The sequence below is a fragment of the Streptomyces sp. NPDC059785 genome, from assembly GCF_042732375.1.
Taxonomy (GTDB): domain Bacteria; phylum Actinomycetota; class Actinomycetes; order Streptomycetales; family Streptomycetaceae; genus Streptomyces.
This window is the reverse complement of sequence record NZ_JBHWHV010000015.1, coordinates 114,788-163,574: the sequence shown is the minus strand read 5'-3', so window position 1 is coordinate 163,574 and position 48,787 is coordinate 114,788. Positions and strand designations below refer to the sequence as shown.

Genomic DNA, 48,787 nt, shown 5'->3' with positions numbered 1-48,787 from the left:
GTGTGTTTCTGCGGGTGGGGGGGGGGGGGGGGGCTCCGCCCGCCCCGCGCCCCCCCCCCCCCGCCCCCGGGAGTGCCCTGGGCTGTCGTCCGGCGTCTGCGGCGCCGTCGTGGCTGGTCGCGCCCACGCGGCGGAGCCGCACATGTACACAGCCCCGCGCCCCTGAAAGGGCGGGCTGTGCCCGCCCTCAAAAGCCCCTCAGAATCCCGCCGGCTCCGTGTACACCCCCCACTCCTCCCTCAGTACTCCGCAGATCTCGCCCAGCGTGGCCTCCGCGCGTACGGCGGCCAGCATCGGGGCGATCATGTTGGAGCCGTCGCGGGCCGCGGTGAGCATGGTGTCGAGGGCGGACCGCACCACGGCGTCGTCACGGGCCGTCTTCCGGTCGCCGAGCACCCGTACCTGCTCGCGCTCCACCTCGTGGCTGACCCGGAGGATCTCCAGGTCGCCGGTGACCGAGCCGTGGTGGACGTTGACGCCGACCACCCGCTTGTCGCCCTTCTCCAGGGACTGCTGGTAGCGGAAGGCCGACTCCGCGATCTCGCCGGTGAACCAGCCGTCCTCTATGCCCCGCAGAATGCCCGAGGTGACGGGCCCGATGGGGTGCCGCCCGTCGGGGTGGGCGCGCAGCCCCCGCTCCTTGATCTGCTCGAAGATCTTCTCCGCGTCGGCCTCGATCCGCTCGGTGAGCTGCTCGATGTACCACGAGCCGCCCAGCGGGTCCGCGACGTTGGCGACGCCGGTCTCCTCCATGAGCACCTGCTGGGTGCGCAGGGCGATCTCCGCGGCCTGCTCGGAGGGGAGCGCGAGGGTCTCGTCCAGGGCGTTGGTGTGCAGCGAGTTCGTGCCGCCGAGCACCGCGGCCAGCGCCTCCACGGCCGTGCGCACCACGTTGTTGTACGGCTGCTGCGCGGTCAGCGAGACCCCGGCGGTCTGGGTGTGGAAGCGCAGCCACTGGGCCTTGTCGGTCCTGGCGCCGTACACGTCGCGCAGCCAGCGCGCCCAGATCCGGCGGGCCGCGCGGAACTTGGCGATCTCCTCGAAGAAATCGACGTGCGCGTCGAAGAAGAAGGAGAGGCCGGGCGCGAAGACGTCGACGTCCAGGCCGCGGCTGAGCCCCAGCTCCACGTACCCGAACCCGTCCGCGAGCGTGTACGCCAGCTCCTGCGCGGCCGTCGAGCCGGCCTCGCGGATGTGGTAGCCGGAGACGGACAGCGGCTTGTACGCGGGGATCGCCGAGGCGCAGTGCTCCATCAGGTCGCCGATGAGGCGCAGATGCGGCTCGGGCTGGAAGAGCCACTCCTTCTGCGCGATGTACTCCTTGAAGATGTCCGTCTGGAGCGTGCCGTTGAGTGTCGCGGGGTCCACGCCCTGGCGCTCGGCGGCCACCAGGTACATGCAGAAGACGGGCACGGCGGGCCCGCTGATCGTCATGGACGTCGTGACGTCGCCGAGCGGGATGTCCTTGAACAGGACCTCCATGTCGGCCGCCGAGTCGATGGCGACCCCGCAGTGGCCGACCTCGCCGAGCGAGCGCGGGTCGTCGGAGTCCCGGCCCATCAGCGTGGGCATGTCGAACGCGACCGACAGTCCGCCGCCGCCGTTGGCGAGGATCGTCTTGTAGCGCTCGTTGGTCTGCTCGGCGTTGCCGAACCCCGCGAACTGCCGGATCGTCCACGTACGCCCCCGGTAGCCGGTCGCGTACAGCCCGCGCGTGAACGGATACTCCCCGGGCCAGCCGATCCGCTCGAACCCGTCGTACGTGTCACCGGGCCGCGGCCCGTACACCGGCTCCACGGGGTCACCGGAGAGCGTGGAGAAGTCGGCCTCGCGGGTGCGCGCGGCGTCGTAACGGGCCTGCCAGCGTCGGCGGCCTTCCTCGATGGCGTCAGCGTCCATGCCCTCAAATTTACTTGGACGTCCTAGTAAATGTCGATGGGCATCCGCCGTACGCGCGCGTACGGCGGCGGGACGCGGCCGTGCGGACGCCCGGACGGGCCGGGCTTCGCGCGGGCCGGAGCCCGTGTCCAGGTCCCGGACGTCAGGCCTTGGCGACCGCGGGCGAGTCGTCCGCGAGCTTCGCCTCCAGCTCGGCGCTGACCTTGCGCTCCACGAAGAACGCGGCCGTCGGGACGGTGCCCGCGATCAGCACCCACAGCTGCTTGCCGACCGGCCACTTCGCCTTGGAGCCCAGGTCGAAGGCGAAGATCAGGTATACGACGTAGAGCCAGCCGTGCGCGATGCCCACGACGCGGGTGAAGTCCGCGGCGCCGCCGATGTCCAGCACGTACTTGGCGATGACGCCCAGGGTCAGCAGGACCAGCAGCACACCGGTCACGTAGGCCATGACGCGGTAGCGGGTCAGCACGCTCTTCTTCATGCCTACGAGCGTAACGGCCCGATTCGCCGGATCTTCGTCCGCCCCCGCCGCGCGGGGGCGGACGGATCACTCCTCGTCGAAGTCGTGCGCCGCGACCCGCAGCGGCCGCAGCATCGCGAAGATCTCCGCGCACTCCTCCGCGTCGTACGCGCCGAGCCCGAAGTCCATCGCCATCAGGTCGCGGGTGGCCGCGTCGCAGACCTCGCGGCCCTTGTCCGTGATGGAGGCGAGCGTGCCCCGGCCGTCGTTGGGGTTGGGCCGCTTGTCCACGAGCCCGGACCTGACCAGCCGGTCGACGGTGTTCGTCACGGACGTGGGGTGCACCATCAGCCGCTCGCCGATCTTGGACATCGGCAGTTCGCCCTCCTTGGAGAAGGTCAGCAGCACCAGCGCCTCGTACCGCGCGAAGGTCAGGCCGTACGGCTTGACGACCGCGTCGACCTCCCCGAGCAGGATCTGGTGCGCGCGCATGATCGAGGTGATCGCGGCCATGGAGGGCACGGAACCCCAGCGGCGCTTCCAGAGTTCGTCGGCGCGGGCGATGGGGTCGAAGGCGAGACTGAGGGGCTTCGGCACGGCAAAGACCCTACCGGCCGGTCACATGACGATCAGCCCTGTCTCGCGTTTCGGTCACGGCCACCACCGCGCCGCCCGCCGGCCCCCGCCCGGCCACCACGGGGAAACGGCCACCGGGCCTCGTGCGGCCACCACCGGGAAACGGCCACCGGCCCTTGTGCGGCCATCACCGGAAACGGCCACCGGGCGCCGCGCGGACACCTGAGGAGGCCGGCCACCGCGTCCCGCGCGGACACCTGCAGGAGCCGGCGGCCGGGCCCGGTGCGGTCACCGGAGGGAACCGGCCGCCGACGCCACCCGCCGGAGTCATGTCGGTTACGTTCACTTACGTCCCTTTATGTCACGATTGACCGTCTCTCGTCACCCACGTCACCTTCGCCCAAGGGGGCAGGATGTCCCGGCTGATCCGTTCCTTCGCGGTCCTCGCGACGCTCGGGCTCGCGGCGGGCTGCTCGTCCGCGCCGGGCGCCGACGAGGCCTCCGTCGTCCGCCCCGAGCCCCGGGAGGCGTCGTCCGCCGCGAAGTCCCCGTTCTGGGTCGACCCGGCCGGACCGGCGGCCGAGCAGAGCCGGCGGTGGCGCCAGGAGGGCCGCGCGGCCGACGCCGACCTGCTGGAGCGGATCGCCCGGCAGCCGGCCGCGCTGTGGCCGGCGGGCGACGACCCGGGCTCCGTCGTCGGACCGGCCGTGACGGCCGCGGCACGGGAGAAGCGCACGGCGCTCTTCGTGGCGTACAACATCCCGCACCGCGACTGCGGTCAGCACTCGGCGGGCGGCGCGGCGGACGCGGACGCCTACCGGGAGTGGATCGGGCGGTTCGCCGACGCGCTCGGCGAGCGCAGGGCCCTGGTGGTCCTGGAGCCGGACGCGGTGGCGCACATCGTGGACGGCTGCACGCCCGGCGAGTACCACGGCGAGCGCGAGCAGCTCCTGAACGAGGCGATCGACCGGCTGAAGCAGCAGCCCGGCACGCGGGTGTACCTGGACGCCGGCAACCCGGCCTGGATCGAGGACTCCCGCAAGCTGGTCGAGCCGCTCAGGCGCGCGGGCGTCGACCGGGCCGACGGCTTCTCGCTGAACGTCTCCAACTTCCAGACGGACACGAAGACGAAGGAGTACGGGGTCGCCCTCTCGCACGACCTGGACGGCAAGCACTTCGTGATCGACACCAGCCGCAACGGCAACGGCCCGCTGGGCGGCACGCCCGGCGACGCCTGGTGCAACCCGCCGGGCCGGGCCCTCGGGACGCCGCCGACGACCGACACCGGCGAGCCGGCCCTCGACGCCTTCCTGTGGATCAAGCGGCCCGGCGAGTCCGACGGGCCGTGCCGGGGCGGCCCGGCGGCCGGGCGGTGGTGGCCCGACTACGCCCTGGGGCTGGCCCGCAACGCCAGGACGTAGCCGGCCGGGCCCTCACGTGACCTGGAGCCACTTCGCCTCGGACGGTGTGCCCGCCCCGTCCGTCACGAAGAGCATGTACCAGCCGGGCGGCACCAGCGCCGGGTCGTCGGGCACCTCGACCGTCACCGAACCCTTGCGGTCCTTCGTGACCTTCAGGTCGACGGACCGCTGCTCGACGTCCGTCGTGTGCGTGACCGCGCTCGGCCGCATCAGCCGGGCCTTGGCGACCCGCTCCGGGTGCGCGGTGGCGTAGGTCGCGCGGCGGTCCTTGCCGAGGGTTTCGGGGCCGGTGCCGAGGACCGGGCGGTTCTTGCCGTTCTTGTGCAGGGCGGGCGGGGTGAAGATCTCCATCCGCTGCTCGAAGTGGCCCAGTTTGGTGTTCTGCTGGTCGTCGAAGAGCGGGTCGGAGCCGAAGGTGGCGACCCGGCCGTCGGGCAGCAGCAGCGCCTCGGAGTGGTAGTTGCGGCCCACCCTCGGCGAGGCGGCCTCACGGAAGGTGTTGGACTTCGGGTCGTAGAACTGCGCCTTGAGGATGTTGCTGGCGCTGCGGCCCCGGTAGTCCCTGGAGCCGTTGGTGGTGAACACCGAGTCGTCCGGCATGATCACGCTGTTCAGATAGCGGGTGCCCTGCGGCAGGTCGGGACCGTCCCGGAAGGCCGGGCTGTCCTGCTTGAGGTCGACGACCGCCGTGCGCGAGGACGACTTCTTCGACTCGCCGACGCCTCCGCCGCCCAGGATCATCACCTTCTGGTCCTGGGCCGGGGGCAGCAGCACGGAGGCCGAGGTCTCGGTCTCGTCGGCGTCCCTGAGCCCCGGCACCTTCTCGAAGGTGTTCGACCTCAGGTCCCACAGACCGGCCTCGCGGCCCTGGTCGGCGGGCCCGTAACCGGCGTTGGACGCCGGGTAGAAGAGCTTGCCGCCCTTGGTGAGGAAGAGCGCCGGGTAGGTCGGGAAGTACCGCTTGGGCCCCGGGGTCCACTTCTTGGTCTCCGGGTCGTAGATCTCGTTGTCGCCCGGGTCGATCTGCCCGACGTCGTCGAGCCCGGAGACCGCGAGCACCCGGCCGTCGTCCAGGCCGACCAGCGTCGGGTACCAGCGGGCCTTCTGCATCGGGTCGACCGGGATGTACCGCTCCGCCTTGGGGTCGAACTCGTAGGCGGCCCTGATCCCCTGGAAGTCCTGCTTGTCGAGGGTGATCTTCTCGGAGAGCCCGTAGGTGTCGGCCGCGTCCTTGCCCTTGAGGCCGACGACCTCGTACTGGGCCTGCCGGTCCGTGGCCGACAGCGGGCCCTTCTCGACGGCCTCCACGAAGACCCGCGCCTCGCTCGCGGTGACCTCGGTCTTCCAGGGCTGCATGACGCCCCGGTTGTAGGTGATCACCTGGGTGCGCCTGGCGCGCGGGACGGTGACATCGAATCTGCTGACGTACTCGACGCCTGCCGGGGAGCGGAAGCGGGTGCCCTTGGGCAGTGACATCGCTTTGTCGGGGTTCTCGTTCTTCACCCGCATGCCGCCGCCGGCCCGGTCCACCTCGCCGTCGAGCTGCTCGTAGCGTGCCGTGCCGCCCGCCACCAGGAGCCGGCCGTCGGGGAGCTGGGCGTGCCCGGAGCAGAAGAAGTCCTCGGGGGTGGGGATCTTCTTGAAGGTGTCGGTCCTGGGGTCCCACAGGATGGTGTCGAAGGAGCCCTTGTCGAACTTCTTGATCTCGTTCCCGGAGCCCGCGACGATCAGCACCTTGCCGGTGTGCAGCAGCGCGGCGTGGATGGCGTTGGTGCGGTACTCCTTCGGGATGCCCAGCTGCGACCAGGAGCCGTACCTGGCCTTGTAGGCGGGCTGGGCGATCTTGTACTCGTAGTACTGCTTCTCGGCGAAGCCCAGGGCCGCCGGGGCGTTGAGGCCGGCGAGCAGGGCGACGCCGCCGATGCCGAGGACCGTCTTCTTCGTCTTCTGCGAGATCCGGTAGGCCATGGCCTAGTTGCCTCCTGTCGTGGAACCGGACACCGGGGTCGGGGAGCCGCCGCCCGCCAGCGCGGGCTCCTTGCTCTTCTCGGCGCGGCGCGCGGCGGGCTGCCGCGCCTCGCCCGCCCGGCGCTCCCGGTACTGGGTGGTGAGCCACACCGCGGCGGGCGCCAGGGATATCGCCATGGCGAGGGCGGCCCAGGTGCGCATGGCCGCGTGGGTGTGGCCGAGGAGGACCGACGCGAGCAGGGAGACCGCGAGGAGCGCCGCCCAGTACAGATGGATACGGAAGGTCGCCATCCGGTCGGCGCTGGCGTCCCCGCCCTTGGGGGTGACCACGAACCGGCTGGGAGTGCGCGCGACGGCCGAGCCGAGCGACTTGAGGTAGATGGGGGCCGACAGGGCCGACATCGCCATCCCGGCGAGACCGCCGGAGCCCTGCGGTTCGTGCGGGGAGACGTTGTGCCGCCGGTTCCAGAGGTAGAGGCCGATCTGAAGGGCGGCGGCGTCGCTGTAGAGCATCAGCCAGACGGAGGCCGCGACCTGGGTGCCGGACGCCCCGAACCACAGGAACAGCACGCAACTGAGGATCCCGAGCAGCCAGTTGACGGCCGTCATCGGGTAGTAGACGAGCATCAGCGTGTACGAGAAGAGCCGGCCGGCCGGCATCCGCAGGGGCGCCTTCCAGTACTGCTTGAACAGCGTCTCGTAGGTGCCGCGCGACCAGCGCAGCTGCTGGGTGAAGAAGTCCGTCCAGGAGGCGGGGCCCTCCCCCACCGCGAGTACGTCCGGGGTGTAGACGGAGCGCCAGTACCCGCCGGTGCGCGGGTTGCGGTGCCGGTGCAGCTCGAAGCCGGTGGCCATGTCCTCGGTGATGGAGTCGTAGAGCCCGCCGACCTGCTTGACGGCCTCGACGCGTACGACGTTGTTGGTGCCGACGAACATGGGGGCCCGGTAGCGGTTGCCGGCGCGCTGGATCAGCGCGTGGAAGAGGAACTGCTGCGACTCGGCGGCCTTGGTGACGGGCGAGGTGTAGTTGCCGTAGACCTGCGGTCCGACGACGAAGGCGACGTCCGGGTCCCGGAAGTAACCCATCATCCGCTCCAGGAAGTTGGGCAGCGGCACGTGGTCGGTGTCGACGGAGGCGAAGAAGTCGTACTCGCCGCCGTGCATGGCTATCCAGGCGTTGTAGTTGCCGTGCTTGGTGCGGGTCTTGTGGACGCCGCTGTCCCGGTTCCACTCCGGGACGCCGAAGCGGGTGAAGTGCCGGACGCCGAGCTCCGCGCACAGCGCCCTGGCCTGCGCGTCGTCGCCCTCGTCGAGGAGCCAGACGTCGAGCGGACCGGTGTGGGTGACGCCGACCGCGCCCTCGAGGGTGGCGCGCAGCATCGACAGGGGTTCCTTGCCGGGCACGTACGTGGTGAGGAACGCGACCCGGGTGCCGGGCTCGGGGACGACGGGTACGGGGTCCCTGGCCACCATCGTCGCGTGCGCGATGGACACCACGTTGACGACCATGAACAGCTCGATCAGCCCGATGGAGACGAGCATCGTGGCGTCGAGGCCGATGAGCCAGCGGGCGCCGCCCTCGCGCTCCACCCAGTGGCTCGGCCAGACCAGGTAGACCAGGAGCACGCAGGTGAGGACCGGTGCCAGGGTCATCAGCAGGACGGCTCGTATTCGGTGCGGTTCCCGCGACAGGAGCTTGGTGTACTGCACCCGGTAGGCCGAGCCGGACGGCTGCGTCAGCGGTCCCGCGAGTCGGCTGTAGGTGTCGTAGTGGTAGCCCTCGGGCCGCACAGCGCCCTCCAGTGATTGACCAATGCTGGATCGGAAGCGCTCGGAAGTGATCGAACGAGCCGATATCCCCACACAAGTGGACTTCTCGTGGCGTGTCGAACCGGACGCGTCCGATGGAGTGCGAGAGAGCTGCCGGACTCGACACCGGCGGGCACGACGAGAAACCCCGGCCCATCAGGGCCGGGGTTCGTGTCTTCGAGGAGGATCCGCTAGGCGGACAGGTGCCGTTCCACCGTCTCCACCTTGGCGGTGAGGCCGTCCGTCACGCCGGGGCGGATGTCGGCCTTCAGGACGAGCGAGACGCGCGGCGCGCGGGCCTCGACGGCGGCGACGGCGCGCCGGACGACGTCCATGACCTCGTCCCACTCGCCCTCGACGGAGGTGAACATGGCGTCGGTACGGTTCGGCAGGCCCGACTCGCGGACCACCCGCACCGCGTCGGCCACGTACTCCCCGACGTCCTCGCCGACGCCCAGCGGTGTCACGGAGAAGGCGACGATCATGACGTCTCCACGACGCCCTCGCGGCGGGCGCGGGAGGCGATGACCGCGTCCTCGGCCTCGCGGCGCAGCCGGCGCTCGGCGAAGAAGCCGCCGGTGGGCAGCACGGACAGGACGAAGTAGAGGGCGGCGGCGCCCAGCGGCCACTTCGCGCGGTTCCAGGCGTCCACCCAGAAGATCACGTACAGCACGAAGAGGACGCCGTGGATCGCGCCCATCACGGGCACGGCGTTGAAGTCCGTGGTGCGCTTGAGCACCGAGCAGACCAGCAGCAGCAGGAACGAGACGGCCTCGGGGCCCGAGACCAGACGGAGGCGGCGGAGGGCGGTGGCGGTCTTTATGTCCACGGGTCACCTTCGGTGGGAGTTCGCGTTTCGGGTCGTTCGCGTTTCGGGCCGTTCAGGGCGGGGCCGCTTTGTGAACGGGCGCACAAGCGCGCGTCCATTGTGGCACCCGGGACGGCCGGACCCGGCGCGGGGTACGGGACGGCGCGCCTCCTAGGGGTTCTTCTCAGGGGCGGTATCCACCCTGGGGACCTGTTGGCCGTGACCAGCGGCGGCTACCTTCGCAGCGTGGCAATGTTCCGACTCCAGGGCAGCAAGGTGCTGGCCGTAGACATGACCGGCGACGCCGTGAAGGCGAAGAACGGCTCGATGGTCGCGTACGACGGGCAGATGTCCTTCAAGAAGCTGAGCGGCGGCGGTGAGGGGATACGGGGGATGGTGACCCGGCGCCTCACCGGCGAGCAGATGACGGTGATGGAGGTGAAAGGGCACGGGACCTGCTGGTTCGCCGACCGCGCGTCCGAGATCAACCTGGTGGGTCTCCAGGGGGACAAGCTCTACGTCGAGTCGAGCAATCTGCTGGCGACCGACGCCGGGCTGCGCACGGGCACGTCGTTCACCGGGCTGCGCGGCGCCTCCCAGGGCAACGGGCTGTTCACGACGACCGTCGAGGGGCACGGCCAGGCGGCCATCATGTCGGACGGCCCCGCGGTGGTGCTGCGGGTCAGCGCGCAGTACCCGCTGACCGTCGACCCGGGGGCGTACATCGCGCACCAGGGCAATGTGCGGCAGTCCTTCCAGGCGGGTGTGACGTTCCGCACGATCATGGGCGAGGGCGGCGGCGAGGCGTTCCAGATCCGGTTCGAGGGCGACGGCCTGGTCTATGTGCAGCCCAGTGAGCGCAACACGATCGCGGGGGATGTGTGACATGGCCTTCCGTGAGATCAACTCGAAGATGGTCGAGGCCACCGTGGCGCCCGGCCAGCGGCTGTTCAGCCAGCGCGGCGCGATGCTCGCCTACAAGGGCGAGGTGTCCTTCACGCCGAACGTGCAGGGCGGCCAGGGCGGCGTGATGTCGATGATCGGCCGCCGCCTGGCGAACGAGGCGACGCCGCTGATGACCGTCGAGGGCTCGGGCACCGTGCTCTTCGGGCACGGCGGCCACCACATACAGGTGATCAACCTCAGCGGCGACACCCTGTACGTGGAGGCGGACCGGCTGCTCGCCTTCGACGGGACGCTCCAGCAGGGCACCATGTTCATGGGCTCGCAGGGCGGAGTGATGGGCATGGTGCGCGGCCAGGTGACCGGGCAGGGCCTGTTCACCACGACCCTGAAGGGCCAGGGCGCGGTCGCGGTCATGGCGCACGGCGGGGTCATCGAGGTGCCGATCACCCCCCAGCGCCCGGTCCACGTCGACCCGCAGGCGTACGTGGCGCACCACGGCGACGTACGCAACAAGCTCTCCACCGCGCTCGGCTGGCGCGACATGGTGGGCCGCGGTTCCGGCGAGGCGTTCCAGCTGGAGCTGAGCGGCAGCGGCACGGTGTACGTCCAGGCCTCGGAGGAGAAGCTGTGAACGGGTACGGGGCCTCGGGCCCGCAGGTCTTCGATCCGCTGACGCTGCCGGCCGACGACAATGTGAACGCCTACACCTTCTGCGTGGAGCTCAAGGGGAGCCAGTGGTTCCTGCAGAAGGGCAAGATGATCGCCTACTACGGCTCGATGGAGTTCAACGGGATCGGGCACGGCCGGCTCGACCGTCTGGTCCGTTCGTCGTTCCATTCGCCTCTGCACGCGAGCGACTGGGTCGTCGCCGAGGGCTCCGGGAAGATGCTCCTCGCCGACCGGGCCTTCGACGTGAACTCCTTCGACCTGGAGGAGGGCAATCTGACCATTCGCTCGGGCAACCTCCTCGCTTTTCAGCCAAGTCTCGCGCTCAAGCAGTCCATCGTCCCGGGGTTCCTGACCCTCATAGGCACCGGCAAGTTCGTGGCCGCGTCCAACGGCCCGGTGGTGTTCATGGAACCGCCGATCCGGGTGGACCCGCAGGCCCTGGTCGGCTGGGCCGACTGCCCCTCCCCGTGCCACCACTACGACCATGCCTACCTGACAGGTGTAATGGGCGGTCTACGTGCGATGACGGGGATCGGCGGAGCCTCCGGCGAGGAGCATCAGTTCGAGTTCGTCGGAGCGGGCACGGTGCTGCTCCAGTCGTCCGAGGAGCTGATGGCCGAGCAGGCCACCGGAGCCGTTCCGCAGCAGGCCGGAGTGCCGGGCGGCGGCGGGTCGCCGGGGGCGCACAACCCACAGGCCGGCGCACCGCGCCTTCCCGGACAGCTCGGTGACCTCCAGCGTCGCTTCGGGCTGTGAGCGGTAGTCTGCGGAGTGTGACGTCGAACGCGTGCGCGCCGTCACACCGCCCTCACTAGTTCGCCTTTCAACTTTTTAGGTAGACTTCATTCATGGAGACCGAGACGGCCACGCGCTGGCTGACCGATGCGGAGCAGTGCGCCTGGCGCACCCACCTGGAGGTCAACAGGCTGTTGACGTACCAGCTCGAGAAGGACCTTCAGCCGTTCGGCCTGACAATGAACGACTACGAGATCCTGGTGAACCTCTCCGAGTCGGAGGACGTACGGATGCGGATGAGTGATCTCGCGTCCGCCACCCTCCAGTCCAAGAGCCGCCTCTCGCACCAGATCACCCGCATGGAGAACGCGAACCTGGTGCGCCGCGAGAACTGCGAGTCCGACCGGCGGGGTCTGTACGCCGTCCTCACCGACCACGGCCTGGAGACGATGCGCAAGGTCGCACCGCACCATGTGGGTTCCGTCCGCAAGCACTTCATCGACCTGCTCCCCCCGGAGGCCTTGGAGGAGCTCCACAAGTCACTGACCCCTATCGCGGAGCATCTGCGCGGGCAGCGCGGCCGTCCGTAGCGGCCGGACCGCCGCCGGCCGGTGACCGGCCGGCGGGCAGCCTGAGTTCGAACAGTGCCCCGCCGCCGGGCGCCTCGCGGACGGTGAGCGTGCCGCCGTGCCGCCGTGCCACGTCGCGGGCGATGGCGAGGCCGAGACCGGCCCCGCCGTCGTCGCGGCTGCGGGCGTCGTCGAGCCGCACGAACCGCTCGAAGATCCGCTCCCGCTCGTGTTCCGGCACACCGGCCCCGTCGTCGGCGACCGCGAGCACCGCCCACGGCCCCTCGGTGCGGAGCGTCACGGCGGTCCGGCTGCGCGCGTGCCGCCGCGCGTTGTCCAGCAGATTGGCCAGGACACGGCCCACCTGCCCCCGGGACCCGGCCACTTCGACGGCCGCCGCGTCCACCGTGACGCCCGCCCGCTGCGCCGCCTCCCGACGCACCAGCGCCCCGAGGTCGAACCGCGCGTCCCCGGGCCCCTCCCCCGCGTCGAGCCGCGCGAGCAGCAGCAGATCGGCGGCGAGCCGCTGGAGCCGTACGGTGTCCTCGACGGCGCCCGGGACGTCCAGCAACTCCGGGTGCGCGACGCCCACTTCGAGCTGGGTGCGCAGACTGGCGATCGGGGAGCGCAGCTCGTGCGAGGCGTCGGCGACGAACCGGCGCTGCCGCTCCACGGACGCCTCCAGGACCGCCAGCGTCTCGTTCGTCGTCCGGGCCAGCCGGGCCACCTCGTCGTGCGTGTCCGGCACCGGCACCCGGCGCGCGAGGTCCTCGGAGGCCGTGATGGCGGCCATCTCGCCGCGGATGCCCTCCACGGGCCGCAGCGCCCGCCTGGTGACCAGCCAGGTCACGCCCGCCATGACGGCGAGCAGCAGCGGGAACCCGATCAGCATCACGGTCAACGCGGTGCGCACCGCGCTCTGTTCGGCGGTCAGCGGGGACCCGGCGTACACCGTGAGCGTGCCCCTGTCCTGGACCTCGACCTCGACCTCCACCGCCGCGAAGCGGTAGTCGGCGCTCTCCCCGTCGATCGTGGCGGTGCCGTCGGAGAAGTCCGCGTCGTCGCCGATCTCGCCCGGTTCCAGCGCGTCGTCGTTGCCCCGGCCGCCGTTGTGCCCGCCCCCGCTGTCGTCGTCGCTGTCGTCGTCATCGCCGTCCTCACCGGCGCCGTCGGCGGCACCGCTGCCGCCGCCCGCCGACGCCCGCGGGCGCACCGCGTCGACCCCCGTACCGCTGATCCGCTCCAGGTCCTCGCTCGCCGCGACCAGCGTGCCCGAGGCGTCGACCACCTGGACCGGCCGGTCGCCGTCGAGCGACAGCTCGTCGTACGCGGTCCCGCCCGCCAGGTCCGCGGCCACGGTACGGGCGGCCCGCTCGGCCTCCGTGCCCGCTTGTTCGTAGAGGTTGGACCGCAGCGAGAAGAGCACGGCGATGCCCGCGGCGACGAGCGCGACGGCGACCACGAAAGTCGCCGCGAGCGTGGCACGGGCCCGTACCGACCCGAAGAGCCGCCTCACGCCGCCTCCAGGCGGTAGCCGGCACCGCGGACGGTCGCGATGAGCGACGCCCCGAGCTTGCGGCGCAGCGTGCTCACGTACACCTCGACGATGTTGGGATCGCCCTCGTAGGCGAAGTCCCAGACGCGCTCCAGGATGTCGGCCTTGGAGACCACCTCGCCGGCCCGCGCGACGAGCTGCTCCAGGACCGCGAACTCCTTGGCGGTCAGGGTGATCTCGCCGTCGCCGCGGAAGACGCGCCGGGCGGCGGTGTCCACCTTCAGATCGCCGAGGACCCGCACCGGCGAGGGCGCGCCGCGCCGCCGCAGCAGCGCCTTCACCCGGGCCACCAGGACCACGTAGCTGAACGGCTTGGTCAGGTAGTCGTCGGCGCCGGTGTCGAGCCCCTCCGCCTCGTCGTACTCGCCGTCCTTGGCGGTGAGCATCAGGATCGGCACCTCGTGGCCCGCGGCGCGCAGCGCGGCGCAGACCCGGTAGCCGTTCAGGCCGGGCAGCATGATGTCGAGCACGACCAGGTCGTACCCGCCCTCGCCGGCCAGGCGCAGGCCCTGGCGCCCGTCGTGGACGACGTCCACGGCGAAGCCCTCGGCGGTCAGCCCCCTGGCCAGCGACACGGCGAGGCGCCGCTCGTCCTCCACGATCAGGAGACGGTACGGGTGGTGGCGGGCATCGGACGGCTGCATGCCCCCAGGGTCCCAAACGGAACCTGAAGCGGCCTTCAGGCGGCTTCAGGTCCGGTTCAGCATGTCTGCGTCACGGTGGGTCCCGTCGAAAGCACGGCGAACACGGCGAACACGGCGAACCGGTCGGACGCGCCGTGCCTGACCCTTACGGGAGGAACCCACATGAAGCGCGTCATGAAGCGCAACGCCCTCGTCGCCACCGTCGCCGCCGCGGCCCTGGTCGGCGGCGGCACCGCCACCGCGCTCGCCGTCACCGGCGACGATTCCCGCGGCTCGCACGACGATGCGCGGCACACGAGCGGCGATTCCCGGCACACGGGCGACGACGCGGCGGCCGCGAAGTCGGCCCGGGTGACCGCGGCCGACGCCATCACGGCCGCCCTGCGCGACACCTCCGGTACCGCCGTCTCCGCGGAACTGGACGACGACGGGTCCCCGGCGGCCTGGGAGGTCGACGTCCTGGGCAAGGACGGCACCTGGCACAGCGTCCGGCTCGACAGCGCCGGCGGCAAGGTGCTCTCCTCGCACACCGAGCACGAGGACGGCGACGACACGGCCGAGGCGCGGGCCGCGCTGAAGGGCGCGACCACGTCGGCCGCCGACGCCGCCCGCGCCGCCGCCGCGCACGGCACGGTCACCTCGATCGAGCTGGACGACGACTCCACGGCGGTCTGGGAGGCCGAGACCCTGACGGCGAAGGGCGTGGAGAAGGACTGGCGGGTCGACGCGGCCACGGGCAAGGTCACGGCGGACCGCTCGGACGACGACGGTGCGGACGACGACGCCTCGGACGACAAGGGCTCGGACGGCCGCCACTCGGACGACCACGACTCGGACGACGACTGACCGTCCCTCGTGTCCCCCACGTACTCCACGCGTCCCGCACGGGTATGTGGAGTACGTGGGGATGGGCCCGCTCAGCCCTCCGTGAGCCCCGCCACCAGCTCGTCCGCCGCCACGTACGGGTCCAGGTCGCCCGAGACGATGCGCTCTGCGAGGGCGCTCAGGCGGCGGTCGCCGTGCAGGTCGCCGATGCGTTCGCGCAGGGCGGTCACCGCGATGGTCTCGACCTCGCGGGCGGCGCGGGCGAGGCGCCGCTCGGCGAGCACGCCCCGCTCCTCCATCCACGCCCGGTGCTTCTCCAGCGCCTCGACGACCTCGTCGACGCCCTCGCCGCGCGCGGCCACCGTCTTCACGATCGGAGGCCGCCAATCGCCCGGTCCCCGGGACTCGCCGAGCCCGAGCATGTGGTTGAGCTCGCGGGCCGTCGCGTCGGCGCCGTCGCGGTCGGCCTTGTTCACCACGTACACGTCGCCGATCTCCAGGATCCCGGCCTTCGCGGCCTGGATGCCGTCGCCCATGCCCGGGGCGAGCAGGACGACGGAGGTGTCGGCCTGCGAGGCGATCTCCACCTCGGACTGGCCGACGCCGACCGTCTCGACGAGGACCACGTCGCAGCCCGCGGCGTCCAGGACGCGGATCGCCTGGGGCGCCGCCCAGGCGAGCCCGCCGAGGTGGCCCCGGGTCGCCATGGACCGGATGTAGACACCGGGGTCGGAGGCGTGCTCGGACATCCGCACCCGGTCGCCGAGGAGCGCGCCGCCGGAGAACGGCGAGGAGGGGTCGACGGCGAGGACGCCGACCCGCTTCCCGGCCCGCCGGTAGGCGCTGACCAGCGCCGAGGTGGACGTCGACTTGCCGACGCCCGGGGAGCCGGTCAGCCCCACCACGTACGCGTTGCCCGCCAGCGGGGCGAGCGCCGCCATGACCTCGCGGAGCTGCGGGGACGCCCCCTCCACCAGGGAGATCAGCCGGGCCACGGCCCGCGGCCGGCCTTCCCTGGCCTGGGCCACCAGCGAGGAGACGTCCTGCATCACAGCTCCGTTCGGTTCCGTACGGCCGAAGGTCGGCCGGTTGTGCCGTAGGGACAGCGTCCGGGTCAGGCCCCGGGCACCCGCACGATCAGCGCGTCGCCCTGTCCGCCGCCACCGCACAGCGCGGCGGCGCCCACACCGCCGCCCCGCCGCTTCAGTTCGAGGGCGAGGTGCAGCACGAGCCGGGCGCCGGACATGCCGATCGGGTGCCCCAGGGCGATCGCACCACCGTTGACGTTCACCTTTTCCGAGGAAACCCCGAGGTCGCTCATTGACTGCACGGCGACCGCGGCGAACGCCTCGTTGATCTCGATCAGGTCAAGATCCTCGACGCCGAGGCCCTCCTTCTTGAGCGCGTGCCTGATCGCGTTCGAAGGCTGCGACTGCAACGAGTTGTCGGGGCCCGCGACATTGCCGTGCGCGCCGATCTCGGCGATCCACTCCAGGCCCAGTTCCTCGGCCTTGGCCCTGCTCATCACGACCACGGCCGCCGCGCCGTCCGAGATCTGCGAGGCGGAGCCGGCCGTGATCGTGCCGTCCTTGGCGAAGGCGGGCCGCAGCTTGCCGAGGGACTCCACGGTGGTCTCGCCGCGGATGCCCTCGTCCTTGCTGAAGACGACGGGCTCGCCCTTGCGCTGCGGGATCTCCACCGGCGTGATCTCGGCCTCGTAGAGGCCGTTCTTCTGGGCGGCGGCGGCGCGCTGGTGCGACAGGGCGGCGATCTCGTCCTGCTCGGGGCGGCCGATGCCGAGCCGGGTGTTGTGCTTCTCCGTCGACTCGCCCATGGCGATGCCCTCGAAGGAGTCGGTCAGGCCGTCGTACGCCATGGCGTCGAGCATCTGGATCGCGCCGTACTTGTATCCCTCGCGGGACTTCGGCAGCAGGTGCGGGGCGTTGGTCATGGACTCCTGGCCGCCCGCCACGATCACGTCGAATTCGCCGGCGCGAACGAGCTGGTCCGCGAGCGCGATGGCGTCGAGGCCCGAGAGGCACACCTTGTTGATGGTCAGCGCCGGGACGCTCATCGGGATGCCCGCCTTGACCGCGGCCTGGCGCGCCGGGATCTGCCCCGCCCCGGCCTGGAGCACCTGGCCCATGATCACGTACTGCACCTGGTCGCCACCGATCCCCGCACGGTCGAGGGCGGCCTTGATCGCGAAGCCGCCGAGGTCGGCTCCGGAGAAGGACTTCAGCGAGCCGAGCAACCGTCCCATGGGGGTGCGTGCACCCGCGACGATCACCGACGTCGTGCTGTTCGTTCCAGACATGAGGTGCGATCCCCTTCCGGCCTGCACGGCCGAGGAGTGAACGAGGGTTTACTCGAATGTACTGAGCGGTACGCCACCCGTCATCCAGCGGCAAGTGTGATCGCGCGCACGTTGCGTAACCATCCCCGGAGCGCTGCACTGACAGCATGCTGACGCGAATCGACCACATCGGGATCGCCTGTTTCGACCTCGACCGGACCGTCGAGTTCTACCGCGCGACCTACGGCTTCGAGGTCTTCCACACCGAGGTCAACGAGGAGCAGGGCGTGCGCGAGGCCATGCTCAAGATCAACGAGACGTCCGACGGGGGCGCCTCCTACCTCCAGCTCCTGGAACCGGTCCGCGAGGACTCCACGGTCGCGAAGTGGCTGGCCAAGAACGGCGAGGGGGTCCACCACATCGCCTTCGGCACGGCGGACGTCGACGCCGACGCGGACGCGGTCAAGGACAAGGGCGTACGGGTCCTGTACGACGAGCCGCGGACCGGTTCGATGGGCTCCCGGATCACCTTCCTGCACCCAAAGGATTGTCATGGCGTCCTGACAGAACTGGTCACTTCGGCGGCCGTTGAGTCACCTGAGCACTGACCTCCGTATATCTGGGCCGGTAGGGTTGGGGACGGCCGCTGCCGTTTCGGGGCGGCCCGGGGCCTGTCGTTGGGCCGGCCCCGGGGTCCTGTCGGCGACAGGACCGGGGCGTTTCAGATGAATCTCCGTGACGCCGCGGAGATCCAGCAGAAGCGCCCTGAGGGCCGGGGTCCAGGTTTCGGGGGGCGAGCGTCGGGGCAGCAGCCCATGCTCCGCCGTTGATCTGACACCATTCCCCGGGGGCCCCGTCCGGCGGACGGACGGGACTCGTTCGGTAAGACTTGCGACCAGGGGACGGATGGGACCGCGCAGTGCGGGGCTACGAACGCCAGGAGCGAGAGCCGGCGGCTGACGTCGACCACCTCTCTCGGTTCGAGGCCGAGATGGAGCGGCTGAAGACCGAGCGGGAGAAGGCCGTCCAGCACGCCGAGGACCTCGGCTATCAGGTCGAGGTGCTGCGCGCCAAGCTGCACGAGGCGCGGCGCAGTCTGGCGACCCGTCCTGCCTACGACGGCGGCGACATCGGGTACCAGGCCGAGCAGATGCTCCGCAACGCCCAGGTCCAGGCCGACCAGCTCCGCGCGGACGCCGAGCGCGAGCTCAGCCAGGCCCGCGCGCAGACACAGCGCATCCTCCAGGAGCACGCCGAGCACTCCGCCCGGCTCCAGGCGGAGCTGCACCAGGAGGCGGTCTCCCGCCGCCAGCAGCTCGACCAGGAGCTCGCCGAGCGCCGCCAGACCGTCGAGAGCCACGTCAACGAGAACGTGGCGTGGGCCGAGCAGCTCCGCGCCCGCACCGAGCAGCAGGCCCGCCGGCTCCTCGACGAGTCGCGCGCCGAGGCCGACCAGGCGCTGGCCGCCGCCCGCGCGGAGGCCGAGCGGATCGCCGCCGAGGCCAGGCAGCGGCTCACCGCCGACGCCGAGGCGGCCCGCGCGGAGGCCGAGGCGCTGCTGCGCCGGGCCCGCACCGACGCCGAGCGGCTGCTGAACGCCGCCTCCCAGCAGGCCCAGGAGGCCACCGACCACGCCGAGCAGCTCCGCAGTTCCACGGCGTCCGAGTCGGACAGCGCCCGCCGCCAGGCCACCGAGCTGAGCCGGGCCGCCGAGCAGCGCATGGCCGAGGCCGAGGCGGCGCTGCGCGAGGCGCGCAGCGAGGCGGACAAGACCGTCGCCGAGGCCAAGGAGGCCGCGGCGAAGTCCCTCACCTCCGCCGAGTCGACGAACGAGCAGCGCACCCGTACGGCCAAGGAGCAGGTCGCCCGGCTGGTCAGCGAGGCCACCAAGGAGGCCGAGGCGACCAAGGCGGAGGCCGAGCAGGTCGTCGCGGACGCCCGTACCGAGGCCGAGAAGATCATCGCGGAGGCGAGCGAGAAGGCCCGCAGCCTGACCGCCGAGGAGACCGCCTCCCAGCTCGCCAAGGCCGCCCGCACCGCCGAGGACGTGCTCGACAAGGCGTCGGAGGACGCCAAGAAGACCACGAAGGCGGCGGCCGACGAGGCCGAGCGGATCCGCTCCGAGGCGGAGACCGAGGCGGACCGGCTGCGCGCCGAGGCGCACGACATCGCCGAGGAGCTCAAGGGCGCGGCGAAGGACGACACCAAGGAGTACCGCGCCAAGACGGTCGAGTTGCAGGAGGAGGCGCGCCGGCTGCGCGGCGAGGCCGAGCAGCTGCGCGCCGACGCGGTCGCCGAGGGCGAGTCCATCCGCAGCGAGGCCCGGCGCGAGGCGGTCCAGCAGATCGAGGAGGCGGCCAAGACCGCCGAGGAGCTGCTCGCCAAGGCCAAGGCCGACGCCGACGAGCTGCGCACCACCGCGACCACCGACAGCGAGAAGGTGCGCACCGAGGCCATCGAGCGCGCGACGACGCTGCGCCGGCAGGCCGAGGAGACCCTGGAGCGCACCCGCGCGGAGGCCGAGCGGCACCGCGCGGAGGTCGTCGAGCAGTCCGAGGCCGTCCGGGAGGACGCCGAGCGGGCCGCCCGTGAGCTGCGCGAAGAGACCGAGCGGGCGGTGGCGGCCCGCGAGGCCGAGGCCGCCGAGGACCTGGACCGGCTGCGGACGGAGACCGCGCAGCGGCTGACGGCCGCCGAGGAGGCGCTGGCCGACGCCCGCGCGGAGGCCGAGCGGCTGCGCCGCGAGGCCGCCGACGAGGCGGAGCGGCTGCGCGCCGAGGCCGCCGAGCGCGGCCGTACGCTCCAGGCGCAGGCCGAGACGGAGGCCGAGCGGCTGCGCACGGAGGCCGCCGCCGACGCGTCCGCGTCCCGGGCCGAGGGCGAGAACGTGGCCGTACGGCTGCGTTCGGAGGCCGCCGCGGAGGCCGAGCGGCTGAAGTCGGAGGCCCAGGAGTCGGCCGACCGGGTACGGGCCGAGGCGCAGGCCGCCGCGGAGCGCCTGGCGACCGAGGGCGCCGAGACGCTGGCCGCCGCCCAGGAGGAGGCCGTCCGGCGCCGCCGCGAGGCCGAGGAACTGCTCGGCTCCGCCCGCCAGGAGGCCGACCAGGAGCGTGAGCGGGCCCGCGAGCAGAGCGAGGAGCTGCTGGCCTCGGCGCGCAACCGGGTCGAGGAGGCGCAGGCCGAGGCGGTCCGCCTGGTCGAGGAGGCCGACCGGCGCGCGACCGAGACGGTCGCGAGCGCCGAGCAGACCGCGCAGCAGGTGCGCGACTCGGTGGCCGGGCTGCACGAGCAGGCGCAGGACGAGATCGCCGGGCTGCGCTCGGCGGCCGAGCACGCCGCGGACCGCACCAGGACCGAGGCGCAGGAGGAGGCGGACCGGGTCCGCGCCGACGCGTACGCGGAGCGGGAGCGCGCCTCGGAGGACGCGGCCCGGCTCAGGCGGGAGGCGGCCGAGGAGACGGAGGCCGCCAAGTCCCTTGCGGAGCGCACCGTTGCGGAGGCGATCGCGGAGGCGGACCGGCTGCGCTCGGACGTCGCCGAGCACGCCCAGCGGGTGCGCACCGAGGCCTCCGACACCAAGGCCAACGCCGAGCAGGACGCCTCGCGCACCCGTGCGGACGCCCGCGAGGACGCCAACCGGATGCGTTCGGACGCGGCCACGCAGGCGGACACGCTCATCAACGAGGCGCGCTCGGAGGCCGAGCGGCTGACGACGGAGACGGCCGCGGAGGCCGAGCGGGTCCGTGCGGAGTCCGTCGCGAAGGCCGAGAAGCTGATCTCGGACGCGACCGGGGACGCCGAGCGGCTGCGCGCCGAGGCAGCCGAGACGGTCGGTTCCGCCCAGCAGCACGCGGAGCGGATCCGGGTCGAGTCGGAGCGGGTCAGGGCCGCGGCCGCGGCGGAGGCCGAGCGGGTCACCACGGCCGCGCGCGAGGAGGCCGAGCGGACCCTCGACGAGGCCCGCAAGGACGCCAACAAGCGGCGTTCGGAGGCGGCCGAGCAGGTCGACACGCTCATCTCGGAGACGGCCGCCGAGGCCGACAAGCTGCTCGCGGAGTCGCGGCAGAGCGCGCAGAAGACGACGGCGGACGCCGAGACGCAGGCCGACACGATGGTGGGCGCGGCCCGCAACGAGGCGGAGCGGCTGGTCTCCGAGGCGACCGTGGAGGGCAACTCCCTGGTGGAGCGGGCCCGTACGGACGCCGACGAGCTGCTGGTCGGCGCGCGCCGGGACGCGACCGCGATCCGCGAGCGCGCGGAGGAGCTGCGCGACCGGATCACCGGTGAGATCGAGGAGCTGCACGAGCGGGCCCGCCGGGAATCGGCGGAGGCGATGCGGACCGCGGGCGAGCGCTGCGACGCGCTGGTGAAGGCCGCCGAGGACCAGCTCGCCGAGGCCGAGGCCAAGGCCAAGGACCTGGTCGCGGAGGCGAACTCCGAGGCGAGCAAGGTGCGGATCGCGGCCGTGAAGAAGGCCGAGGGGCTGCTCAAGGAGGCCGAGCAGAAGAAGAACTCGCTGGTCGCCGAGGCGGAGAAGATCAAGTCCGACGCCGAGCAGGAGGCCCGGCGTACGGTCGAGGAGGGCAAGCACGAGCTGGACGTGCTGGTCCGCCGCCGCGAGGACATCAACGCGGAGATCTCCCGTGTCCAGGATGTCCTCGAGGCGTTGGAGTCCTTTGAGGCCCCGTCGGCCGGCAAGGACGGCGGGGTCAAGACGGCTGCCGCCGCCGGCGCGACACGTTCGGGTGGGAAGGCGTCAGAAAGCTAGCCAAAAGCACCATTTGCGTGTTTGGCAAGGGCGTCCGACACAGACTCTCGCAAGCGGTCTGACAGTCAGCCACCCAAAAGAAGGGTCATTCTCCAGATCAAACACGTATCCGCTCGATGACACACCGCATCGACCCCTAGGATTCCTTCTATCACCTCACCGGTCTCATTCGACAGGAACCCCATGAGCGACACTTCCCCCTACGGCTTCGAGCTTGTGCGGCGTGGGTACGACCGCGCTCAGGTGGACGAACGCATTTCGAAGCTCGTCTCCGACCGTGACAGCGCTCTGGCCCGTATCACCGCGCTGGAGAAGCGCATCGAGGAGCTCCACCTCGAGACGCAGAACGCCCAGGCCCAGGTCACCGACGCCGAGCCGTCGTACGCGGGTCTCGGCGCGCGCGTCGAGAAGATCCTCCGCCTCGCCGAGGAGGAGGCCAAGGACCTGCGCGAGGAGGCCCGTCGCGCGGCCGAGCAGCACCGCGAGCTGGCCGAGTCGGCGGCCCAGCAGGTGCGAAACGACGCAGAATCGTTCGCGGCCGAGCGCAAGGCCAAGGCCGAGGACGAGGGCGTCCGCATTGTCGAGAAGGCCAACAGCGACGCATCCCAGCTGCGTGCCGAGGCCCAGAAGGACGCGCAGTCCAAGCGTGAGGAGGCCGACGCCCTCTTCGAGGAGACCCGCGCCAAGGCCGCCCAGGCCGCCGCGGACTTCGAGACGAACCTGGCCAAGCGCCGCGAGCAGTCCGAGCGCGACCTCGCCTCCCGCCAGGCCAAGGCGGAGAAGCGCCTCGCCGAGATCGAGCACCGGGCGGAGCAGCTGCGCCTGGAGGCCGAGAAGCTGCGCACGGACGCCGAGCGCCGCGCCCGCCAGACGGTGGAGACGGCCCAGCGCCAGGCCGAGGACATCGTGGCCGACGCCAACGCCAAGGCGGACCGGATCCGTTCGGAATCCGAGCGCGAGCTGGCGGCCCTCACCAACCGCCGCGACTCGATCAACGCGCAGCTCACGAACGTCCGCGAGATGCTCGCGACGCTCACCGGTGCCGCGGTGGCCGCGGCCGGCAGCCCCGCCGACGACGAGCCGGTCTCGCGCGGCGTCCCGGCCCAGCAGTCCCGCTAGCCGACCGCAGGACGGCGACCGGCCTTGGCCGGCCGTCGCACGGCGACCCGTACGGACCCGCACCTTCCGCCGGAGGTGCGGGCCCGTCCCGTTCCGTACGGACCTGCCCGTCCCGTCTCGTACCGATGTGCCCGTTGCGGTGGCATGCGCCGAAAGCCGCGTCTACCGTGGCCGCATGATCGAGCTCGAGGGGCTGACCAAGCGGTACGGCGAGAAAGTGGCGGTCAACAACCTGACGTTCACGGTCAGACCCGGTGTCGTGACCGGTTTCCTGGGCCCGAACGGTGCCGGGAAGTCCACCACGATGCGGATGATGCTCGGTCTCGACCACCCGACCTCGGGCGATGTGCGGATCGACGGACAGCACTACGACCGGCTGAAGGATCCGCTGAAGTACGTCGGCGCCCTGCTGGACGCCAAGGCCATGCACGGCGGCCGCACCGCCTATAATCACCTGCTCTGTCTCGCCCAGAGCAACGGCATCCCGACGGCGCGGGTGCGCGAGGTCCTGGACACGGTGGGCCTGACGGCGGTGGCGAAGAAGAAGGCCAAGGGCTTCTCGCTCGGCATGGGCCAGCGGCTCGGCATCGCGGGCGCGCTGCTCGGCGATCCGCGGATCCTGATGTTCGACGAGCCGGTCAACGGTCTCGACCCCGAGGGCATCCACTGGATCCGCACCCTGATGAAATCGCTCGCGGCCCAGGGCCGTACGGTCTTCGTCTCCTCCCATCTGATGAGCGAGATGGCGCTGACCGCCGAGCACCTGGTCGTCATCGGACAGGGCCGGCTGCTCGCCGACACCTCGATGGCCCAGTTCATCCAGGAGAACTCCCGGTCGTACGTCCGGGTCCGCGCGCCCGAGCGGGAGCGGCTGCTCGACGTACTGCACGGCGCGGGGATCACCGTCGTGGAGGCGGGCAACGGCACGCTGGAAGCGGAGGGCGGGCAGGCGGAGCGGATCGGTGAACTGGCCGCGGAGCACCGCCTCGTACTGCATGAGCTCAGTCCGCAGCAGGCGTCGCTGGAGGAGGCGTTCATGCAGCTCACCGCGGAGTCGGTCGAGTACCACGCGCACTCCGGCGCACCGCTCGGGCAGGAGCCGGGGCAGGTGCCGGGGCAGGGAACGCCACCCTCACCGCCGCAGCAGTGGGGCAGCGACTGGAAGAGGGGCTGACCATGGCGGTGTCGCAGGTCATCAGGTCCGAGTGGACCAAGATCCGTTCCGTGCAGTCCACCGTGTGGACGCTGGGTCTCGCCCTGGTCGTCACGGTCGCGCTGGGCGTGCTGATCTCCTGGCTGTCCAACCGCGAGTGGGACAACATGAGCGAAGGGGACCGGTTCTCGTTCGATCCGACGTTCGTCAGCTTCGCGGGGACAAGCCTCGGCCAGCTCGCGATGATCGTCTTCGGTGTGCTGGTCGTCTCGAACGAGTACAGCACCGGTATGGTCCGCACCTCGCTCGCGGCGGTCCCGCAGCGCGGCACGTTCCTCTTCGGCAAGATCGCGGTGGCGACCGCGCTCGCGCTCGTGGTCGGCATGATCACCAGCTTCCTGGCGTTCTTCCTCGGGCAGGCGATGCTGGGCGGGCACCGGGCGTCGATCGGCGACCCCGGGGTGCTGCGCGCCGTCATCGGCGGCGGCCTCTACATGACGCTGATCGCGGTCTTCTCGATGGGCGTCGCGACGATGCTGCGCTCGCCGATGCTCTCGCTCGGCATCCTGATGCCGTTCTTCTTCCTGATCTCGGCGATCCTCGGCAATGTCTCGGCCACCAAGAAGATCGGCCAGTACCTCCCCGACCAGGCCGGCAGCAAGGTCATGCAGGTGGTGCCCCCGCTCGACGGCGACACCCCGTACGGGCCCTGGGGCGGCCTCGGGATCATGGTCCTGTGGGCCGTGGCGGCGCTGATCGGCGGATATGTCCTGCTCAAGCGTCGGGACGCGTGACCTGCGGATTTTTACCCGCTCTTGAGCGGAACCGTCAGCGCGCGGATATCCTCCTAACCCTTACGGGGGCGTGTGCCCCGTCGTCCTGAACCTTTCGATGGGTGCGGAGCATGATCGAGGCAGTCGGCCTGACGAAGCGCTACGGCGCCAAGACGGCCGTGTACAACCTTTCCTTCCAGGTGCGGCCGGGCGCCGTGACCGGCTTCCTCGGGCCCAACGGCTCGGGCAAGTCGACGACGATGCGCATGATCCTCGGCCTGGACAACCCCAGCGCGGGGCAGGTGACGATCGGCGGCTACCCGTACCGCAAGCTGCCCAACGCCCCCCGCCAGGTCGGCGCGCTCCTGGACGCCAAGGCCGTGCACGGCGGCCGGCACGCCCGCAACCACCTGCTCTGCCTCGCCCAGCTCTCGGGCATCCCGGCCCGCCGGGTGGACGAGGTGCTGGGCGTGGTCGGACTCCAGGACGTCGCCAGGAAGCGGTCCAAGGGGTTCTCGCTCGGCATGGGCCAGCGCCTCGGCATCGCCGCCGCGCTCCTCGGCGACCCCCAGGTGCTGCTCTTCGACGAGCCGGTCAACGGCCTCGACCCCGAGGGCATCCTCTGGGTGCGCAACCTGATGAAGGCGCTCGCCGCGGAGGGCCGTACGGTCTTCGTCTCCTCGCACCTGATGAGCGAGATGGCGCTGACCGCCGACCACCTCATCGTCATCGGGCGCGGCCAGCTCCTCGCCGACATGAGCGTCAAGGACTTCATCTCGCACAACTCGGCCGACTTCGCCCGCGTGCGGGTGCCGGACGCCGAGCCGCAGCAGCGCGAGAAGCTGACGGCCGCGCTCACCGAGGCGGGCGGCCAGGTGCTGCCCGAGCAGGACGGCGCGCTGCGGGTGACCGGGCTGCCGCTGCCCCGCATCAGCGACCTGGCGCACGGCGCCGACGTACGCCTGTGGGAGCTGTCGCCGCATCAGGCGTCGCTGGAGGAGGCGTACATGCGGATGACGCAGGGCGCCGTCGACTACCGCTCCACGATCGACCAGAAGGCCGGGCTCCAGCAGCAGCTGCCGCCGGGCGCCGTGCCGCCGCAGCAGATGCAGATGCCCGTGCCGGGGCAGGGCCAGCCGGGCTGGTACGCCCCGCCGCCGCCCGCGCAGGGCGGGCAGCCCTTCGCGATGCCCCAGGGACAGCCGCCGGCCGGCCCCTACGGGGCGCCCGCCGCGCCCGCCGCACCGGCGCCCGGGCAGCCCAACCCGTACGCCCAGGCGCCCGCACAACCGGTTCAGGCCCCCGCGCAGCCCGCGCCCGCCCCCGACCTCACCAAGCGCGACAGCGAGGACCCCCGATGAGCACGCCCCAGCCACCGATGCCGCAGCAGTCCGCGCCCGCCCCCGGCGGCTGGCAGGCCCCGCAGGGCTCGTCGTACACCTCGCCGATCCCGATCACCCGTACCCACCTGGGGCACGCGCTCGCCTCCGAGTGGACGAAGATCAAGTCGGTCCGCTCCACGGTGTGGACGCTGGGCGTGTTCCTGGTGCTGGTGTTCAGCAGCAGCCTGCTCATCGCCTCGCAGATGCGCGACGAGGACTTCGTCGACCTGCCCTACTCCTTCTCGGCCTTCATCGGTCTGATGCTGGGGCAGATCTGCCTGATCACCCTGGGCGTGCTGGTCGTCTCCTCCGAGTACGGCACCGGCATGATCCGTACGACGTTCACCGCGTCGCCGCAGCGCCACCGGGTGCTCACCGCGAAGTTCCTGATCTTCTTCGCACTCGCCTTCGGGGTGTCCTTCGCGTCGGTGTTCCTGATGGGCGCGCTCACCGCCGGCATGCACAGCGGGGCCAGCGACGTGCCGTGGGTCGGCTCGGCGTTCAAGGGCAGTCTGTACGTGTCCCTGCTGGGCGTCCTGTCCCTCGCCGTGGGCTCGATACTGCGGCACTCGGCGGGCGCCATCACCGCCATGATGGGCGTGGTGCTGCTGCCCGCGATCCTGCCCGCGTTCCTGCTCATCTCGGAGTCGACGCGGAAGGTGGGCGAGAAGATCCTGGACTACAACGCCATCAATTCCCTCGCGAAGATCTTCGGCGCGGACTCGGAGGGCGGCGGGACGTCCCAGCTCGTCCTGCTGCTCGTGGTCACCGCGGCGGCAGTGGCCGGCGCCTTCGCGCTCCTGGAGAAGCGGGACGTCTGACGCTCCGGGAGGGACCGGCGCTCAGAATCTCGGCGCGTTACGGGACCGCTGCACCCGCGAGGTGCGGCGGTCCTTCGCGTTCCAGCACGCCTTGTGCCAGTGCCGGCGCTCGTCGACGCCCGAGTGGTCCGGCCAGGCCACCACGTGCGGCATGGCGGACGGGATGAGCTGGTCGCAGCCCGGGCAGCGGTAGGTCTTGCCCTCGGCGCTGGCACCCGCGACATGACGCACGCACCAGTCCTCGCCCTGCCAGCTCTCGGTGGACTGCCAGCCGCCGTAGCGGCCGGACCGGTCGTCGTCGGCGGACGCGCTCCTGCCGGACGACCCGGCGGTCTTCGGGCGGTTGCGGCGCGGGGACACGAGACACCTCACGGAGCTGTACAGGGAGCAGGAGCCGACTCCAGCCTACGCGGCACCGTCTCCGGTACGCGTAAACGACCAAGGCACGACAAGCATCGGCAAGTACCACCAATCACCGGCAAGCGCCATGAAGTCCGAGCAATTCGCGCTCAATCGGCCCGGATCCCCCGCCCACCGGGCCATTACCCAGACAATCGGCAAATCTCCCCGACAGGCCGTGACTTCGGCACGTGTCAGGGGGTTATGCCGGTGGGGGTTCCGCGTCGGTGGCCAAGGAGGCAGGAGTGCGATGCGCGTTGGAAGTTTTGTGCTGGCGGCCCAGTTCCCGGGCCAGGGTCAGGGGGAGGCGCTGCACCGCGCGGTGCGTTCGGCGGAGGCGGCGGAGGAGGCGGGGCTCGACTCGGTGTGGCTGGCCGAGCACCACTTCGTGCCGTACGGGACATGCCCGTCGGCCGTCACCCTGGCGGCGTTACTGCTCGGCCGCACCCGGCGGCTGCGGGTCGGCACGGCGGTGAGTGTCCTGCCCACCGTGCACCCGGTGGCGCTGGGAGAACAGGCGGCCCTGCTGCACATGACCTCGGGCGGCCGTTTCTCGCTGGGGGTGGGGCGCGGCGGCCCCTGGGTGGATCTGGAGGTCTTCGGCGCGGGCCTGCCGGCCTACGAGCAGGGGTTCCCGGAATCGCTCGACCTGCTGATGCGCTGGCTGCGGGAGCCGTCCGTCGGGAGCGCCACGGAGCGGTTCAGCTTCCGTGAAGTGCCCGTCGTGCCGCGTCCTTCGGAGAGCCTGAGCGGCCCGGCGGGGCCCGAGGTGGTCCTCGCGTGCACCTCGCCCGCCAGTGTCCGGCTCGCCGCCGAGCGCGGGCTGCCCATGCTCCTCGGCATGCACATCGGTGACGAGGAGAAGGCCGAAATGGTCGCGCTGTGGCGGCAGTCCGCGCGGGCCGCCGGGCATCCGCCCGACGAGGTGCGCTCCGCGCCCCATGTCTCGGCCGGTGTCTGTCAGATCGCGGACCGGCGCACCGACGCGGAGGAGACGCTGCTCAAGGCGATGCCCGGCTGGCTGAAGCAAGGCCTGGAGGCCCATGTGACGGTGGACGGCCGGGCCCGCGCGATGCGGGACCCATGGGCCTACACCCAACTGCTGTGCGGGCTGCATCCGGTGGGGACCCCCCGGCTGTGCGCGGACCGGCTCTCCGCGACGGCCGAGCGGACCGGGATCTCCCGCTTCGCCCTGCTGGTGGAAGGTTCCGGCGACCTCGCCGCCACGGAGGAGAACGTCCGGCGGCTCGGCGCCGAAGTGCTGCCCCGTCTCGGCTGAGGAGACCGGACCGCGGGGAGCTTGCCGCTCCTGTGCGAAATGCGATGCACCTCCCGCGCACGGGAGCGGCAAGCCAAGCGGCTCAGTACCTCAGCAGTCCCGGAGCTCCGGCGACTGGTTCAGCAGCTGGCCGCGTACGGACGTGAAGCGCGCCAGCCTGTCGTCCACTGAGCCGTCCAGCGGGAAAACCGCCACCCGGTGGCAGTTCTGGAAAGCCAGTCGCACTCCGAAGTGCCGCTGTAGCGCGCCTCGGATGGCGTCGCTGGCGAGCGCGCGCAGCAACTGGCCGCGCGCCTGCTCGTCCGGCGGGGGCGTCTGGTTGTCGGCGAAGGGTCCGCCGTCGACCTTCAGCTGGGCCACCAGGGAGCTGATCATCTCCCATGCGAAGGGCAGGGAGGTCCGGACGCAGTCGACGAAGTCAGCTTCGTCGACCTCGCCTCGCTCGGCCTGTTCGAGTAGGGCCGGTGAGACGTCGAGCGACATGGGTTCTCCTCTCGCACCCCCAGTCGAACGGGGGTTGACTGACAGGGCGGGAGACCACGACAACAGACACTCTGTGTACACACGTCGCGACCTCCCGTTTACACGTTATGCAACGGAAGAGAGCGGCACCAGGAGGATGCACACACGACGGAGTGCCTGTAAGCGCACAATCGGCCACCGCCGATCTCGTGACGTCAAGGGACAAGAGGGGCACCTTGTCGGGCCCCAGGGGCAGCCGGGGCGGGAGGGAAGCGGAGATATGGGACGAACGGAAGTGTCCTGCGGTGAGCGGGGAAGCAGGTGGCCGACCCGGGAATCGCGTCGGCACCCGCCCGTCGAGTAGCGTTGCCGACCATGCGTCTCGTCATCGCCCGCTGCTCCGTGGACTACGCGGGCCGGCTCACCGCCCATCTCCCGTCCGCCCCGCGCCTCATCCTCGTGAAGGCCGACGGGAGCGTCTCGATCCACGCGGACGACCGGGCCTACAAGCCCCTCAACTGGATGTCCCCGCCCTGCACGCTGAAGGAGGGAACCGGCGACGACGCCGGTGTGTGGACGGTCATCAACAAGGCGGGCGAGAAGCTCATCATCACGATGGAGGAGATCCTCCACGACTCGTCGCACGAACTCGGTGTCGACCCCGGCCTGATCAAGGACGGCGTGGAGGCGCACCTCCAGGAGCTGCTCGCGGACCGCATCGAGACCCTCGGCGAGGGCTACTCACTGATCCGCCGCGAGTACATGACGGCCATCGGCCCGGTCGACATCCTGTGCCGCGACGGCGAGGGACAGACCGTCGCCGTGGAGATCAAGCGGCGCGGTGAGATCGACGGCGTCGAGCAACTGACGCGCTACCTGGAGCTGTTGAACCGCGACCCGCACCTCGCGCCGGTCCGCGGCATCTTCGCGGCCCAGGAGATCAAGCCCCAGGCCCGCGTCCTCGCCACGGACCGCGGCATCGGCTGCGCGGTCCTGGACTACGACGCCCTGCGCGGCATCGAGGACGACAAGCTGCGGCTGTTCTGAGAGCACAGGCTCTGAGCGGCGCACGGCCGACCGCTTCCGTATACGGCCAGGGGGCCGGGTCCGTCCAAGGACCCGGCCCCCTGGCCGTACCGCTGTCTCACATCACCGAGCCGTCGGGCGACCCGGTCGTGCCGCCGTTCTCCGGGGCGCTCGCCGAGCCGCCGGTGGCCGGTGCGCTGGACGGCGCCGGGCCGCTCGCCGAGTCGGACGTCTCCGGCGTCGACGGGCTCTCCGAGGGCGGGTCGCTGCTCTCGGACTCCGTGGGCGTCGGGGTGGGCGACTTGGTCGGGGGCTTCGACGTCGGCGTCTTCGAGGGCGTTTTGGACGGCGTCTTAGAAGGCGTCCTGGACGGCTTCTTCGTCGGGTCGTCGCTCTTCGTCCCGCTCGGGTCGTCCGAGGGCTCCTCGCTCGCGGACGGGGTCGGGTCGTCCGCCGTCCCGTAGGTGCCGTCCGGGCCGGGGTCCGTGGGCGTGCTGGTCGCCTTCGCCGTCCCGTCCCCGGAGCCCTCGTCCGCCTTGTCCGCGCCGAGGCTGTCGTCGTCGGTGCCTTGGCTGGCCGAGGGGTTGACACCGACCTTCTCGGAGGGTCCGTCGGCCTTGTCGCCCGAGGTGACGCCGAGCGTGACCACCGTGCCGAGCACGGCGGCGAGCAGAGCGCCGGAACCGGCGGCGACCAGATTGCGGCGGGTGCCGCGGAGCAGCCCCTTGCCCCGGGCCGGCCGCGCGGGCCGGGCGGGCGCGGGCTCGGCGGCCCGGTGCGTGACCAGCGTCGCCGGCTCGGGCGCCGCGGGCAGGGCGAGCGCGGCCGGTACGCCGCCGGGCGGCGACGCCGACTCCTCGTGGCGCGCGTCGGGCACCTCCTCGCCCGCCGCCGTGCGCCCGCCGGGCAGGACCGCTCCGGAGCGGTCGGCGACCAGGGCGAGGGCGCGGCGGCCCGCGACGGTGCCGCGCTTGTCGGCGAGGGCGCCGCGCAGTCCGATGGACGCCTCCAGCTCGGCGCGGGCCCGGTCGAGCTGGCCGCCGCAGAGCGCGAGGATGCCGAGCTCGTGATGGAAGTAGGCCTGGTCGGCGACCTCGCCGGCCAGCCGGGAGGCCTCGGCGCCGTGCCGCAGTGCGCGCTCCCAGGCGCTCCAGCTCAGTCCGGCGGCGAAGGCGGGCGCGGCCGTGCGGGCCAGCGCGACGGAGAGGACCTCTTCCTCGTCGTCCTGCGGTGCCGTGGTGAGCGGCACCAGCACGCCCAGGGCGCCGAGGACGGCGTCCGCCTCGGCGCACACCCGCTCGGGGCTGACCGAGGGGTGCCCGGCCCACCAGGCGTAGTGCTTCGCGGCGGTGACGGTCTGCTGTCCGGCGTCGTCGGCGTATCCGGCGGCCTCCAGCTGGGTCTGCACACCGGCCGCGAGCCGGTAGCGGGAGCCGACCGGCGAGACCAGCGAGCAGCCCGCGAGTTCGGCGAGCGCGGCGTCCGCGTGGGTGTCGCCCACGAGGGCCGGCAGATGCGCCTGGTGCGGCACCTCGCCGCCGAGCGCGACGGCGAACCGCAGCGTGGCGCGCGCCGACTCGCTGAGCCGGGAGGCGAGCAGGGCGGCGGGGGCGGCTCCCTCGGCGATCGAGGGCAGCGGCACCTCGGGCGCGTCCTCCGGCTCCACGAGGGCGTCCCCGTAGTGGCCGAACGCGTCCGCGGCGTCCGGGGTCCCGCGGAGCTGGTCACGCTGCCGCAGCAGGGCGCCGGCCTGGACGAAGCGCAGCGGCAGCCCCTCGGACTCGAACCAGAGGTCGCCCGCCCAGTTGGCCTCGTCCTCGGCCAGCGGGCGGCCGACGGCCCGCTCCAGGAGCTCCAGGCTCGCGGCGCGGTCGAGGCCGCCGAGGAAGACCTCCTCCAGGAGGGAGTCGGCGGACGGCGCGGGCACGTCCGGCGTGGCGGCGATCAGGAAGGCGCACTCGGGGGTGGCGTCGAGCAGCTCGTCGAGCGTGCTGCCGCCGAGCTCGACGTCGTCGAGGACGACGACCGCGCCGATCTCCCGGATCAGGGCGAGCAGCTCGTCCTGGTCGGGGCGGTGCCGCGGGGCGTCGTAGACGGTGGCGAACAGCTCGTGCAGCAGGTCGCCGGCCGTGCGCCGGTGTCCGCTGAGCCGTACGACGCCGTCGGGCGCGAGGTCCGCGCAGTCCTCGGCGACGGCGTCCAGGAGCGCCGTGCGGCCCGAGCCGGCGGGGCCGGTGAGCCGGACGGAGCGACCGCGGGCCAGCAGCCGGGCGAGCCGCTCGCGCTCCTCCTGGCGTTCCAGGAGCGGCAGCCTGGGCTGCGGGGCCCCCGGCGGTACGGGCGGACGGGCGGCGCGGTCCTGTTCGGCGCGCTCCGCCGCGGTGAACCTGGCGGGGCGGGCGGGCCGCTCCCCCGGCGGGCAGGGTTCGATCTCGCTGCCGTCGACGGGGTTCACGGTGAGCAGGAAGTCGCCCGTGACGAGCCGGACGGTGCGGGCCTGCGCCGGTGCGTGCTGACTGAAATCGGCGGTGGGTACTTCGCGCGGCAGTCGCTGCCGAGGCGTCTGGCCGCCGTCGTGACCGTACTCTTCGGGTCCCCGGTCGATCGGGTCCATGGTGTCCCAGCCCCCCAAAAGCGTCGTGTGCCGAGCCCCTCCCGGCCTTGCCGCACACCGCGCTGTCGCTTCTGGTCCGGTGCCCGCTCAAGGGTGTTCGGACGGCGGGCACGCGAACCCTAAACCTTCGCACAGTATCTCTGAACAGCCGGGGTACCGCGCCGCCCGAGACGTCACGGGTTCGTGAGGATTGTGCGTGAGGTACGTATTCGTACGCCCTGTCCGGCGCGGGTGGTGCGCCGGGTCAGACCCGGGGCAGGGATTCCACTCCGATGCCGCCCTCGATGGCCAGGATGCGGTGCAGCCGGGTGGCCACCAGCAGGCGCTGCATCTGCGGCGGGACGTCGCGCAGGACGAGCCGCCTGCCGCACCTCCCGGCGCGTCGGTGGGCTCCCATGATGACGCCGAGTCCGGTGGCGTCCCAGGAGTCCAGCTCGGACAGGTCCAGGACCAGGTCGCCGACTCCGTCGTCGACGGCCGAGTGCAGGACCGTACGGGCGTCCGCCGCGCTGCGTACGTCGAGGCGGCCCCCGACGACCAGCTCGGCGTGGTCGCCCCTGATGAACATATGCGCTCCCCGAGAATGCGTCTCGTGCTCCGCGTCCGTCTGTCTGTCCGTCTTTGTATGTAGCTACATGCACCGTCTGACTGCGTCGGAGGCGCAGAGGTTGCCGTCTGTGAGCGAACCGATACCGAATTCACCCGACGGAGTGACCCTCCGGCAGGTGCGTGCGGTTCAGTGCTTGTAGAAGCCCTGCCCGCTCTTGCGCCCGATGTCACCGGCGTCAACCATCCGGCGCATCAGTTCCGGCGGCGCGAATTTCTCGTCCTGGGTCTCGGTGTAGATGTTGCCGGTGGCGTGCAGCAGGATGTCGACACCCGTGAGGTCGGCGGTGGCCAGGGGGCCCATGGCGTGGCCGAAGCCCAGCTTGCAGGCGAGGTCGATGTCCTCCGCGGTGGCGACGCCCGACTCGTACAGCTTGGCCGCCTCCACGACGAGCGCCGAGATGAGCCGGGTGGTGACGAAGCCGGCGACGTCGCGGTTGACGACGATGCAGGTCTTGCCGACGGACTCGGCGAACTCACGCGCGGTGGCCAGGGTTTCGTCACTGGTCTTGTAGCCCCGGACCAGTTCGCAGAGCTGCATCATCGGGACCGGCGAGAAGAAGTGCACGCCGACGACCCGCTCCGGGCGCCCGGTGACCGCGGCGATCTTGGTGATCGGGATCGCGGAGGTGTTGGAGGCGAGCACGGTGCCGTCGCGGACGAGCTTGTCGAGCGTCCGGAAGATCTCGTGCTTGACCTCGAGCTTCTCGAAGACGGCCTCGACGACGATGTCGGCGTCGGCGGCCGCGTCCAGGTCCGTGGTCGCGGTGATGCGGGCGAGCGCGGCCTCCGCCTCGGCGGCGTCGAGCCTGCCCTTGCCCACGAACTTGTCGTACGACGCCTTGATGCCGTCGGTGCCACGGGTCAGCGCCTCGTCGGTGACGTCGCGCAGGACGACGTCCCAGCCCGCCTGTGCGGAGACCTGGGCGATACCGGATCCCATGAGTCCGGCTCCGATGACGGCGAGCTTCCGTGCCACTGACGACTCTCCTCAACACGCGGTGCGATGTGTCCGCGCTTCAGGGCGCGGCCCGGCCCGGACGCCTTTGAACGCGCTGTCCGACTTGCCTCTCCGGCGGACCTTAGCGGGATAGTGAGCGTCTGTGACCGCTAAGTAATGCGCGTCACGTCTCAAGGGACGGACATCACACCGGCATGGGTCACGGAGCGCCTCGTACGGCGTAGTTGAGCACCTTGTCGCTCAACAGTGCCTCCATGTCGTCCAGGAGCACGAGCACCTCTCGTGACACTTCGTCCGGTTCGCGCCCGGCCATCATCTCGCGGCCGATGACGGCCATCACCGTCTGGTGGAGCCAGTTGATCTGACCGGCCATCAGACCCGGCAGCGGGTCGCCGTCCTGCGCGCCGGTCTCCTCGCGCAGCGCCGCCTCCAGATTCACCAGCACCTCCTGGGCGATGGCCCAGAGCCGGGAGCGCAGGGCCGGGGCGTCGTGGACCACGCGCATGAAGCGGGAGTAGCCGGTCATCAGGCCCACCCGGGGCGAGACCGCCTCGACCTCCTCGCGCAGTTCCCGCAGGACCGCGGCGGCGGCGGACTCGCCGGCGCTCCGGCCGCGGACCCAGCGGGCGAGCCGGTCGACCACACCCTTGGAGCGGTCCATGAAGAGGTCTTCCTTGGCCGGGAAGTAGTTGTAGACCGTGTTCACGGAGACGTCCGCGGCGTCGGCGATCTCGGCGATGGTCACCGCGTCGAAGCCGCGCTCCAGGAACAGTCCCGTGGCGACGTCCGAGATGTACTGCCTGGTCTGCCGTTTCTTCCGCTCTCTGAGCCCCTCTGCCATGTCTTCAGCCTAGCCTTCGATGGCTCGACTGAAATTTTGCAGTCGTTGCAAACTTTCAAAGACTCTGTTTTTCTGGGGGCATGGCAATCATCAGCACGGCGGGCCTCGCCCGTACGTTCGCGACCAAACGCGGCCCGGTGGAGGCGGTGCGGGGCGTCGACCTCACCGTCGCGGCCGGCGAGATCCTGGGCTTCCTCGGCCCCAACGGCGCGGGCAAGACGACCACGCTCCGCATGCTCACGACGCTGCTGCGGCCCACCGGCGGCGCGGCCACCGTCGCCGGCCGCGACCTGCTCGCCGACCCGGCCGGAGTCCGCATGACCTGCGGCTACGTGGCCCAGTCGGGCGGCGTCGACCCACAGGTGACCGTGCGGGAGGAGCTGGTGACCCAGGGCCGGCTCTACCGTCTGACCAAGGCTCAGGCGATCGAGCGCGCGGACGAGCTGGCCCGCGAGCTGGACCTGGCCGAGCTGCTCGACCGCACCACCGGCGCCCTCTCCGGCGGCCAGCGGCGCCGCCTGGACATCGCCCTGGCGCTCACCCACCGGCCCCGCGTGCTCTTCCTCGACGAGCCGACGACGGGACTCGACCCGGCGAGCCGCGCGGACCTGTGGGACCTGATCCGGCGGCTGCGCGACGGGCACGGCACGACCGTCTTCCTGACCACGCACTACCTGGACGAGGCCGACGCGCTCGCCGACCGGCTGGTCGTCGTGGACCGGGGCGTCGTCGTGGCCGAGGGCACGCCGGGCGCGCTCAAGCTCCGGTACGGCGGCTCGGCCGACGCGACGCTCCAGGAGACCTTCATCGCCATCACCGGCCGGGGCCCCGCGCCGGCCGAACCCGCCCCCGTAGCCGTCTAGGACTTGACATCCTCCCCGCCCTGAAGGACGGGGATTCCTGGCTCACGTTGGCTGGGGACCAGCGGTCCGCCAGCGCTTACACGATCAGCACCAGCCGGGTTGAGACCAGCCCGGACGAGCATCACGCGGGCAGAGTTCTTGTCCCTGGGGGAGACGACTCCGCACGCGGTGCAGGTGTACGTACGTTCCGAAAGAGGCAGTGCGTGCTTGGTTCTCGCTCCGCACGACGCGCAGTCCATGGTGGTGTGCGCGGGGTTCACGAGGCGGATGTCCCGCCCGTGCTTGCGCCCCATCTCGATCTGGGCCGTCTTCGTGGCCCCGATGGCCGCGTCGGCCGCCTTGCGGGCCATGGTCGTCCTGGCGAGGAACTTCGGGCAGAAGTCCTCCACGGCAATGGCGTCGTGGTCGCTCACGACGCGCTTGGCCCATTTGCGGGCGGTGTCCTGCCGCTGCCGGGCGATCTTTTTGTGCACCTTGGCGGTCTGCCGTTTCGCCTCGCGGTAGCCCTGCGACGCGGCATGCCCCCTGGCGGGCTTCCGGCGGGCCGTCATCCGCTGGTAGCGGGCGAGCTTGTGCGCGGCCGTCCTGCCGTGCTGCGGGTGCGGGAGGTCGTGGGCGTCGGAGGTGGTGGCGGCGGTCTCCTTGACGCCCCAGTCCACGCCGATCACGGCGCCGGTCGCGGGGAGGGGCTGGGTCTCGGCGGCGACGACGAACGACGCGTACCAGTGCCCGACCGCGTCGCGGCAGACGCGCACCGAGGAGGGGGCGGACGGCAGTTCGCGCGACCACACCACCCTCAGCACGATGCCGCCCGCGAGATGGAGGCGGCCGTCCTTCAGCCGGAACCCGCGTTGGGTGTAGTTCAGCGTGGGCAGCGCGTCACGTTTGCGCTTGATGCGGGGCATCCCGGCGCGCTGCCGCACCGGGAGCTTCGCCTTGATGTCGTTCTGCGCCTTGGCGCGGGACTTGGCGAAGTCGCGGATGGTCTGCTGCTGCGGCACCGAGGCGCCCTCGCGCAGCCAGGCCGTCGCGGTGCGGGCCTCGGTCAGCATCCTGTCCAGCCGGGCCGGGCCGCATGTCGTCTTCTCGGCGGCGTCCCGGTTCAGGGCGTGGACCTTGCGGGACATGGCCACGCACTCGTTCCACACCCAGCGGCATCGAGCCCACTCGGCCTCCAGGCCGACGCGGGCGGTCGACGACACACGGAGCCGGTAGGTGTACCGGGCATGCCCGAAAATCCCCGCAACCCTCTCCGAGATCGTCTACCGCCTTGAGGTCGAGCGCGATGCCGCTCCGGCTGACGCCGAATCGCCCTGACGGCGATTCGGCTTTCCCTGCCCTGCTCCGCAGGAGCCAAATTCCCCCCGGCGTGAAAGCCGGGGCATCCCCAGAGGAACCCGGTGACGCTTCGATGCTGCTGCACGACACCGCGCTGATCTTCGGGCGCTATGCCCGCCAGACCCTCCGCTCCCGCTTCGCCATGCTCTTCGGCGTACTGATGCCGCTGCTGTACCTGTTCTTCTTCGGGCCGCTGCTGACCGATCTGCCGCTCGGCTCGCGGGGCAGCTCCTGGCAGGTCCTGGTGCCCGGACTGCTGCTGCAACTCGGCCTGTTCGGAGCCGCGTTCGCGGGGTTCACGATCATCATGGAGCAGAACCTGGGGGTGGTGGAACGGATGCGGGTCACCCCCGTGAGCCGGCTGGCCCTGCTGCTCGGCCGGGTGCTGCGGGACGCCGCCGTCTTCGTCTTCCAGGCCGTCCTGCTGGTCCTCGCCGCGGTGGCGATGGGACTGCGTGCCCCGCTCGCGGGCGTCCTGATCGGCTTCGCGTTCGTCGCGCTGCTCACCGTCTCGCTCGCCTCGCTGTCGTACGCGCTGGCCATGCTGGTGCGGACGCCGCAGGAGTTCGGCCCCGCCGTGAACGCGACGACGATGCCCGCCATGCTGCTGTCCGGTCTGATGCTCCCGATGAGCCTGGCGCCGGGCTGGCTGGACGTGCTGTCCCATCTCATGCCGTTCCGCTATCTGGTCGACGCGGTGCGCGACGCGTTCGTGGGCGCGTACGCGACGGCGCACATGCTGTACGGGACGCTGGTCGCCGTCGGTTTCGCGGCGCTCGCCGTGACGGTGGGCACCCGGGTCTTCCGCCGGGCCGGGGCGTAACCGGGCCCGCGTTCCGTGGCTACGCTGGCCGCATGGTCAATCTGACGCGCATCTACACCAGGACCGGCGACCAGGGCACCACCGCCCTCGGCGACATGAGCCGGGTCGCCAAGACGGATCCGCGGATCTCGGCGTACGCGGACGCCAACGAGGCGAACGCGGCGCTCGGCACGGCGCTCGCCCTCGGCGGGCTCGACGAGGAGATCACGGCCGTCCTCACCCGCGTGCAGAACGACCTGTTCGACGTGGGCGCGGACCTGTCGACACCGGTCGTGGAGAATCCGCAGTTCCCGCCGCTGCGCGTCGAGCAGTTCTACGTCGACCGGCTGGAGGCCGACTGCGACCGGTTCAACGAGCGGCTGGAGAAGCTGCGGTCCTTCATCCTGCCCGGCGGCACGCCCGGTGCGGCACTGCTGCACCAGGCGTGCACCGTGGTCCGCCGCGCCGAGCGCTCCACCTGGGCCGCCATGGAGGTGCACGGCGAGACGATGAACCCGCTGACCGCGACCTATCTCAACCGGCTGTCGGATCTACTGTTCATCCTCGCCCGCACGGCCAACAAGGGAGTCGGGGACGTGCTCTGGGTCCCGGGCGGGGAGCGCTGACGCCGGGGCCTTCGGAGCCATCAGGACCTCAGGGTCCTTCGGAGCCTTCTTCGGCCAGATCGCGTACGTGAGGGCGATCAGTCCGTGGATCCCGGCGGCGCGCAGCGCCACCCACTGGAAGGACCGCAGGGACTCGGTGTTCCCGTCCCCGACGTACCAGATCGCACCTTGCAGCAGCGCGCAGGCGACGGCCGCCGCGAGCACCGTACGCAGCCAGAGCCGGCCCTCGTGCAGGGCGCGGGCCGTGCCGTAGCGGGGCGGCTTCGGCGGTGGCGGTCCACCGGCGAGCCGGTGCGCGGCGTGGCCGTCGAGCCAGTGGATCGTGGAGTGGCCGTACCCGACGGTGAAGCCGATGTAGAGGGCGGCCAGGCCGTGCTCCCAGCCCGGCTCGGCACCGTTCCTCAGATCGATCGCGGTGACCACGAAGAGGACCAGTTCCAGCAAGGGCTCGCACAGCAGCAGGGCGAGGCCGGCCCGCGGACGTCTCAGCAGGTAGCGGACCGACAGACCCGCGACCAGCAGCACCCAGAACGCGACCTCACAGGCGACGATCAGTCCGACGACCATGGTGGACTCCTTCCGCTCACCTCTCCAGGGTTCCGCCCCGAGGGGCCCTGATCGTCGTCGGCGGTGACGAATCCGCACTGCATCCTTCGATGTACTGCGGGACCGTCCCCGGGTCGCAGGCGCGCCGCCGGACCGCCGTGTTGGATGGAAGGCATGGCCGACCGACTCCCCCGCCCGCACCGCGACGACGTACGCATCGCCCTCGGCGGACTGCTCGGCGGGCTCTTCCTGTGGGGCATCGGTCTCACCACACGCCCCGCGGACGACGCGCTCGTGCTGTGGCACGGGTACGGGGTGGTGCTCGTACCGCTCGTGGTGACGGCGGGCTGCGAACTGCTGCGGCGCGTCCGGCCGCGCACCGCCCTGCTGGTGGGTATCGCCGCGCTGACCGCCGACACCGTCACCCGGGGCAGTGTCGCCACGATCGTGATGTTCACGGACCTCGTCTACGCGGCCGTCCTGTACGGCACTCCGGCGTCCGCCCGGCGCATCCCCTGGATCACCGGACTGCTGACGGTCGTCGGCACGGTCGTCCCGGTGGCCGTCTGGCGCAGGCCGGAGACCCTGCTGATCGGTCTGGGGGTGGGGCTGGTGGGGCTCGCACCGGCGGCGACCGCCTGGGTGGTCCGCAACCACCGCGACACCGCCGCCGCCGAACGGCTGCGCGCCGAGCAGACCGCGCTGCTCGCCGAGATCGACCGCAGCCAGGCCGTCTCGGCCGAACGGGCGCGCATGGCACGGGAATTGCACGACATGGTCGCCAACCACCTGTCCGCCATCGCCATCCACTCCACCGCCGCGCTCTCGCTCGACGACCCGGGCACCTCCAAAGAGGCGCTCGGTGTGATCCGCGAGAACAGCGTCGCGGGTCTCGCGGAGATGCGGCGGCTGATCGGGATCCTGCGGGACGACAGCGACGAGCACGAGCCGTCCGCGGCTCCGACCCTGGACGGCCTCAACGCCCTGGTGGAGGGCGCCCGCACCAACGGTCTCGACGTCGGTCTCGCCGCCCTCGCACCCGGCGACGCCCTCCCCGCGCCGGTGGAACTGGCCGCCTACCGCATCGTCCAGGAGTCCCTGACCAACGCGCTCAAGCACGCGGGCCCCGGCCGGGTCACCGTCGCGCTCGCCCGGCGGGACGGCTCCCTCACCGTGCGGGTGACCAGCCCGTACGGCGACCGGGACGGGCCGCGCGCCCCGGGCTCGGGCGCCGGTCTGGTCGGGATGCGGGAGCGCGTCGCCCTGCTGCGCGGCACGTTCGAGGCCGGCCCCGAGGACGCACCGGGCCCCGCCGGGTCCGCCGACTCGCCCGGGTCCGCCGACTCCCCCGGCCCCTCCGGCTCCTCCGGCTCCCCCGGTGGCAAGGTCTGGACCGTGCGTGCCACCCTGCCGATCACCCAGGCCGGCGACGCCGGCCGCCCCAGCCCCGGAGGAACCGAATGATCCGCGTGCTCGTCGCCGAGGACCAGTCCGCCGTACGGGCCGGACTCGTCCTCATCCTGCGCAGCGCGCCCGACATCGAGGTGGCGGGCGAGGCCGCGGACGGCGAGCAGGCGGTCGCGCTCGCCCGCGAGCTGCGGCCCGACCTGGTGCTGATGGACGTACAGATGCCGCGCCTGGACGGGGTGTCGGCCACCCGGCAGATCGTCGCCGAGGGCCTGGCCGATGTGCTGGTGCTCACCACGTTCGACCTCGACAGTTACGTCTTCGGGGCGCTCAGGGCAGGAGCCTCGGGTTTCCTGCTGAAGAACACGGAGGCGCGGGACCTGCTCCAGGCGGTGCGGACGGTGGCCCGCGGCGAGGGGCTGATCTCGCCCGCGGTCACCCGGCGGCTGATCGCCGAGTTCGCCGCCCGCCCGGTGCGCGAGCCCACGACCGATCCGGCCGTCCTGGACGTCCTCACCCGGAGGGAGCGCGAGGTGCTGTCCTGCCTCGGCGAGGGGCTGTCCAACGCGGAGATCGCGACCCGGCTGGAGATGGCGGAGGCGACGGTGAAGACGCACGTCAGCCGCCTGCTGAACAAGCTGAAGCTGCGCAGCCGGGTCCACGCGGCCGTGCTGGCACAGGAGTTGGGGATCTAGTCGGCGGACTACCACAGAACAGGAGCAGTGGTCCAGACCTATTGACCTCTGGTCCAGACCTTTCTATTCTCACCGCACTGGAGGGCTTGAGGCTCAGTCACGCCCCCGACAACCTCATAAGGAGGCGCACCGTGCGCTTCAGACTCAGACACAGAGCCGCGGCCGGGTTCGCGACCCTGCTGCTCCCGCTGGCCGGCCTGGTCGGCCTCGCCAGTCCCGCCGCGGCCGCCACGTCCGCCACCGCCACCTTCACCAAGTCCTCCGACTGGGGCACCGGTTTCGAGGGCAAGTGGACGATCAAGAACACGGGCACCACCAGCATCAGTTCCTGGACCGTCGAGTGGGACTACCCCTCCGGAACCTCGGTCACCTCGGCCTGGGACGCCGACGTCACCAGCTCCGGCACTCACTGGACCGCCAAGAACAAGTCCTACAACGGCACCCTCGCCGCCGGCGCCTCCGTCTCCTTCGGCTTCAACGGCTCCGGCTCCGGCTCGCCCTCCAACTGCTCGCTCAACGGCGGCTCCTGTGACGGCGGCACCACCGTCCCCGGCGACAACGCGCCCTCCGCGCCCGGCACCCCGACCGCGTCCTCCATCACCGACACCTCGGTGAAGCTCTCCTGGAGCGCGGCCACCGACGACAAGGGCGTCAAGAACTACGACGTGCTGCGCGACGGCGCCAAGGTCGCCACCGTCACCACCACCTCGTACTCGGACACCGGCCTGACCGCCGGCACCGACTACTCCTACACCGTGCAGGCCCGCGACACCGCCGACCAGACCGGTCCGGCCAGCGGCGCGGTCAAGGTGCACACCACCGGCGGCACCACCACTCCCCCGACCACCGGTGACAAGGTCAAGCTCGGCTACTTCACCGAGTGGGGCATCTACGGCCGCAACTACAACGTCAAGAACCTGGTGACGTCCGGCTCCGCGGCCAAGATCACGCACATCAACTACGCCTTCGGCAACGTCACCGGCGGCAAGTGCGCGATCGGCGACTCCTACGCCGACTATGACAAGGCGTTCACCGCCGACCAGTCCGTCAGCGGCGTCGCCGACACCTGGGACCAGCCGCTGCGCGGCAACTTCAACCAGCTGCGCCAGCTGAAGGCCAAGTACCCGAACATCAAGGTGCTGTGGTCCTTCGGCGGCTGGACCTGGTCCGGCGGCTTCGGCGAGGCGGCGGCGAACCCGGCCGCGTTCGCGCAGTCCTGCTACGACCTGGTCGAGGACCCGCGCTGGGCCGACGTCTTCGACGGCATCGACATCGACTGGGAGTACCCGAACGCCTGCGGCCTGAGCTGTGACACCAGCGGCTCGGCGGCGTACAAGAACCTGATGCAGGCGCTGCGCGCCAAGTTCGGCAGCAGCAACCTGGTCACCGCGGCCACCACGGCCGACGGCACCGACGGCGGCAAGGTCGACGCCGCGGACTACGGCGGCGCCGCCCAGTACGTCGACTGGTACAACGTGATGACGTACGACTTCTTCGGTGCCTGGGACGCGCAGGGCCCGACCGCCCCGCACTCCCCGCTCACCACCTACAGCGGCATCCCGAAGGCCGGCTTCACCACGGCCGACGCGATGGCCAAGTTCAAGTCGAAGGGCGTGCCCGCGAGCAAGCTGCTCATCGGCATCGGCTTCTACGGGCGCGGCTGGACCGGCGTCACCCAGGACGCCCCCGGCGGCACCGCCACCGGTCCCGCGGCCGGCACCTACGAGCAGGGCATCGAGGACTACAAGGTCCTCAAGACCTCCTGCCCGGCCACCGGCACGATCGCCGGCACCGCCTACGCCAAGTGCGGCAGCAACTGGTGGAGCTACGACACCCCGGCCACCATCGGCACCAAGATGACCTGGGCCAAGAACCAGGGCCTGGGCGGCGCGTTCTTCTGGGAGTTCAGCGGCGACACCAGCAACGGTGAACTCGTCAGCGCCATCGACAGCGGTCTGAAGTAAGCGGCACCGTCCCCGAACGACGATCGCCCTCTCCCGGGATTCACTCCTGGGAGAGGGCGATCGCTTCACGCCACGTTGACTCTCTGCCCGGGCGGTGCCGCCTCCAGCCAGGCGAGGAACCCGGTCAGCGCGTCCTCGCTCATCGCCAGCTCCAGGCGCGTACCCCGGTGCAGACAGACGAGGACCGTCGCGTCGGAGAGCAGCGCGAGCTCCTCCTCGCCCTCCGGGGTGCGACGGCCCGCCACCTCGATCGCCGAGCGCTCCAGGACGCGGCGTGGACGGGGTGCGTAGGAAAAGACCCGGTACCACTCGATGCGGTCGCCGTTGTAGCGGGCGACGCCGTAGCTCCAGCCCTTGCCGCCGGAGTCGCTCTTGTCGGGGACGTCCCAGCGCAGACTGCAGTCGAAGGTGCCGCCGGACCGCTGGATCAGCCGGCGGCGGAGGCCGAAGACGAACAGCCCCACCACCACGAGTGCCACTACCAGCCCGCACACAGTCAGAGCGAGGACCATCGGCACCGACCTCCTCGTCTCTCAGGTAAAGCAGGTAATGGAACGGAAAAAAGTACCCGCATCGCCTCAGCCGCGGCCGGGTCTGGATCACTCCAGTCCCGGCCGCGGCTGAGTCACGTCATCACGCGCGTGCCCCCGGTGCCTGTGCCGGCACCGGGACGGTGTCCTCCCGTCAGCGGGCCGACGCCGCACGCAGTCGGACATCCGCACGACGCTCGGCGGTCGCGTCGCCCTCCGCCTTCGCGCGCTCCAGTTCCCGCTCGACGCGCTGGACGTCGATTTCGTCCGACAGCTCGGCGATCTCGGCCAGCAGCGACAGCTTGTCGTCCGCGAACGAGATGAAACCGCCGTGCACCGCGGCCACGACGGTCTTGCCGTCACTCGTACGAATGGTCACCGGGCCCGACTCCAGCACACCGAGCAGCGGCTGGTGACCGGGCATGACGCCGATGTCGCCGGACGTGGTGCGCGCGACGACCAGGGTCGCCTCGCCGGACCAGACGCTGCGGTCCGCGGCGACGAGCTCGACGTGCAGCTCAGCAGCCAAGGTGGGCTCCTCGGGTCACCACCCGGCCGTTGCCGCCGGGTGTTGGGTCAAAGTCTAGTAGGCATGAGAAGAGGGGCGGGACGGACCCCCGCCCCTCTTCAGGAAGCACGGGGTCAGGAGACGCCGAGTTCCTTCGCGTTCTTCTTCAGGTCCTCGATGCCACCGCAGAGGAAGAAGGCCTGCTCCGGGAAGTGGTCGTACTCGCCGTCGATGATCGCGTTGAAGGCCGCGATCGACTCGTCCAGCGGGACGTCCGACCCGTCGACGCCGGTGAACTGCTTGGCGACGTGGGTGTTCTGGGACAGGAAGCGCTCCACGCGACGGGCACGGTGGACGGTGAGCTTGTCCTCCTCGCCCAGCTCGTCGATACCGAGGATCGCGATGATGTCCTGGAGGTCCTTGTACTTCTGGAGGACGTTCTTCACGCGCATCGCGGTGTTGTAGTGGTCCGCCGCGATGTACCGCGGGTCGAGGATGCGGGACGTCGAGTCCAGCGGGTCCACGGCCGGGTAGATGCCCTTCTCCGAGATCGGACGGGAGAGCACCGTCGTCGCGTCGAGGTGGGCGAAGGTGGTGGCCGGGGCCGGGTCGGTCAGGTCGTCCGCGGGGACGTAGATCGCCTGCATCGAGGTGATCGAGTGACCACGGGTCGAGGTGATGCGCTCCTGGAGGAGACCCATCTCGTCGGCCAGGTTCGGCTGGTAGCCCACCGCGGAGGGCATGCGGCCGAGCAGGGTCGAGACCTCGGAACCGGCCTGGGTGAAGCGGAAGATGTTGTCGATGAAGAACAGCACGTCCTGCTTCTGGACGTCACGGAAGTACTCGGCCATGGTCAGGCCGGCCAGCGCGACGCGCAGACGGGTGCCCGGGGGCTCGTCCATCTGGCCGAAGACCAGGGCGGTCTTGTCGATGACGCCCGAGTCGGCCATCTCCTCGATGAGGTCGTTGCCCTCACGGGTGCGCTCGCCGACACCGGCGAACACGGAGACACCGTCGTGGTTGTTGGCGACGCGGTAGATCATCTCCTGGATGAGCACCGTCTTGCCGACGCCGGCACCGCCGAACAGGCCGATCTTTCCACCCTTGACGTACGGGGTGAGGAGGTCGATGACCTTGACGCCGGTCTCGAACATCTCGGTCTTCGACTCGAGCTCGTCGAAGTTCGGGGCCTTGCGGTGGATGGACCACCGCTCGCCGTCGTAGGACTCGTCGACGTTCAGCACCTCGCCGAGGGTGTTGAACACCTTGCCCTTGGTGAAGTCGCCGACCGGGACGGTGATGCCCGTGCCCGTGTCGGTCACCGGGGCCTGGCGGACCAGACCGTCGGTGGGCTGCATGGAGATCGTGCGGACCAGGCCGTCACCCAGGTGCTGGGCGACCTCCAGGGTCAGCGTCTTCTTCTCGCCCTCGTTCGCCGGGTCGTTGACCTCGACGTGCAGGGCGTTGTAGATGTCCGGCATCGCGTCGACGGGGAACTCCACGTCGACGACCGGGCCGATGACCCGGGCGACGCGGCCCGTGGCAACGGCCGTCTCAACTGTCGTCGTCATTACCTGTCACTCCCCGCGGTCGCGTCGGCCAGGGCTGCGGAGCCACCGACGATCTCGCTGATTTCCTGGGTGATTTCGGCCTGGCGGGCCGCGTTGGCAAGTCGGGAGAGCGTGTTGATCAAGTCTCCCGCGTTGTCGGTCGCCGACTTCATCGCGCGGCGCGTGGCGGCGTGCTTGGAAGCGGCCGACTGGAGCAGCGCGTTGTAGATACGGCTCTCGACGTAGCGCGGCAGCAGGGCGTCGAGGACGTCCTCCGCCGACGGCTCGAAGTCGAACAGCGGAAGGATCTCGCACTTGGGCTTGGTCTCTTCCGCGACCTCTTCGAGGCGCAGGGGCAGCAGCCGGCTGTCCACCGCCGTCTGCGTCATCATCGAGATGAACTCGGTGTAGACGATGTGGAGTTCGTCCACGCCGCCCTCAGCCGTCTCCTTCTCGATCGCCTCGATCAGCGGACCCGCCACCTTCTTCGCGTCCGCGTAACTGGGCTCGTCGGTGAAGCCCGACCACGACTCCACGACCTTGCGCTCGCGGAAGTTGTAGTGGGCCAGACCACGGCGGCCGACGATGTACGTGTCGACCTCCTTGCCCTCGGCCTGAAGGCGCTCGGTGAGCTGCTCCGCGGCCTTGATGGCGTTGGAGTTGAAGGCGCCGGCCAGGCCGCGGTCGCTCGTGCAGAGCAGCACCGCGGCGCGGGTCGCCGTCTCCGCCTCCGTGGTCAGCGGGTGCTTGGTGTTCGAACCCGTTCCGACCGCCGTGACCGCGCGGGTGAGCTCGGTCGCGTAGGGCGTGGAGGCCGCCACCTTGCGCTGCGCCTTGACGACGCGCGAGGCGGCGATCATCTCCATCGCCTTGGTGATCTTCTTGGTCGCGGTGACGGATCGGATGCGACGCTTGTAGACCCGGAGCTGGGCTCCCATGAGTCAGGTCCCTTCCTTACGTCACTTGGCCGCGGCCGGAGCGTCCTCGCCGAGAAGCTTCCCGTCCGAGGTCTCGAACTGCTTCTTGAAGTCCGCGACGGCGTCGTCGATCGCCTGGATCGTGTCGTCCGACATCTTCGCGCCCTCCTTGATGGAGGTCATCAGGCCCTGCTCCTTGCGGTGCAGGTACTCGAGGAGCTCCTTCTCGAAGCGGCGGATGTCGCCGACCGGCACCTCGTCCATCCGGCCGTTGGTGCCGGCCCAGATGGAGACGACCTGGTCCTCGGTGGCCATCGGCTGGTACTGCGCCTGCTTCAGCAGCTCGACCAGTCGCTGACCGCGCTCGAGCTGCGACTTCGACGCGGCGTCCAGGTCGGAACCGAAGGCGGCGAACGCCTCCAGCTCGCGGTACTGGGCGAGGTCGAGGCGGAGCCGGCCGGACACCTGGCGCATGGCCTTGTGCTGGGCGGAGCCACCGACGCGGGAGACCGAGATACCGACGTTCAGGGCCGGGCGCTGACCGGCGTTGAACAGGTCGGACTCCAGGAAGCACTGGCCGTCGGTGATGGAGATGACGTTGGTCGGGATGAACGCCGAGACGTCGTTGGCCTTCGTCTCGACGATCGGCAGACCGGTCATCGAGCCGGCACCCAGGTCGTCGGAGAGCTTCGCGCAGCGCTCCAGCAGACGGGAGTGCAGGTAGAAGACGTCGCCCGGGTAGGCCTCACGGCCCGGCGGGCGGCGCAGCAGCAGGGAGACGGCGCGGTAGGCGTCGGCCTGCTTCGAGAGGTCGTCGAAGATGATGAGGACGTGCTTGCCCTCGTACATCCACTGCTGGCCGATGGCCGAACCGGTGTACGGCGCCAGGTACTTGAAGCCGGCCGGGTCGGACGCCGGGGCGGCGACGATGGTCGTGTACTCCAGCGCGCCGGCCTCTTCGAGGGCGCCACGCACGGAGGCGATGGTCGAGCCCTTCTGGCCGATGGCGACGTAGACGCAGCGGACCTGCTTCTTCGGGTCACCGGAGCGCCAGTTGTCGCGCTGGTTGATGATCGTGTCGACGGCCAGGGCGGTCTTGCCGGTCTGACGGTCACCGATGATCAGCTGACGCTGGCCACGGCCGATCGGGGTCATCGCGTCGACGGCCTTGTAGCCGGTCTCCATCGGCTCGTGCACCGACTTACGGGCCATGACACCCGGAGCCTGCAGCTCCAGGGCGCGACGGCCGGACGTCTCGATCTCGCCGAGGCCGTCGATCGCGTTGCCGAGCGGGTCGACGACGCGGCCGAGGTAGCCCTCGCCGACGGCCACGGAGAGCACCTCACCGGTGCGCTGCACCGGCTGGCCCTCCTCGATGCCGCTGAACTCACCGAGGACGATGGCGCCGATCTCGCGCTCTTCCAGGTTGAGCGCGAGTCCGAGGGTGCCGTCCTCGAACTTCAGCAGTTCGTTGGCCATGGCCGAGGGCAGGCCCTCGACCTTCGCGATGCCGTCGCCGGCAAGGGTGACCGTACCGACCTCCTCGCGCGAGGCCGCGTCCGGCTTGTACGACTGGACAAAGTTCTCCAGCGCGTCCCGGATCTCCTCCGGCCGGATCGTGAGCTCCGCCATCTGGGTTCCCTGCTCTCCTTGTTGGGCCCGAAGTGTTCTTGGGGGGTCTGGGGCGTGGTCCCTCA

At 71.1% G+C, this 48,787-nt stretch carries 45 protein-coding genes; 21 read left to right on the top strand and 24 right to left on the bottom strand.

Translation table 11 applies throughout. The features are described 5' to 3' along the window. Positions 1–198 precede the first annotated feature (198 nt). The 3 genes from ACFV6E_RS14800 to ACFV6E_RS14790 form a co-directional block, all read right to left on the bottom strand. Entirely contained in the window at positions 199–1,899 is a 1,701-nt protein-coding gene (locus ACFV6E_RS14800; protein WP_385461830.1) for a methylmalonyl-CoA mutase, read from the bottom strand. Between the two features lie 142 nt (positions 1,900–2,041). Beyond that, entirely contained in the window at positions 2,042–2,380 is a 339-nt protein-coding gene (locus ACFV6E_RS14795; protein ID WP_385461827.1) for a DUF3817 domain-containing protein, read from the bottom strand. Positions 2,381–2,446: 66 nt separating this feature from the next. After that, positions 2,447–2,956: a MarR family winged helix-turn-helix transcriptional regulator gene (locus tag ACFV6E_RS14790; RefSeq protein ID WP_385167320.1), complete on the bottom strand. Its 510-nt coding sequence runs from the start codon at positions 2,954–2,956 to the stop codon at positions 2,447–2,449. A gap of 392 nt (positions 2,957–3,348) precedes the next feature. Between ACFV6E_RS14790 and ACFV6E_RS14785 the strand changes: the two genes are divergently transcribed. After that, positions 3,349–4,356: a glycoside hydrolase family 6 protein gene (locus ACFV6E_RS14785; protein ID WP_385461824.1), complete on the top strand. Its 1,008-nt coding sequence runs from the start codon at positions 3,349–3,351 to the stop codon at positions 4,354–4,356. A 12-nt stretch (positions 4,357–4,368) separates the two neighbouring features. On the opposite strand, the gene ACFV6E_RS14780 is transcribed toward ACFV6E_RS14785, so the two are convergent. The 4 genes from ACFV6E_RS14780 to ACFV6E_RS14765 all read right to left on the bottom strand — a co-directional run bounded on the left by ACFV6E_RS14780 (position 4,369) and on the right by ACFV6E_RS14765 (position 8,962). Then, complete coding sequence (locus tag ACFV6E_RS14780; protein WP_385167323.1) at positions 4,369–6,324, bottom strand: galactose oxidase-like domain-containing protein; 1,956 nt, start codon at positions 6,322–6,324, stop codon at positions 4,369–4,371. 3 nt (positions 6,325–6,327) lie between these two features. After that, positions 6,328–8,115 (bottom strand): glycosyltransferase family 2 protein, encoded by a 1,788-nt coding sequence (locus ACFV6E_RS14775; protein ID WP_385461821.1) that lies wholly within the window; start codon positions 8,113–8,115, stop codon positions 6,328–6,330. A gap of 209 nt (positions 8,116–8,324) precedes the next feature. Next, positions 8,325–8,618, bottom strand: coding sequence for an MTH1187 family thiamine-binding protein (locus tag ACFV6E_RS14770; RefSeq protein WP_385461818.1), 294 nt, complete (start codon positions 8,616–8,618; stop codon positions 8,325–8,327). Beyond that, positions 8,615–8,962 carry a DUF3817 domain-containing protein gene (locus ACFV6E_RS14765; protein WP_385461815.1) on the bottom strand — a complete coding sequence of 116 codons (348 nt, stop codon included), beginning with the start codon at positions 8,960–8,962 and terminating at the stop codon, positions 8,615–8,617. The genes ACFV6E_RS14770 and ACFV6E_RS14765 overlap by 4 nt, the downstream gene beginning before the upstream one ends. A 231-nt stretch (positions 8,963–9,193) precedes the next feature. Between ACFV6E_RS14765 and ACFV6E_RS14760 the strand changes: the two genes are divergently transcribed. The 4 genes from ACFV6E_RS14760 to ACFV6E_RS14745 all read left to right on the top strand — a co-directional run bounded on the left by ACFV6E_RS14760 (position 9,194) and on the right by ACFV6E_RS14745 (position 11,841). After that, entirely contained in the window at positions 9,194–9,826 is a 633-nt protein-coding gene (locus tag ACFV6E_RS14760; RefSeq protein ID WP_385167381.1) for an AIM24 family protein, read from the top strand. 1 nt (position 9,827) lies between these two features. Next, positions 9,828–10,478 (top strand): AIM24 family protein, encoded by a 651-nt coding sequence (locus ACFV6E_RS14755; RefSeq protein ID WP_385167330.1) that lies wholly within the window; start codon positions 9,828–9,830, stop codon positions 10,476–10,478. Next, the gene (locus ACFV6E_RS14750; RefSeq protein WP_385167332.1) at positions 10,475–11,272 is read left to right on the top strand and encodes an AIM24 family protein; all 798 of its coding nucleotides are present in this window, start codon (positions 10,475–10,477) and stop codon (positions 11,270–11,272) included. The genes ACFV6E_RS14755 and ACFV6E_RS14750 overlap by 4 nt, the downstream gene beginning before the upstream one ends. Before the next feature lie 92 nt (positions 11,273–11,364). Beyond that, positions 11,365–11,841 carry a MarR family winged helix-turn-helix transcriptional regulator gene (locus ACFV6E_RS14745; RefSeq protein WP_385167333.1) on the top strand — a complete coding sequence of 159 codons (477 nt, stop codon included), beginning with the start codon at positions 11,365–11,367 and terminating at the stop codon, positions 11,839–11,841. Here ACFV6E_RS14745 and ACFV6E_RS14740 read toward each other — a convergent pair. Together ACFV6E_RS14740 and ACFV6E_RS14735 are read right to left on the bottom strand one after the other, a co-directional pair. Further along, positions 11,801–13,336 (bottom strand): sensor histidine kinase, encoded by a 1,536-nt coding sequence (locus tag ACFV6E_RS14740; RefSeq protein WP_385461813.1) that lies wholly within the window; start codon positions 13,334–13,336, stop codon positions 11,801–11,803. The genes ACFV6E_RS14745 and ACFV6E_RS14740 overlap by 41 nt on opposite strands. Further along, complete coding sequence (locus tag ACFV6E_RS14735) at positions 13,333–14,019, bottom strand: response regulator transcription factor (RefSeq protein WP_385167337.1); 687 nt, start codon at positions 14,017–14,019, stop codon at positions 13,333–13,335. Before ACFV6E_RS14735 ends, ACFV6E_RS14740 begins: the two co-directional genes overlap by 4 nt. Positions 14,020–14,193: 174 nt before the next feature. On the opposite strand from ACFV6E_RS14735, the gene ACFV6E_RS14730 reads away from it, so the two are divergent. Then, on the top strand, positions 14,194–14,865 hold the full coding sequence (locus ACFV6E_RS14730) for a PepSY domain-containing protein (RefSeq protein ID WP_385167383.1): 672 nt from the start codon (positions 14,194–14,196) through the stop codon (positions 14,863–14,865). A 71-nt stretch (positions 14,866–14,936) separates the two neighbouring features. Here the strand turns inward: ACFV6E_RS14730 and meaB are convergent, their stop codons facing one another. Beyond that, positions 14,937–15,893: a methylmalonyl Co-A mutase-associated GTPase MeaB gene (gene meaB / locus ACFV6E_RS14725; RefSeq protein ID WP_385167339.1), complete on the bottom strand. Its 957-nt coding sequence runs from the start codon at positions 15,891–15,893 to the stop codon at positions 14,937–14,939. Positions 15,894–15,958: 65 nt separating this feature from the next. After that, a complete protein-coding gene (locus ACFV6E_RS14720; protein ID WP_385461810.1) occupies positions 15,959–17,161 on the bottom strand; it encodes an acetyl-CoA C-acetyltransferase in 1,203 nt (400 codons plus the stop codon). A 146-nt stretch (positions 17,162–17,307) separates the two neighbouring features. Between ACFV6E_RS14720 and mce the strand changes: the two genes are divergently transcribed. The 7 genes from mce (at position 17,308) to ACFV6E_RS14685 (ending at position 27,156) form a co-directional block, all read left to right on the top strand. Further along, positions 17,308–17,748, top strand: a complete 441-nt coding sequence (mce, locus tag ACFV6E_RS14715) for a methylmalonyl-CoA epimerase (RefSeq protein WP_385167341.1) — start codon at positions 17,308–17,310, stop codon at positions 17,746–17,748. 311 nt (positions 17,749–18,059) lie between these two features. Then, positions 18,060–21,908: a polarized growth protein Scy gene (gene scy / locus ACFV6E_RS14710; protein WP_385461807.1), complete on the top strand. Its 3,849-nt coding sequence runs from the start codon at positions 18,060–18,062 to the stop codon at positions 21,906–21,908. 183 nt (positions 21,909–22,091) lie between these two features. Next, positions 22,092–23,027: a cellulose-binding protein gene (locus ACFV6E_RS14705; protein WP_385167344.1), complete on the top strand. Its 936-nt coding sequence runs from the start codon at positions 22,092–22,094 to the stop codon at positions 23,025–23,027. 175 nt (positions 23,028–23,202) lie between these two features. Further along, positions 23,203–24,201: an ABC transporter ATP-binding protein gene (locus ACFV6E_RS14700; RefSeq protein WP_385167346.1), complete on the top strand. Its 999-nt coding sequence runs from the start codon at positions 23,203–23,205 to the stop codon at positions 24,199–24,201. Between the two features lie 2 nt (positions 24,202–24,203). Next, the gene (locus ACFV6E_RS14695) at positions 24,204–24,974 is read left to right on the top strand and encodes an ABC transporter permease (RefSeq protein WP_385461804.1); all 771 of its coding nucleotides are present in this window, start codon (positions 24,204–24,206) and stop codon (positions 24,972–24,974) included. A gap of 110 nt (positions 24,975–25,084) precedes the next feature. Further along, positions 25,085–26,314: an ABC transporter ATP-binding protein gene (locus ACFV6E_RS14690; RefSeq protein ID WP_385167350.1), complete on the top strand. Its 1,230-nt coding sequence runs from the start codon at positions 25,085–25,087 to the stop codon at positions 26,312–26,314. Then, positions 26,311–27,156 carry an ABC transporter permease gene (locus ACFV6E_RS14685; protein WP_385461802.1) on the top strand — a complete coding sequence of 282 codons (846 nt, stop codon included), beginning with the start codon at positions 26,311–26,313 and terminating at the stop codon, positions 27,154–27,156. The genes ACFV6E_RS14690 and ACFV6E_RS14685 overlap by 4 nt, the downstream gene beginning before the upstream one ends. 21 nt (positions 27,157–27,177) lie before the next feature. On the opposite strand, the gene ACFV6E_RS14680 is transcribed toward ACFV6E_RS14685, so the two are convergent. Continuing rightward, on the bottom strand, positions 27,178–27,516 hold the full coding sequence (locus tag ACFV6E_RS14680) for an ATP/GTP-binding protein (RefSeq protein WP_385167354.1): 339 nt from the start codon (positions 27,514–27,516) through the stop codon (positions 27,178–27,180). A 289-nt stretch (positions 27,517–27,805) separates the two neighbouring features. On the opposite strand from ACFV6E_RS14680, the gene ACFV6E_RS14675 reads away from it, so the two are divergent. Next, positions 27,806–28,834: an LLM class flavin-dependent oxidoreductase gene (locus ACFV6E_RS14675; protein ID WP_385167355.1), complete on the top strand. Its 1,029-nt coding sequence runs from the start codon at positions 27,806–27,808 to the stop codon at positions 28,832–28,834. 90 nt (positions 28,835–28,924) lie between these two features. Here ACFV6E_RS14675 and ACFV6E_RS14670 read toward each other — a convergent pair whose 3' ends face one another. Next, positions 28,925–29,317 (bottom strand): SCO5389 family protein, encoded by a 393-nt coding sequence (locus ACFV6E_RS14670; protein ID WP_385167357.1) that lies wholly within the window; start codon positions 29,315–29,317, stop codon positions 28,925–28,927. A 354-nt stretch (positions 29,318–29,671) separates the two neighbouring features. Here ACFV6E_RS14670 and nucS point away from each other — a divergent pair, with 354 nt between their 5' ends. Beyond that, a complete protein-coding gene (gene nucS, locus ACFV6E_RS14665; RefSeq protein WP_385167359.1) occupies positions 29,672–30,343 on the top strand; it encodes an endonuclease NucS in 672 nt (223 codons plus the stop codon). A 97-nt stretch (positions 30,344–30,440) separates the two neighbouring features. Here the strand turns inward: nucS and ACFV6E_RS14660 are convergent, their stop codons facing one another. The 4 genes from ACFV6E_RS14660 to ACFV6E_RS14645 all read right to left on the bottom strand — a co-directional run bounded on the left by ACFV6E_RS14660 (position 30,441) and on the right by ACFV6E_RS14645 (position 35,344). Continuing rightward, positions 30,441–32,936, bottom strand: coding sequence for an ATP-binding protein (locus tag ACFV6E_RS14660; RefSeq protein WP_385167361.1), 2,496 nt, complete (start codon positions 32,934–32,936; stop codon positions 30,441–30,443). Between the two features lie 244 nt (positions 32,937–33,180). Continuing rightward, on the bottom strand, positions 33,181–33,504 hold the full coding sequence (locus tag ACFV6E_RS14655; RefSeq protein WP_155060612.1) for an STAS domain-containing protein: 324 nt from the start codon (positions 33,502–33,504) through the stop codon (positions 33,181–33,183). Positions 33,505–33,672: 168 nt separating this feature from the next. Continuing rightward, positions 33,673–34,521, bottom strand: coding sequence for a 3-hydroxyacyl-CoA dehydrogenase family protein (locus ACFV6E_RS14650; protein ID WP_385167363.1), 849 nt, complete (start codon positions 34,519–34,521; stop codon positions 33,673–33,675). A 181-nt stretch (positions 34,522–34,702) separates the two neighbouring features. Continuing rightward, positions 34,703–35,344 (bottom strand): TetR/AcrR family transcriptional regulator, encoded by a 642-nt coding sequence (locus tag ACFV6E_RS14645; protein WP_385461799.1) that lies wholly within the window; start codon positions 35,342–35,344, stop codon positions 34,703–34,705. Positions 35,345–35,424: 80 nt separating this feature from the next. On the opposite strand from ACFV6E_RS14645, the gene ACFV6E_RS14640 reads away from it, so the two are divergent. Continuing rightward, positions 35,425–36,207, top strand: a complete 783-nt coding sequence (locus ACFV6E_RS14640) for an ATP-binding cassette domain-containing protein (RefSeq protein WP_385461796.1) — start codon at positions 35,425–35,427, stop codon at positions 36,205–36,207. Here the strand turns inward: ACFV6E_RS14640 and ACFV6E_RS14635 are convergent. Continuing rightward, positions 36,204–37,409, bottom strand: coding sequence for an RNA-guided endonuclease InsQ/TnpB family protein (locus ACFV6E_RS14635; protein WP_385461793.1), 1,206 nt, complete (start codon positions 37,407–37,409; stop codon positions 36,204–36,206). The genes ACFV6E_RS14640 and ACFV6E_RS14635 overlap by 4 nt on opposite strands. Positions 37,410–37,618: 209 nt before the next feature. Between ACFV6E_RS14635 and ACFV6E_RS14630 the strand changes: the two genes are divergently transcribed. Together ACFV6E_RS14630 and ACFV6E_RS14625 are read left to right on the top strand one after the other, a co-directional pair. Continuing rightward, entirely contained in the window at positions 37,619–38,368 is a 750-nt protein-coding gene (locus tag ACFV6E_RS14630; protein WP_385167371.1) for an ABC transporter permease, read from the top strand. Between the two features lie 32 nt (positions 38,369–38,400). Beyond that, a complete protein-coding gene (locus tag ACFV6E_RS14625) occupies positions 38,401–38,973 on the top strand; it encodes a cob(I)yrinic acid a,c-diamide adenosyltransferase (RefSeq protein WP_385167373.1) in 573 nt (190 codons plus the stop codon). On the opposite strand, the gene ACFV6E_RS14620 is transcribed toward ACFV6E_RS14625, so the two are convergent. After that, complete coding sequence (locus ACFV6E_RS14620) at positions 38,899–39,540, bottom strand: hypothetical protein (RefSeq protein WP_385167375.1); 642 nt, start codon at positions 39,538–39,540, stop codon at positions 38,899–38,901. The two genes, ACFV6E_RS14625 and ACFV6E_RS14620, sit on opposite strands and share 75 nt — an antisense overlap. Before the next feature lie 153 nt (positions 39,541–39,693). On the opposite strand from ACFV6E_RS14620, the gene ACFV6E_RS14615 reads away from it, so the two are divergent. From ACFV6E_RS14615 to ACFV6E_RS14605, 3 genes are all read left to right on the top strand, one after another. Further along, complete coding sequence (locus ACFV6E_RS14615) at positions 39,694–40,983, top strand: sensor histidine kinase (protein ID WP_385461790.1); 1,290 nt, start codon at positions 39,694–39,696, stop codon at positions 40,981–40,983. After that, complete coding sequence (locus ACFV6E_RS14610) at positions 40,980–41,621, top strand: response regulator (protein ID WP_385461787.1); 642 nt, start codon at positions 40,980–40,982, stop codon at positions 41,619–41,621. Before ACFV6E_RS14615 ends, ACFV6E_RS14610 begins: the two co-directional genes overlap by 4 nt. Positions 41,622–41,752: 131 nt before the next feature. Next, the gene (locus ACFV6E_RS14605; RefSeq protein ID WP_385461784.1) at positions 41,753–43,585 is read left to right on the top strand and encodes a glycosyl hydrolase family 18 protein; all 1,833 of its coding nucleotides are present in this window, start codon (positions 41,753–41,755) and stop codon (positions 43,583–43,585) included. Positions 43,586–43,650: 65 nt separating this feature from the next. Here ACFV6E_RS14605 and ACFV6E_RS14600 read toward each other — a convergent pair whose 3' ends face one another. The 5 genes from ACFV6E_RS14600 to atpA form a co-directional block, all read right to left on the bottom strand. Beyond that, positions 43,651–44,097, bottom strand: coding sequence for a DUF2550 domain-containing protein (locus ACFV6E_RS14600; RefSeq protein WP_385173729.1), 447 nt, complete (start codon positions 44,095–44,097; stop codon positions 43,651–43,653). A 172-nt stretch (positions 44,098–44,269) separates the two neighbouring features. After that, positions 44,270–44,644 (bottom strand): F0F1 ATP synthase subunit epsilon, encoded by a 375-nt coding sequence (locus tag ACFV6E_RS14595; RefSeq protein WP_385173726.1) that lies wholly within the window; start codon positions 44,642–44,644, stop codon positions 44,270–44,272. 113 nt (positions 44,645–44,757) lie between these two features. Next, a complete protein-coding gene (gene atpD, locus ACFV6E_RS14590; protein WP_385173723.1) occupies positions 44,758–46,194 on the bottom strand; it encodes a F0F1 ATP synthase subunit beta in 1,437 nt (478 codons plus the stop codon). After that, positions 46,194–47,111, bottom strand: coding sequence for a F0F1 ATP synthase subunit gamma (locus ACFV6E_RS14585; protein WP_385461780.1), 918 nt, complete (start codon positions 47,109–47,111; stop codon positions 46,194–46,196). The genes atpD and ACFV6E_RS14585 overlap by 1 nt, the downstream gene beginning before the upstream one ends. Before the next feature lie 21 nt (positions 47,112–47,132). Beyond that, positions 47,133–48,722 (bottom strand): F0F1 ATP synthase subunit alpha, encoded by a 1,590-nt coding sequence (gene atpA, locus ACFV6E_RS14580; RefSeq protein ID WP_385173717.1) that lies wholly within the window; start codon positions 48,720–48,722, stop codon positions 47,133–47,135. Positions 48,723–48,787: the final 65 nt, after the last annotated feature.

Coding starts and splice junctions, on each gene's coding strand:
- ACFV6E_RS14800 (WP_385461830.1), bottom strand. CDS start 1,899: ATGGACGCTGACGCCATCGAGGAAGGCCGCCGACGCTGGCAGGCCCGT.
- ACFV6E_RS14795 (WP_385461827.1), bottom strand. CDS start 2,380: ATGAAGAAGAGCGTGCTGACCCGCTACCGCGTCATGGCCTACGTGACC.
- ACFV6E_RS14785 (WP_385461824.1), top strand. CDS start 3,349: ATGTCCCGGCTGATCCGTTCCTTCGCGGTCCTCGCGACGCTCGGGCTC.
- ACFV6E_RS14780 (WP_385167323.1), bottom strand. CDS start 6,324: ATGGCCTACCGGATCTCGCAGAAGACGAAGAAGACGGTCCTCGGCATC.
- ACFV6E_RS14770 (WP_385461818.1), bottom strand. CDS start 8,618: ATGATCGTCGCCTTCTCCGTGACACCGCTGGGCGTCGGCGAGGACGTC.
- ACFV6E_RS14760 (WP_385167381.1), top strand. CDS start 9,194: ATGTTCCGACTCCAGGGCAGCAAGGTGCTGGCCGTAGACATGACCGGC.
- ACFV6E_RS14755 (WP_385167330.1), top strand. CDS start 9,828: ATGGCCTTCCGTGAGATCAACTCGAAGATGGTCGAGGCCACCGTGGCG.
- ACFV6E_RS14745 (WP_385167333.1), top strand. CDS start 11,365: ATGGAGACCGAGACGGCCACGCGCTGGCTGACCGATGCGGAGCAGTGC.
- ACFV6E_RS14735 (WP_385167337.1), bottom strand. CDS start 14,019: ATGCAGCCGTCCGATGCCCGCCACCACCCGTACCGTCTCCTGATCGTG.
- ACFV6E_RS14730 (WP_385167383.1), top strand. CDS start 14,194: ATGAAGCGCAACGCCCTCGTCGCCACCGTCGCCGCCGCGGCCCTGGTC.
- meaB (WP_385167339.1), bottom strand. CDS start 15,893: ATGCAGGACGTCTCCTCGCTGGTGGCCCAGGCCAGGGAAGGCCGGCCG.
- ACFV6E_RS14720 (WP_385461810.1), bottom strand. CDS start 17,161: ATGTCTGGAACGAACAGCACGACGTCGGTGATCGTCGCGGGTGCACGC.
- mce (WP_385167341.1), top strand. CDS start 17,308: ATGCTGACGCGAATCGACCACATCGGGATCGCCTGTTTCGACCTCGAC.
- ACFV6E_RS14705 (WP_385167344.1), top strand. CDS start 22,092: ATGAGCGACACTTCCCCCTACGGCTTCGAGCTTGTGCGGCGTGGGTAC.
- ACFV6E_RS14700 (WP_385167346.1), top strand. CDS start 23,203: ATGATCGAGCTCGAGGGGCTGACCAAGCGGTACGGCGAGAAAGTGGCG.
- ACFV6E_RS14695 (WP_385461804.1), top strand. CDS start 24,204: ATGGCGGTGTCGCAGGTCATCAGGTCCGAGTGGACCAAGATCCGTTCC.
- ACFV6E_RS14690 (WP_385167350.1), top strand. CDS start 25,085: ATGATCGAGGCAGTCGGCCTGACGAAGCGCTACGGCGCCAAGACGGCC.
- ACFV6E_RS14685 (WP_385461802.1), top strand. CDS start 26,311: ATGAGCACGCCCCAGCCACCGATGCCGCAGCAGTCCGCGCCCGCCCCC.
- ACFV6E_RS14675 (WP_385167355.1), top strand. CDS start 27,806: ATGCGCGTTGGAAGTTTTGTGCTGGCGGCCCAGTTCCCGGGCCAGGGT.
- ACFV6E_RS14670 (WP_385167357.1), bottom strand. CDS start 29,317: ATGTCGCTCGACGTCTCACCGGCCCTACTCGAACAGGCCGAGCGAGGC.
- nucS (WP_385167359.1), top strand. CDS start 29,672: ATGCGTCTCGTCATCGCCCGCTGCTCCGTGGACTACGCGGGCCGGCTC.
- ACFV6E_RS14660 (WP_385167361.1), bottom strand. CDS start 32,936: ATGGACCCGATCGACCGGGGACCCGAAGAGTACGGTCACGACGGCGGC.
- ACFV6E_RS14655 (WP_155060612.1), bottom strand. CDS start 33,504: ATGTTCATCAGGGGCGACCACGCCGAGCTGGTCGTCGGGGGCCGCCTC.
- ACFV6E_RS14645 (WP_385461799.1), bottom strand. CDS start 35,344: ATGGCAGAGGGGCTCAGAGAGCGGAAGAAACGGCAGACCAGGCAGTAC.
- ACFV6E_RS14640 (WP_385461796.1), top strand. CDS start 35,425: ATGGCAATCATCAGCACGGCGGGCCTCGCCCGTACGTTCGCGACCAAA.
- ACFV6E_RS14630 (WP_385167371.1), top strand. CDS start 37,619: ATGCTGCTGCACGACACCGCGCTGATCTTCGGGCGCTATGCCCGCCAG.
- ACFV6E_RS14625 (WP_385167373.1), top strand. CDS start 38,401: ATGGTCAATCTGACGCGCATCTACACCAGGACCGGCGACCAGGGCACC.
- ACFV6E_RS14620 (WP_385167375.1), bottom strand. CDS start 39,540: ATGGTCGTCGGACTGATCGTCGCCTGTGAGGTCGCGTTCTGGGTGCTG.
- ACFV6E_RS14615 (WP_385461790.1), top strand. CDS start 39,694: ATGGCCGACCGACTCCCCCGCCCGCACCGCGACGACGTACGCATCGCC.
- ACFV6E_RS14610 (WP_385461787.1), top strand. CDS start 40,980: ATGATCCGCGTGCTCGTCGCCGAGGACCAGTCCGCCGTACGGGCCGGA.
- ACFV6E_RS14600 (WP_385173729.1), bottom strand. CDS start 44,097: ATGGTCCTCGCTCTGACTGTGTGCGGGCTGGTAGTGGCACTCGTGGTG.
- atpD (WP_385173723.1), bottom strand. CDS start 46,194: ATGACGACGACAGTTGAGACGGCCGTTGCCACGGGCCGCGTCGCCCGG.
- ACFV6E_RS14585 (WP_385461780.1), bottom strand. CDS start 47,111: ATGGGAGCCCAGCTCCGGGTCTACAAGCGTCGCATCCGATCCGTCACC.
- atpA (WP_385173717.1), bottom strand. CDS start 48,722: ATGGCGGAGCTCACGATCCGGCCGGAGGAGATCCGGGACGCGCTGGAG.